The sequence below is a fragment of the Kitasatospora sp. McL0602 genome (assembly GCF_052076145.1).
Classification (GTDB): Bacteria; Actinomycetota; Actinomycetes; order Streptomycetales; family Streptomycetaceae; genus Kitasatospora.
Genome location: NZ_CP197246.1, coordinates 4,597,254 through 4,654,175, shown reverse-complemented (window position 1 = coordinate 4,654,175; position 56,922 = coordinate 4,597,254). Strand labels below are relative to the sequence as shown.

Below are 56,922 nucleotides of genomic sequence, written 5' to 3'. Positions count from 1 at the left end.
TCCCGGCCCGCTCGCCCTGGGAGTTCCAGATCGACACGGCGGTCGGCTACTACCTCCCCGACAGCGTCCACCTCAAGGACGTCACCATGACGGGCAGTTCGGCCGAGATCGGCCAGCTCCACCCGAAGCGCTGCACCAACGAGGCCGGGTGCGTCATCGACACCCCCCGGGTGTGGCTCGTCACCGCCGGCGCTCCGCAGGACATCCAGACCAACGTCGACCTGACCGCAGGCGAGAAGAAGGCTCTGCAGCAGTACAAGCAGGTCGGCCAGCACACCAGCGACAGGATGACCGTCACCCTGCTCGAACGGCGCTGACCGGCACCGACCAGCACTGACCACTGCTCACCGACCGGCACCGGGGGCCGGTGGCCGACGACTCGGCCACCGGCCTGATAATCCTCCTGAACCATCGGTACTGTGTCCGAGTCCCACCGGGGCGTCGCTCGCGGTACCCCGCGCGGGGGGCAGCCTCCGCCTCCGGATCTGAGAGTCATAGATGTCCTCCATAACGACGGCGTCGGTAGCGCCGGACGCCACCGGCCACGTGACGGCCCCCGCTCCGCAGACGCCACCCCCGGTCGTGAAGCGCCCGCGGCTCTACGTACTCGACGGCCTGCGGCTGCTCGCCGCCCTCGGCGTCGTCCTCTGGCACTGGGTCGGCGTCGAGCGCTTCCCCGACGTCTGGCACGGCCTGCCCAGCCAGCTGATGCCCTTCGTGCACAAGATCGGCGAGTACAGCTGGACCGGCGTCGAACTGTTCTTCCTGATCAGCGGCTTCGTCATCTGCATGTCCTGCTGGGACCGGAAGGTCAGCGACTTCCTGACCTCCCGGGTGGTGCGGCTCTTCCCCGCGTACTGGGTCTCCGTCCTGCTCACCACGGTCGTGCTGCTGATCGTCCCGACCATCTGGGGCGACAACCTCAACCGGCCGACCCCGAGCCGCATCCTCTCCAACCTGAGCATGGCCAACGCGCCGCTCGGCGTGGACAACATGGACCCGGTCTACTGGACGCTCTGGGCCGAGATGCGCTTCTACGTGCTCTTCGGCTGCCTGGTCGCGTTCGGTCTGACCTACCGCCGGGTGCTGGCCTTCTGCGGCATCTGGGCCTTCGCCACCCTGCTCGCCGGCCAGGCCAACTTCCCGCTGCTCAGCGCGATCGTGCAGCCGGTCTACGCCTGGTACTTCATCGGCGGCATCGTGATCTACCTGATGTACCGTTTCGGCCCGAACCTGTTGCTCTGGGGCCTGCTCGGCTTCTGCTGGCTGATCGCCCAGGACCAGATCCGCGGCGTCATCCCCGGCTACGGCTGGGGCGCCCACCAGACGCTCTCCTGGTCCGTCGTGGTCGCCTGCACCACGCTCTACTTCGGCCTGGTCACGGCTGCGGCACTCGGCGCCTTCAACTGGATCCGCTGGAAGTGGCTCACCGTCGCCGGCGCCCTGACCTACCCGCTCTACCTGCTGCACCAGCAGATCGGGTGGCAGCTCATCACCCGCGTCCGCCGCTACCTCGCGCCGTACCCGACGCTCCTGGTGGTGACCGCCACCATGCTGCTCGCCGCCTGGCTGGTGCACCGCCTCGTCGAGCGCCCGCTCGCGCCGCTGATGAAGCGGCACCTGGACAAGGCCTTCACCCAGGTCCGCGCCGCCGCCCAGGAGAAGACCCCCCGCCGCTAGGGGCGGAGCGCCGCTGACCGCCGTCAGCGCAGGTTGACGCCCCGTTTGCCCTCCCGGGGCGACGGCGGTGTGATGGCCGGGTGCCCACCGCGCTCGCCACCCGCCGCCCGTCGCCCCGGCCCTGCCGAGGTGCCCTCCCCCCGGCCGCGGCGGCAGTGCTCGGCTACGCCGCCACCCGCGCCGTCGGCGTCCTGCTCCTCGTCGCCTGGGGCGCCCACCGCGGCAGCTCCGGCCTCTACCGGCTGAGCACCCTGTGGGACGCGTACTGGTACCAGGACATCGCCGTCCACGGCTACGCCGGCTCGACTCCCGTACCGGGCCCGCACGGGCCGTACGAGGTGTACGCGTTCTTCCCGGTCTACCCACTGCTGATCAGGCTGACCGCCTGGCTGCTCCCGATCGGCGTCAACTACGCCGCGCTGCTCGTCGCCTGGGCCGCCTCACTCGCCGCAGCCTGGGGCATCTTCGCCCTCGCCGACCACCTCTACGGGCGGCGGGCCGGCATCCTCGCCGCCGTCCTCTGGGGCGTCGTCCCGTACGCCGTGGTGGAGAGCGCGGCCTACTCCGAGCTGGTCTTCACCGCCTTCGCCACCTGGGCCGTGCACGCCGCCGTCACCCGGCACTGGCTCCGCGCCGGCGCCCTCAGCCTGCTGGCCGGCCTGAGCCGCCCCACCGGCGTCGCCGTCGCCGCAGCCGTCGCGGGCGCCGCCCTCTGGGAGTTGCTGCGCCACCGCGCCGACTGGCGCGCGGCCGCCGGGGCCGCCCTCGCCCCGCTCGGCTTCCTCGGCTTCCTCGGCTGGGTCGGCCTCCAGAAAGGCCGCTGGGACGGCTACTTCCGGGTCCAGGACGCCTGGAAGACCACGTTCGACTACGGTCGCCAGACCTTCTACGCCCTGCGCGACCTGCTCACCCGCCCCGACAACGTCCTGCTCGCCGACGTCGTCGTCGCAGCCGTCCTGCTCGCCGCCGTCCTGCTGCTGGCCGTCTCCGTCACCCAGCGCCAGCCACCCGTCCTGCTGCTCTACAGCACCGCCATGCTGACGCTCGCCCTCGGCGACGCGGCCTACTTCGACTCCCGCGCCCGCTTCCTGCTCCCCGCCGTCGGCCTGCTGCTCCCGCTCGCCACCGGCCTGGCCCGCATCCGCAGCCGCACCACCCTGGCCCTGGTCCTGACCACGGCGGCGCTCTGCTCGGCCGCCTACGGCGGGTACGTCGTCTTCGTCTACCCGGACGCGCCGTGACCAGGCATGACCTATCCGGCGGCCCGGTGCCGTGCGGGAAGCGGAGCTTCGACGCCGGTCTTCCACAGCTCGGGCAGCACCCAGCTGCCCTGGTGAGCCCAGGTGCGCAGCTCGTACACCGCCTCGTGACCGTTGTCGTACACCGGCTTGACGAGCTCGTCGAGCAGCGGTGACTCGACGCCCGCGCGGCGCTCCAGCACCAGGTAGCGGACGTGGTGCTTGTCGCGGAGCTCGGCGAGGATCTCGGGAGTGGGCGAGTAGAACGCGGCGTCGTTGAGCTCCAGCAGCGGCTGATCCCAGAACGGACCGACGCCGTTGCCGCCGCCGGAGGCCATCTCGCGCGGCGCGAAGCCCCAGCCCTCGATCAGGACGGACCGCTCGGAGAACGCGCTCAGGGTGAATACCCGGCTGTCGTAGGACGTGCCGGGCAGGTAGTGCTCGTTGGTCGCGATGACGTCCGTCGGGGCGGAGTGGCTGCGGACCCAACGCGCCGCCTCCACCCGGGACTTCTGCAGCTCGGGCGCACCCCACACCGACGGCGACCACCCCGGGTCGAACATGTCCAGCATCAGCGTCGGCGCCCCGGCCGTCAGCGCGGCGGTGAGCAGCACGATGCCGCCACGACCGCGCAGCCCGGCCCAGGATCGGCCCAGGCCCCACCAGAGCAGCCCGCCCAGCGCGGCGATCAGCAGCAGTGCCGCTGCCGCCACCAGCATCGGGACCAGGCCCGCGTATGCGACCTTGGGCTTGTCCGGGTCGATGCCGAAGAGGCCGAGGGCGAAACGGCGCCAGCCGTCTGCGCCCGTCCGGATGCCATAGGTGAGCAGCCCGACGAAGACCGCGGTGGCGACGGCGAGCAGGGTCTTGCCCCGCCTGCTCAGGGCCGCCCGCTCGAAGGCCTCGCAGTATCCCCAGGCTGACAGCAGCGCGCCGAAGGCCAGCCCTGCGTGGGTGAAGTAGGAGGCGTTCCAGCCGTTCATGAGCAGGTAGGCGGTCGGCCCTGCGACAGCCCCGCCGAGCAGGATCCACTGCACGGGCTGGAGGTTGAGGCGGCTGCGCCAGAGCAGCGGCAGCGCGCCGACCACCCGCAGCTGGGTGCAGAGCAGGAAGGCCGCCCAGACCCCGGCGACGACGACCGCCTGTGAGGCGGAGGAGCGCGGGTGCGCCGGGTCGACGGCCCAGTTCCCCTCGATGTTCGAGAGCGGCAGGATCTCCAGGCCGTAGGTCATGAACCGGAAGATCACGGCGGTGGAGAAGACCTGGGCAGCGCCGAGGATCCCGCCGAGGCCGACGACGGCCCAGGGGATGCGCCGGGTGGTGACCAGCACGACGAATCCGGCGAGGGCGAGCCCCGCGAGTGTGACCGGCAGGGAGGTCGCCTTGGCCGCGCTGGAGGCCACGGCGAACAGCGCCACCAGGACGAAGAGCCCGGGGCCCCAGGCGGGCACGCTGTCGTCCTCCCGGCGGCGGACGAGACCTTCGCCGACGGCGGCGATCAGCGCGAACAGCAGCGGCCAGCTGTACGTCATCGAGACGCTGGCCCAGGACATCAGCGGCACCTGGGAGGAGCCGAACGGCGCGGTGTCGACCATCCGCACCACGTTGAACTCGCCGATCGCGAAGACCAGCAGCGCGGCGACCACGCCGACCCACGGGCGGCGGGCGAGCCGCCAGCCGACGACGGCCATGACGACCATCGCGAGCGCGCAGAGCGCCGGGATCATCAGCCGCATCTGCACGACCGGCAGGTCGATGTGCCCGACCATGCTGGTCATCGCCTCGTGGACGAAGGCGAACCAGTGGTAGTAGAGCGGCTCGCCCGCCGCCTGCGGGAGCGTCAGCGGGAAGGTGTGCTTGGCGTTGGCCGCCAGCGAGAGCTGGTAGGGCAGGTCCATGAACTGCGTCGAGCTCTCGCTCGTCGGCAGGATCGGGTTGCGCCGCAGGTACACGCCGTACAGGAAGACGGTGGTGACGGCGACCGTCCCGGCCACCGCCCAGGACCAGCCCAGCGAGGGGGTGGAGCGGTAGTCGCGGGGTCGCCAGTGCCTGCGCAGCCGGGGCACGGCGGCGAACGGGACGACGACGGCGAGCGGCCAGAGCGTGGCGGCCGACTGGATGCCGAGCGGCATCAGGACGGCCCAGGCGGCGAGTTCCAGCACCAGGCCGGTGACGGCGCCGAGCGCGAGGTCCTCGACCAGGGTGTGCGGGGTGCAGCGGAGCGAGCGGAACACCAGCGTGCCGGGGAGCAGGACGCCCCAGACCGCGTAGAAGCCGTACTTGGCGATGTCGAGCGGCGCGGTGTCGGTGGCCAGCAGCAACGCGACGGCGAGGAGCAGGGCCGTGGCCGCCGGGAGCCAGCGCACGACGGCGGGCGGGGCGGGCGCGGCCGAGGGTATGACGGGCGCGACGGTCGGCATGGTGCGGTCGGTGAGGCCCATCGGTCTGCTTCTTCTCCCACGAAAGTCGGCAAAGGCGGCAGGACCGTGAGACCCCACGCGACAGGGGTGCTCCGCCCCCAGGGGAGTCGACACCTACAAGCTCCCCGGCGCACCCGGCTCAGAACCCGGGCGCGCCGTCAGGCTATCAGGCACCCGGTTGACCCCCGGGCGGTGCGGCGTCAGACCAGGCGGCGGGCAGTGGCCCAGCGGGTCAGCTCGTGGCGGTTGCTGAGCTGGAGCTTGCGCAGGACGGCGGAGACGTGGCTCTCGACCGTCTTGACGGAGATGAAGAGCTGCTTGGCGATCTCCTTGTAGGCGTACCCACGGGCGATCAGGCGGAGCACCTCGCGCTCGCGCTGGGTGAGGCGGTCGAGGTCCTCGTCGACGGGCGGGGTGTCGGTGGCGGCGAAGGCGTCGAGGACGAAGCCGGCCAGGCGCGGGGAGAAGACGGCGTCGCCGTCGGAGATCCGGAAGATGGCGTTGACGAGGTCGGTGCCGGTGATGGTCTTGGTGACGTAGCCGCGCGCGCCGCCCCGGATCACCCCGATGACGTCCTCGGCGGCGTCGGAGACGGAGAGCGCGAGGAACCGCACGCCCGCCGGGTCGGACATCAGCGGGGCCGAGCGCCGCAGCACCTCGACGCCACCGCCGCCGGGCAGGTGGACGTCGAGCAGGACGACGTCGGGCCGGGTCTCGGCGACGACCTGGACGGCTGACTCGACGTCATCCGCCTCGCCCACCACGTCGATCCCGGTGATCTCGGTGCGCCCGATCTCGGCCCGGACTCCGGTGCGGAACATCCGGTGGTCGTCGACCAGGACGACCCGCGCCGTACGGTCCGGCCCGCTCTCGGCGGGTGCAGCAGGCTCAGTCATTCGCTCTCTCCATCTCCAGCTCGACCTCCGTGCCGCCGTCCGGCGCGGGCCGCACCCTCGCGGTGCCGCCGTTGCGCTTCATCCGGCCGATGATCGACTCCCGTACGCCCATCCGGTCCTCGGGCACGCTGTCCGGGTCGAAGCCGGGGCCGTGGTCGCGGACGAACACCGACACCGTCCGCCCCTCCACCTCTGCGTACACCTGGACCGGTCCTGGCCCACCGTACTTGGCCGCGTTGACCATTGCCTCCCTCGCGGCCTGCATCTGGGCCGAGATCCGGTCGTCCATCGGGCAGTCGCCGACGCAGACCAGCTCGACCGGCACCCCGTGCAGGTCCTCGACCTCGGCGACGACGGAGCGGATACGCTCGGCGAGGGTGTCCGGGGCGGCCTCGGCGGCGGCCTCGGGGCGGTAGAGCCAGAGGCGCAGTTCGCGCTCCTGGGCGCGGGCGAGGCGCAGCACCTCCTTGGCGTCGTCGGCGTTGCGCTGGATCAGCGTCAGGGTGTGCAGCACCGAGTCGTGGACGTGGGCGGCGATCTCGGCACGCTCCTGGGCGCGGATGCGGGCCGTCCGCTCGGCGCCGAGGTCCTGCCACATCCGCAGCGCGTACGGGCCGACGAGCACCAGCACGCCCGCGAGCACGGCGAGCGCGGCCTCGATCACCGAGGACCAGGTCGAGCCGGTGCCCTGGAGGACGAGGAAGCCGACGATGCCCGCGGCGACGAGCAGCACGCCCGCGCCGACCCTGGTGTACGCGGCGCGGCGCTTCGTCCCCTCCTCCAGGCCGAACCAGCGCTGCCAGCGCGAGTCGTCGGCCTGCCGCCAGACCAGTGCGACGCCGACGCCGACGGTGAGCAGCGGCCAGACGTACGGCTTGGCGGTCTGGATGTGCAGGGCGCTGAGCAGCGCCATGATGCCGACGACGAGGGCGAGCAGGGCCGCGATCTGGCCGAGCCCGGAGCCGCCGCCCTCCTTCACGACGGAGCCGCCGACGCCCTGCGGCGCGGCCGCACCCGGCGAGGTACCCGGCAGGGTGGCCGTCATGGTGGCCGGCTCGCCGTGGAAGGTCCGCTGGAGGAGTTCGCGGAGCCGGTCGAGCCCGCGCCGCTCCCCCTTGCGCAGCTGCCCGAACTCCGCGCCCCCGGTGTCGCCCCGGACGAACGTGCCGTTGACGTACCGCCACTGCTGCCCGCCGCCGAGGGCGGGCTCGCCGATGCCGATCGGCACCACGAACCAGAACGCGGCGTACAGCAGCCCGCCTATCCCCTGCGCGAAGAAGAGCAGGACGAAGGCGGCCCGCACCCAGGTCACGGGCAGCCCGAGGTGGACGGCCAGCCCGTGCGCGACGCCGCCCAGCATCCGCCCGTGCGGGCTGCGGTAGAGCCTGCGGTAGGGCGGGCGGCCCTGGTCGGCGGAGGCCGGTTCGGCCGACGGGCCGTCAGGTGCGGGGGTCATGGGGTCTGGTCCGGGTGCTGCCACGCCCCGATGGTCACACGTACGCGGGCCGCCGCGCATCAGGGTGCGCCCCCGAGCTGTGTCTCAGGGTCGGTTCAGGGTCCGTCCCGGGCCCCGGGAGCTTGGGCGGGGCCGGTCCCAAGCAGCAGGATGGGGGCATGACGGACGACCACTTCGCAGACGCCGACCCGGCCGGGCCCTCCGCCCCGGCGGGCCGCCCGCCCCTCACCCGCAGCGAGCAGCACCGGGTGGTGGCCGGGGTGTGCGGCGGTCTCGGGCGTCACCTGGACATCGACCCGGTGGTCTTCCGCGTCGTCACGGCCGTGCTCTGCCTCTCCGGCGGGCTCGGCCTCTTCCTGTACGGCCTGGGCTGGCTGATCGTGCCGCGCGAGCCGGCCGAGGGCCGGGCCGGGCGGACGGAGCTGCAGCGGGTGCTGACCGGGCGGGTGGACGGTCAGTCGATCGGTGCGGTGCTGCTGACGGTGATCGGCATGGGGGTGTTCTTCTCCTCGATGGACGACGGCGGGCAGATGTTCCCGCTGCTGCTGCTCGGCGGCCTGGTCTTCCTCGCCGTCCGGTACGACCCCGAGCGTCGCCGCCGGGTGCACGGCTTCCGGCGCCACCGGCCGGGCGGCCCGTACGACCGGCTGACGGAGGACGGCCAGGCCGGCCACGACTGGCCGGCCTGGAAGGAGCAGTTCGCCCGCGACATGAAGACCGAGTGGGAGGGCGCGATGACACACGTGCACGAGCACATGCGCCGCCACGGGACCGGCCCGGAGGCGGACCACCCGGCGGACCATCCGGCGGACACCCCGCCGGTCGGCGCGTCCGGCTACCTCTGGGATCCGCGCCACCCCGAGCGCAACCCGTACGCGGGCCCGACCCCGCCGCCGCCGGGCGCGGCCGCCCAGCCCTGGTGGCAGCGCACCGACCTGCCCGAGGGCGACCCGCTGCGCAAGCCCGGCCCGGCCGCCGCAGAGTCGGTGACGGAGTTCGCGCCGACGCCGGTCGCCCGGGTGCGGCGCCACCGCTCCTTCCTCGGGCCGCTGGGTCTGCTGCTGGCGGCGGGCGCGGGCACGCTGGCCTGGGCGGTGACCTCCCCGCTCGGCAGTGTGCGGATCAGCACGGTGCTGGCGGCGGCGCTGCTGGGGCTGGCGGTGCCGCTGCTGGTCGGCGCGAAGTTCGGCCGGGCGCGCGGGCTGACGGTGCCGGCGGTGGCGCTGACCCTGGCGCTGGCCGGGACGGCCGGGTCGGTCGTCTCGCACGCGACGATCAGCAGCGCGGTCGGTGACCGCTCCTGGGCACCGGCCTCGGTGAGCCAGTTGCAGAGCGAGTACAACCTCGGCGTGGGCGATCTCCGGCTCGACCTCAGCACGCTGGACCCGGCGGGGGCGACGCTGCCCACGACCGTCCGGCTGGGCATCGGCGACGCCCGGGTGACCCTCCCGGCGGATGTGGACGTCCACCTGACGGTGCACAACCCGATCGGCGACGTCCACGTGCCCCAGAACCAGTGGGCCTCCGGGGTGGACACCAACCGGGAGTACCAGCTGCACCCGGTGAACGGTCAGCAGTCCAAGGGCACGATCGACCTGACCGTGACCGTCGGCATCGGCAACGTACGGGTGGAGCAGGCGTCATGAGGAAGCACCGACTGGATCTCTTCTCGCTCGTTGCGGGCGTCCTGTTCACCGGGCTGGCGGTGCTCTTCCTGGTCGCCTCGCTCGACGACTTCACCGTCAACGGCCGGATCGTCGTCCCGGTGACCTTCATCGTCCTCGGGACGGCCGGCCTGGCGGGCGCGCTGCTCGCGATGGCCCGCCGGGGCCGTAGCGACTGAGCCCGGTCGGACGTCAGGCGAGCGGGCCGTCAGGCGAGCGGGCCGAGGTCCAGCCGGTCGCCGTCCTTGGTGACGGTGTACTTGGGCAGCGGCTTGGTCGCGGGGCCGTTGATCACGGCGCCGGTCGACGCGTCGAAGCGGGAGCCGTGGCAGGGGCAGTAGAGCTGGCCGCCCTTGGGGGCGTCGACGGCGCAGCCGGAGTGGGTGCAGACGGAGGAGAGGCCGCAGTACTGGCCGGCCTTGGGCTGCAGGATGTAGACGGTGTCACCGGAGGACGGGTCCTTGACCGGCGCGGAGCCGCCGACCGGCACGGCGGAGGCGGCGACGGAGACCTTCGTGCCACCGCTGCCGGTGGCCGGGGCGGGGGCGGCGGAGGGCGCGGTGGTGGCGGCGGGCTTCTTGGACCGCCCGAAGGTCGCCGTCAGCGAACCGGCCAGCAGCCCGGCGCCGCCGAGGGCGACGGCCGCGATGCCGCCGTCCATCACCGCCCGGCGCCGGATGCCGTGCTCGGTGACGCCCCGGGCGCGGTCGCGCCCGGCCCGGCGGGCGAGGTAGCCGTCGACCGAGAGGTACGGCGTCCCGGCCAGCACCAGCGGCGTCCAGGCCATCAGGTAGGCGAGGTCGTTGCCGAGGTAGTAGGGGCTGACGTTCCAGCTGATGGTCAGCCAGAGGCTGAGGTTGATCAGTGCGCCGCCGGTGGCGGCGATCCGGCCCCAGAGGCCGAAGAGCGTGCCGAGGCCGACGGCCAGCTCGCCGAAGGCGATGGTCAGGGCGAAGAGCGTCGGGTTGTCGAGGGCCGGGCCGAGGGCCCAGCCGATCGGGCTGTGCGGCTTGACGGCCTGGGTCTGGGAGTAGAAGGAGGCCGGGTCCGAGGCGCCGGCCAGGAAGTGCGCGTCGGAGAGCTTGTCGAAGGCGGCGTAGACGAACGTCAGCCCGAGGAAGAGCCGCAGCGGCAGCAGCGCGTACCGGGTGGCCGTCTCACGCAGTGCACCCAGGCCCGCTCGGGTCTGCTCCGGTTCCTCGTGCCCCGCCGTCATGCCGTCCCCTTTGCTCACGGCCCGTCATCCGCTGACAGGTCCGGTCCGATTCTGCCCGGTCCGCGGTGTAATCCGTGCTCACGGCCGCCGTGGCGACGACCGCGCCGCCGCCCCCAAGGAGTACGGGAGCGGCGGCGCGGTCGTTCAACGAGCGGTGGGGACTACTCCCACTCGATGGTGCCCGGCGGCTTGCTGGTGCAGTCGAGCACCACGCGGTTGACGTCGGGGACCTCGTTGGTGATGCGGGTGGAGATCTTGGCCAGCACCTCGTACGGCAGGCGCGACCAGTCGGCCGTCATGGCGTCCTCGGAGGAGACCGGGCGCAGCACGATCGGGTGGCCGTAGGTGCGGCCGTCGCCCTGGACGCCGACGCTGCGGACGTCGGCGAGCAGCACGACCGGGCACTGCCAGATCTCCCGGTCGAGGCCGGCCAGCGTCAGTTCCTCGCGGGCGATGGCGTCGGCCTCGCGGAGCAGGTCGAGCCGCTCCTTGGTGACCTCGCCGACGATCCGGATGCCCAGGCCGGGGCCGGGGAAGGGCTGCCGCTGGACGATCTCCTCCGGGAGCCCGAGCTCCTGGCCGACCATCCGGACCTCGTCCTTGAACAGCTTGCGCAGCGGCTCGACGAGCTCGAACTCGATGTCGTCGGGCAGGCCGCCGACGTTGTGGTGCGACTTGATGTTGGCGGTGCCGGTGCCGCCGCCGGACTCCACCACGTCCGGATACAGGGTGCCCTGCACCAGGAAGCCGACGGCCGGGCCCTCGTCCGCGATGATCTCGGCCTGGGCCTGCTCGAAGACGCGGATGAACTCGCGACCGATGATCTTGCGCTTCGTCTCGGGGTCGGAGACCCCGGCCAGCGCGGTCAGGAAGCGCTCCTCGGCGTCCACGACCTTGAGCTTGACGCCGGTCGCGGCGACGAAGTCCTTCTCGACCTGCTCGGTCTCGCCCTTGCGCATCAGACCGTGGTCGACGTAGACGCAGGTCAGCTGGTCGCCGATGGCCTTGGCCACCAGCGCCGCCGCGACGGCCGAGTCGACGCCGCCGGAGAGGCCACAGATGGCGCGCTTGTCGCCGACCTGCTCCTTGATCAGCGCGACCTGCTCGTCGACGACGTTGACGGTCGTCCAGGTCGGGGCGAGGCCGGCGCCGCGGTAGAGGAAGTGCTCCAGGATCTGCTGGCCGTGCGTGGAGTGCAGCACCTCGGGGTGGTACTGGACGCCGTAGAGCCTCGCCTCGTCGTTCTCGAACGCGGCGACGGGCACCACGTCGGTGGCGGCGGTGACGGTGAAGCCCTCCGGCGCGGCGGAGCAGGCGTCGCCGTGCGACATCCACACCGACTGCTCGGCGGGGGTGCCCTCGAAGAGGGTCGAGCCGTTCCTGCCGACGTGCAGCGCGGTGCGGCCGTACTCGCGGGCGCCGGAGTTGTCGACGGTACCGCCGAGGGTGATGGCCATCAGCTGGAAGCCGTAGCACATGCCGAAGACCGGCACACCGGCCTCGAAGATCGCGCGGTCCAGGCGCGGCGCGCCCTCCTCGTAGACCGAGGACGGACCACCGGAGAGGATGATCGCCTTCGGGTTCTTGGCGAGCATCTCGGCGACCGGCATGGAGCTCGGCACGATCTCGCTGTAGACCCGAGCCTCACGCACCCGGCGGGCGATGAGCTGGGCGTACTGGGCACCGAAGTCGACGACGAGGACGGTGTCGAGGGCGGAGTGGTCGGGGGTAGCAGAGGTCACGGACGGCCTTCCGGCAGCGATTCGGGAGGTGTCGCGCGCAGCGGGCCCTGGGGAGGCCGACGGCGGGTGACGGGTGGGGGTGTCAGCTCCGATTCTACCGGGCGACCTGACGAGCCCCGGTTCGCCCACTGGACACCGTGCGGCTTCACCCGCATGCTGCACGGCCGCACCCGTGACCGAGCCGCTCCGCCCGGCGTTGTTCCGGGCGGACCGTACGGACGCGTCGCACCTCCCAGGTGCGGGCCGTGGACGCACCGGCTCCGAAAACCACGCGTGGACATCTCGTCAGTCCACCGGCGCGCGTGGCGCTGCTGCCCCCGGCCCCGCCGGGTGCGGCCCGCCGTGGGACCGCGCGCGGGTGCATGCGGCCGGCAAGCAGGGGACAGCGGACCCGGCCGCGGCTGAAGCGAAGTGGAAGTGGAAGGTGTGGCCGCCGCCTGCCGGGGACGCCCGGCGATCGGCGGTCGCACCGACCATGCCCGCTCGCTACTACCCATGCCCGCCCACTACTACGGAGCGTAGTCGGTACGGCCGTGCCGGTGCGTCCACGAAGTGCGGCGGGTCATGGTACGGCAGTCCGGCCGACAGAAATTGGACTGTGCCGAACTGCGTCGAATCGGTTGCACAGCAAGGGTTCCGTCCATCACGATGCTGGTTGTAGGGGGTTGTTGGACCCTCGACCGAGACGCCCGAGCGAGCCGACGGTGACAACGGTTATCACCTCACGCTCCGTGAACGGCCGCCCGCGAACGCCGCGGCGCCCACCGGCCCACCCCCGCCGGTCCGGGTGCGCGGCCCCAGACCACTCCGACGAGACGGCGCTCATCCCCCGGCGCCGTCGCCCCAGCACCGGCGCAGCCCTGACGCCGCGTGCTGAGCGACAAAGGGCCCCGTTTCCCCCGGCGGGGCCCTTTGCCCTGCTTGAAACAGACAGACCTGTCTGTTAACTTCTTCTTCGACGGAGCCAGCAGAAGGCCGGCCGGGAGGGGAGAGCAGTGAGCACACCGAAGCGCCTCCCCGCCCGGGAGCGGATCCTCGACACCGCCTGCGAGCTGTTCTCCGCCCACGGCATCCGTGCGGTGGGCGTCGACCGGGTGATCGCCGAGTCCGGGGTCGCCAAGGCGACGCTGTACTCGCACTTCGCCTGCAAGGAGCGGCTGGTCGCGGAGTACCTGCTCCGCTCCGACCGGAACTGGCGCGGCAAGCTGCGCTCGGCCGCCCTGGCCGCCGGGCCGGACCCGCGCGACCAGCTGGTCGGCGCCTTCGACGCACTCACCGCCGCCTACGAGGAGCACGGCTTCCGAGGCTGCAGCTTCATCAACGCGGCCGCCGAGTGCGAGCCGGGCACCGAGCCGCAGGCGATCGCGGCCACCCACAAGGAGACCGTCCGCAGCTGGCTCCAGGGGCTGGCCACCGTGGCCGGCGCCGCCGACCCGGCGCTGCTCGCCCGCCAGCTCACGCTGCTGATCGACGGCGCACTCTCGGCCGACCACCTCGAACAGTCCGGGCAGGCCGCTGCTGCGGCCAGGAGTGCGGCCGCCGCGCTCGTCGAGCAGTCCTGTCCGTAGCACCGCAACCGCCTGACCTCCCGCCCGAATCCCCCGGCCCCGCAGGCCGGGGTTTCGCAGGCCCATTCCAGACAGACCTTTCTGTCTAGTCACTCTCAGGAGACCACCATGCGCACCCTCGTCCTGCTCGCCCACCCCTCCTACGCCGGCTCGCGCGGCAACCGCACCCTCACCGAGGCCGTCCGCGACCTGCCCGACGTCACCGTGCACGACCTCTACGCCACCTACCCCGACCAGCGCCTCGACGTCGGCCGCGAACAGCGCCTGGCCGAGGAGCACGATCGGATCGTGCTGCAGTTCCCGCTCTACTGGTTCTCCACCCCCGGCCTGCTCAAGCAGTGGCAGGACGAGGTGATCCTGCACGGCTGGGGCTACGGTCCGGGCGGCGAGGCGCTGCAGGGCAAGACCCTCCAGGTCGTCGTCACCACCGGCGGCGGCTCCGAGCACTACGGCCCCGAGGGCAAGAACCTGCGCACCGTCGGGGAGCTGCTGGTACCGCTCGCCACCATGGCCGCCTTCACGGGCATGGAGTACGCCGAACCGCTGGTCGTGCACGCCGTCGAGTTGAGCAGCGACGAGGACCTCGCGCTCGCCGCGAAGCAGTACCGCGAGCTGCTCGGCGCCCGCCGCGTCTGAATGTCATCTTCCGTTTCCAGTAAGCAAATTGACTTCAGGAAAGCCTTGTTAGCAACTCTGCCGCCTGGTTACGGTGGCGCCCATGGTCAACCCGCGCAAGGCACGGATCGTCCTGGCGATCCTCTCGCTGGCAGCCTTCATGGCCGGTCTCGATCTCTTCATCGTCAACGTCGCGTTCGCCGATATCGGCCGTGAGTTCGAGCAGTCGTCCCTGTCGGACCTTTCGTGGGTGCTCAACGCCTATGCGATCGTCTTCGCCGCCCTGCTCGTGCCCCTGGGGCGGCTGGCCGACCGTTTCGGCCGCAAGAACGGCTTCCTCTACGGCGTCGCCCTGTTCACGCTGGCCTCCGGGGCCTGCGCGGCGGCGGACACGCTCTGGCAGCTGGTGCTCTTCCGGGTGCTCCAGGCCGTCGGCGCGGCCGCGCTGACCCCGGCCAGCCTCGGGCTGCTGCTCTCGGTCTTCCCGCCCGAGAAGCGGGCGGGTGCCGTACGGATCTGGTCGGCGGCCGCCGCGCTGGCGGCCGCCGCCGGGCCGGTGTTCGGCGGGCTGCTGGTCAGCGCGTCCTGGCGCTGGGTCTTCCTGGTCAACCTCCCGATCGGCGTCCTCGCCCTGGTCGCGGCCTGGAAGCTGGTGCCGGACTCCCGCGACGAGGCGGTCACCAGGACACCCGACCTGGTCGGCGCCGGTCTGCTGACCGCCGCCATCGGCCTGCTGGCCCTCGGGCTGGTCAAGGTCAACGACTGGCCCGGCGGCCGCACCACGCTCGTCCTGGTGGGCGCTGCCCTCGGGGTGGTGGCGTTCTGGCTGCGCTCGCGCCGCCACGAGTCACCCGTGGTCGAACCCGCACTGCTGCGGCTGCGGGAGTTCAGCTGGGCCAACGTCGCGGTGCTGGCCTTCAGCGCCGGCTTCGCCGCGAACCTGCTCAGCGCCATCCTGTGGATGCAGAACGTCTGGCACTACTCCGCTCTGCGCACCGGCCTCGCGGTGGCCCCCGGCCCGCTGCTGGTGCCTGTCGCGGCGCTCCTGGCAGGCAGGTTCGCCCAGCGCGTGCCGGTCGGCCGGATCGCCGCAGTCGGCTGTCTGCTCTGCGGCGCCGGCGCCCTGGCGATGTCCCTGATGGTGGGCCAACAGCCGCACTATGCAGCCGAGTTGCTGCCGGGCTGGCTGGTCGGCGGCGTGGGCGTCGGGCTGGCCCTGCCGACCATCCTGTCCACCGCTGCCGCCGGGCTCCCGGAGCAGCGCTTCTCCACCGGCAGCGCGGTCGTCAACATGAGCCGTCAGATCGGCAGCGTGCTCGGCATCAGCCTGCTGGTCGCCGTCATGGGCACCCCCCGCACGTACGACGACGCGCACCACGCCTACCTCGACACCTGTATCGCCGTCGGCCTGTTCATGCTGCTGGGCGCCGCACCTGCGCTCGGCATGAGCCCCCGCCCGACGCCGCCCGCCCCCGGCGCGCCCGTCGCCGCCAGTGCCACGGGCCAGTCCGTCAAGTAACCGCTGCACAGCATTCTCTGACGCACCAGCACCGACGCACCGACAGCACAGCACCACGGCACCTCCATGCCTGGCGTACCGGTCGCCCCGCACGGCACCGACGAGCGGCCAGGCCGTCACGGGCGGTTCCCGCCTGCGGCAACACCCTTCACGTGGAGAGGACTCACCCATGAGCAACGTGCGCGTCGCCTTCGTCGACTGCCTGCCGGGAGCCACCCTGGCGGAGCAGATCTCGCTGGCCCGGTTCGGCGAGATCGCCGTCGACCGCGTCCAGCCCGGCGCCTTCGAGAAGTACCTGCACGAGCTGGCCCCCGACGCCGAGCTGGCCGTGGTCTTCGCGGGCCACCAGGGCAGCGGGCAGCCGGAGCTCGTCCGCAGCCTGCGCGCCGACAGCGCCCACGCCAAGACCCGCGCGTACGTCGTCGGCCCGAGCGCCGACGGGCCGGTGCCGTCCTGGGCGGAGGCCCTGGACGTCGAGGACCTCGTCGCGCCCGCCGCCTTCGACGGCTACGGCCTCACCGACCGGCTCGACATCGGTCTGCGCGCGTACCACTCGCTGGCCCAGGACCAGCTGTACACCGACTTCTACCTGGACATGACCTACAACAAGATCTTCGACTGGTTCGAGACCACCCGGTGGGACTGGAAGGAGATCGACTTCGAGAACCTCGACGCCGGTCTGCTCGCCGAGGACGAGATCGACTACCTCACCGAGGCCGCCATCATCGAGTTCGGCACCCTGCCGGGCGCGCACAACTTCCTCCGCGAGTGGGAGGGCGAGACCAGCTTCTCGTCCTGGGCGCTGATGTGGGGCGCCGAGGAGGCCCGGCACTCGCTCGTGCAGGCCCGCTACCTGGACCGGATCGGCGTCAAGATCCGCTCCAAGCACGCCCTCTACAAGCGCGAGCCGTACCCGATGGGCTCCACCCAGGCAGGCACGCTGATGATGAACATCATCTCCGAGGCCCGCGCCGCCGAGCTCTACCAGCGGCTCGCCGCCGACACCAAGGAGCCGGTGATCAAGCGGATCTGGAAGCTCCTCGGCCGCGACGAGTCCCGGCACGCCCGCGCGTTCTACGTGTTCAGCCAGGAGCTGTGCGACGGCCGCACCGAGAACCAGATCGAGGCCCTCAAGATGGCCTACGTCTGGCTCGCCGACCGCAGCGAGGGCCTCAAGCACCCGGCCGGGCACTTCTACCCGCACTCCACCTCCGCCAAGGGCATCCGGCGGATCGAGACCATCCAGGCCGGCGCCACCGACGCCGCCGACGCCAAGGTGCTGGCGATGGTCCGCCGGCTCGCCGAGGACGACTCGATCGAGAACTCCCGGGACATCAAGCGCAAGCTGCGCTCGCTCGTCTGACCACGCCCGCACCGACCAGGAGGAGGCGGGCCGTGCCCGAGTCCCTGACCGCCGAGACGGTCTCCAACTGCTTCGGCTGCGCACCGAAGAATCCGATCGGCCTGCGGCTGGAGATCGAGGCCCACGGCGACGGCTACCGCGCGGACGTCACCCTCGGGGCCGACTACGAGTCGTTCCCCGGCGTCGTGCACGGGGGCATCGTCGCCACCCTGCTGGACGAGCTGCTGGCCCAGGCGGTCTACCGCTCGGGCCGCACCTCGGCCTTCACGGCGGGCCTGCGCATCCGCTACGCCCAGCCGATGCGCACCGACACCGCGTACCGCGTCAGCGCGGAGACCACCACCCGGGCGGACGACTCGGTGCGCGCCACCGGCCGGATCGAACTCGCCGACGGCGGCGGCCTGGTGGCCGTCGCCGACGGCACCTTCTTCCTGCTCACCGACCAGGTGCTGGCCGCCTCGGCCGACCGGCTGCCGGACGGCCTGGCCGAGGCCCTGCGCAGCTCCAACCAACCGTAACCACTGGGGGAGAATCCATGGACACCAACCAGCAGATCACCGCGATCATCGCCGAGGAGCTCAAGGTCCCGGCCGAGGAGATCGGCGCCGACGACCACTTCCGTTCGCTGCCCGGCGTCGACTCGATGCGCGTGCTGCAGATCATCCTGAAGACGGAGAAGGCCTTCGACATCGAGATCGAGGCCGACGTGACCTTCCGCATCCAGACCGTCGGCGAGTTCCAGCAGCTCGTCGCGGAGCTCACCCTCGACCGCGAGGGCGCAGCCACCTCATGAGTCTGACCGACGCGCTGCGGTCCGTGGCCGACCGCGGGACCGGACGCGCTCTCCGCCTGTTCCGCGGCGGCAAGGAGACCGAGCGGGTCGGCTTCGACGAACTCCACGCGGACGCGGGCCGACTGGCCTGCGGGCTGCTGGAGCGCGGGGTCGGGCGGGGGGAGCGGGTGGGCATCGCCCTGCCGACCTCGCCCGACTTCGCCCGCGCCTTCTTCGGCGTGCTCGCGGCCGGCGCCGTCCCGGTGCCGGTGCCGCCGCCCGTGCGCTTCGCGCCGCTGGAGGTCTACGCGCAGCGGATCGGGCTGGCGATGCGGCAGTCCCGGGTCGAGCGGGTGCTCACCGACGGCGTGCTGGCCGGGCTGCTCGCCCCGCTGCTGCCGGAGACCGGCGGGCGGTTCACCGTGCTCGACACGGCCGCCTGCGCGGGCAGTTCGGCGGTCTGGACGGAGGTCGGCGACGACGAGCCGGCCCTCGTCCAGTACACCTCCGGCACCAGCTCGGCCCCCAAGGGCGTGATCCTCAGCCACGCCAACCTGCTCGCCAACATCGAGGCCATCACCAAGGGCCTCGGCGTCACCGAGCAGGACGTCAGCGGCAGTTGGCTCCCGCTCTTCCACGACATGGGCCTGATCGGGATGTTCCTGACGCCGGTGCTGAACAACGTCGAGACCTTCCTTCAGTCGCCCGAGGACTTCCTCCGCGACCCGGGCCGCTGGCTGCGGATCATCAGCGACCACGGCGTCACCATCAGCACCGCCCCCAACTCCGGCTACCTGCAAGCCCTCAACCGGACCGCCCACGAGCAGGTCGCCGCGTTCGACCTGTCCCGCTGGCGGCTCGCGCTCAACGGCGCCGAAGCCGTCGACACCGGCCTGCTGCGCCGCTTCTCGGCCCACTTCGCCCCGGCCGGGTTCCGCGCCGAGGCGTTCCTGCCGGTCTACGGCCTGGCCGAGGGCTCGCTCGCGGTGACCTTCCCGCCCGTCGGCCGGCCCGTCCGCACCCTCCGGGTGGAGCGCGAGCCGCTGGCCGAGGGCGTCGTCACGGTGAGCCCCGCCCCGGACGGCACCCGGGAGTTGGCCGCCCTCGGCACGCCCGTCACCGGCACCGAGCTGCGCCTGGTCACCGCCGACGGCGACCCGCTCGCCGCCGAGCCCGCCGTCGGCGGCATCCAGATCCGCGGCGAGTCGGTGACCCGGGGCTACGAGGACGGCTCCACCGCCGGGGCCGACGGCTGGGTCGACACCGGCGACCTCGGCTTCCGCCACGAGGGTGAACTCTTCGTCGTCGGGCGGACGAAGGAGATGGTCATCGTCTTCGGCCGGAACTACTACGCCGCCGACATCGAGGCCCTCGCCGCCGCCTGCCCCGGCGCCGAACCCGAGGGGGTGCTGGCTGCCGGAATACCCTTCGAGGACGGAGAAGGGTTGGTACTGTTCGTCGAGACCCGGGAGACCTCCCCCGACGCCCGCAACACCCTTGCCGCACAGGTCCGTTACGCCGTGTCGAGCACCCTCGGCGTCTCCCCCCGGGCCGTCCTGCTGACGCGCCGGGGCCGCCTGCCCCGGACGTCGAGCGGCAAGCTCCGGCGGCACGGGTACGAGGCCCTGTACGAGCAGTACGCAGCATCCTCCCAGCCGACCACGGAGTGAGCAGATGAGCGAAGAGCGCGTCCCCTCGACGGAGTTGACCGCCATCCAGCGGGAGGAGCTGCTGCGGCGCTCCTGGATGGCCACCGACGGCCTCTGGTTCTACCAGACCGCGATGGCCAAGGGCGTCGACGGGGCCAACGAGGCCAACATCCAGGTGGTCCGCGAGTTCGGCCGCCAGGAGATGGTCCGGCTGATGCGCTCGCTCGGCATCGAGAAGGTCGAGACCTTCGAGCAGTACCAGGAGCTCTACCACTCGGCCGTCGAGCTCTACCTCGGCTCGCTCTTCACCGCCGAGGACACTTTCGAGGGCACCACCCACACCATGGACGTCAGCGCCTGCTTCGCCCACAAGGGCGTCGAGCGCGCGGGCATCGCCAAGGAGTACCACTGCGGCCCCGGCGAGCGCCTCACCGGCTGGCTCCAGGCCATGGACCTCCCGGCAGCGCTCCAGCCCGGCGTCGGCCTCTGCCAGAAGGCCCAGAGCGGCTCCTGCAGCTACCTGCTCCAGATCGAGCTGCCGCCGCGCGCTGACGCGTAGTCCCCGGGGCGCGGGCAGAGCCCCGCGCCCCTGAAGGCCCGCTGCGTCAACTGCGCTTCGGCGGGACCTTCGGGACCGGCAGCAGGAGCTCCGCGAAAGCCCCTGCCGGGACGGCCGGGTGGGCCGGGGCGACGGCCGGGACGGGGCGGTAGGGCTCGTGCTGGGCCGGCCTCGGGTCGGCGCTGCCCTTGTTGGGCCACATCGACATCGCGCGTTCCGCCTGCGCGGTGATGGTCAGGGACGGGTTGACGCCGAGGTTGGCGGAGATGGTCGAGCCGTCCACCACGCTGATCCCGGGGTAGCCGTAGAGGCGCTGGTACGGGTCGACGACGCCGTTCTCGCGGCTGTCGGCGATCGGGCAGCCGCCGATGAAGTGCGCGGTCATCGGGATGTCGAAGATCTCCCCCACCGTGCTGCCGGGGAAGCCGTTGATCTCCGCCGCCAGCGCCCTCGCGCCCTCCTCCGCCGCCGGGATCCAGGTCGGGTTCGGTGCGCCGTGCCCCTGACTGGACGTCAGCTTGCCCTTCCCCGGGCCGGACTTCTTCAGCGAGACGGTGATCGAGTTGTCCAGCGACTGCATCACCAGCCCGATGATGGTCTTCTCCGACCACCGGTGCTGGTTCATCGACTGGGCGAAGATCACCGGGTGCCGCGCGGCGGTGACGGCGTACCGCAGCCAGCGCGGCCCCCGCCCGACGCCGGGCACCTGCTGCACGCTGAGCGCACCCATCGCGTTCGAGCCCTTGCCGTAACGGACCGGCTCGATGTGGGTGTTGGCGTCGGGGTGGATGGACGAGGTGATCGCCACCCCCTTGCTGAAGTCGACCCTCCCGCCGTACCGCCGGTCGGTGGTCGAAGCCCCCACCAGCGCCTCTGAGTTCGTCCGGGTCAGCTCGCCGAGCTTCGCCGAGACGGCGGGCAGCTGGCCGCCGTCCCGCATCCGGTGCAGCAGCGTCTGGGTGCCGTACGTCCCGGCCGCGACCACCACCCTGGCGGCGGTGATCGTCCGCGCGCCCGCCTTCGCCCGGTCCGTGGAGCGGGAGTTGGTGCGCCGCACGTCGACGGCGAAGCCGCCGCCCGCCGGGCGGATCCGCGCCACCGTGGTCATGGGGTGGATCTCGGCGCCGTTCTTCTCGGCGAGGAAGAGGTAGTTCTCGGTCAGCGTGTTCTTGGCGCCGTGCCGGCAGCCCGTCATGCACTCGCCGCACTCGGTGCAGGCCCGGCGGCTCGGGCCCTCGCCGCCGAAGTACGGGTCCGGCGCCTCGGTGCCGGGCGCGGCCTTCGCCGCGCCGTCCGCGTCGTTCCCGTCGCCGAAGAAGACGCCGACGGGGGCCAGGTGGAAGGTGTCCCCGACGCCCATCTTCTCGGCGGCCGCTTTGAGATGGACGTCGGAGGGCGTCATGGTCGGGTTGGTCCGCACCCCGAGCATCCGCTGCGCCTGGTCGTAGAACGGCGCCAACTCCGCTTCCCAGTCGGTGATGTGCTGCCACTGGCGGTCATCGAAGAACGCCTTCGGCGGCACGTACAGGGTGTTGGCGTAGTTCAGCGAGCCGCCGCCGACGCCGGCCCCGCCGAGCACCAGGACGTTGGCCAGCAGGTGGATGCGCTGGATGCCGTAGAGGCCGAGCGCGGGCGCCCAGAGGTAGTTGCCGACGTCCCAGGAGGTCTTCGGCAGCTCCTCCCGGGTGAACCGGCGGCCCGCCTCCAGGACGGCGACCTTGTACCCCTTCTCGGTCAGCCGCAGCGCCGAGACCGAACCGCCGAAGCCCGAGCCGACCACGACCACGTCGTAGTCGAAAACTTCCTCGCCTGCCATCTGCCGCTGCTCCTTCGAAGAACCGTACGGTGGGACCTACTTGAGCCCGAACGCCTTCATCGCCTTCAGCCCGGCCGTGAACAGCGCGGCGAACTTCTCGTCGGTCATCCCCATCGAGGGGCCGATCGGCAGCAGCTTCTGGGTCGCGACGGTCTGCGCCTCGGTGTAGCGGAGGATGCCCTCCGAGCCGTGCCGACGGCCGAGCCCGGAGTCGCCCATGCCGCCCATCGGCGAGGCGACCGAGCCGTAGGCCGCCGCGTACGCCTCGTTGACGTTGACGGTGCCCGTGCGCAGCTGCGCGGCGACGGCCCGGCCCCGGCGCAGGTCCTTCGTCCAGACGCTGGAGTTCAGGCCGTACGAGGTCGAGTTGGCGGCGGCGACGGCCTCCGCCTCGGTGTCGAAGCGGTAGATCGAGACGACCGGGCCGAAGGTCTCCTCGGCGCACACGGACATCTCGGGGGTGACGCCGTCCAGGATGGTCGGCTCGAAGAACAGCGGGCCGAGCTCGGGGCGGGCCTGGCCGCCGGCGAGCACGGTGGCACCGGCCTTGACGGCGTCCTCGACGTGCCGGGTGACGACCTCCAGCTGCCGGTCGGAGACCAGCGAGCCCATGTCGGCGCCGTAGGCGAGGCCGCCGCCGAGCCGCAGCGCGGCGGTGCGGGCGGCGAAGCGGGCGAGGAAGGCGTCGGCGACGGAGCGGTGCACGAAGAGCCGCTCGATCGAGATGCAGAGCTGCCCGGCGGAGGAGAAGCAGGCCCGGACGGCGCCTTCGGCGGCCTTGTCGAGGTCGGCGTCGGCGAGCACCAGCAGGGCGTTCTTGCCGCCGAGTTCGAGCGAGGCGCCGACCAGGCGGGCGGCGGCCTTCTGGGCCACCTCGCGGCCGGTGCGGGTGGAGCCGGTGAAGGAGACGTAGTCGGCCTGGTCGACGACCAGCGGGCCGACGACGGGGCCGTCGCCGATCACGATCTGCCAGAGGTCGGCGGGCAGGCCCGCCTCGATCAGCAGCTCGCGGGCCCACAGAGCGGTGAGCGCGGTCTGGGTGTCGGGCTTGTTGACGACGGCGTTCCCGGCGACGAAGGCGGGCAGGGCGTCGCCGACGGAGAGTTCGAGCGGGTAGTTCCACGGCGAGATCTGACCGATCACGCCCTTGGGGCGGCGGGCCTCGATCGCGTGGGTGAGGCCAGGCACGGCGCCGGAGCGGCGGCGGTCGCGCAGGTAGCCGGAGGCCTTGCGCCCGTAGTGCCGGGCGGCCATCGCGGAGGCGAGCACCTCCTCGAAGGCGTGCAGCCGGGCCTTGCCGGTCTCGGCCTGGATGAGGTCGAGCACCTCGTCCTGCCGCTTGAGCAGAAGGTCGTGGAAGCGGAGCAGCACGGCGCCCCGGCGGCGGACGGGCAGCGCGGCCCAGGTCTGCTGGGCGCGGCGGGCCCGCTCGTACGCGGCGGCGACGTCGGCGGGGCCGGACAGCGGCAGGGTGGCGAGCCGCTCACCGGTGAGCGGGGCGGTGGTGTGCACCTGCTCGGCGTCGGCACTCGCGGTGACGCCCTTGGCCAGCCGGGCGACGAGCGCCGCCGGTACGGCCGAGGCGACGGTACGGGCTGCGCCGGGGGCAGCCGGGTTGCGCGTGGTGGAGGTGCGGTCTGCCGTGGTGTCCGTCATGACGCGCAGCCTAGGCGCTCGGGGGCGACTTCGGTACCCGTCGGTAACAGGAAACAGTCTGTGCCAGATGCTTCCTTGATCAACCTAACGGGTCACGGTGAACTTGTTCAGCACCGTCGTGAAGAGCCGCTGCCCGTCCACCGAGTCCGCCTCCGGGCCGGACTGGTAGATCGTGTAGGACGTCCCGTCCTCGTCCCGGAACTCGGCCTCCCGGACGTGCCGGTGCGAGCCGTCCTTGGCGACGGTGTAGGTGAACTCCCAGAACGCGCCCTCCTGGCCGTTGATCCTCACCTCGGAGAGGTCGACCCGGTGGAAGTCCTTGATGTTCTTGCCCTTGCTGACGTCACCCTCCAGCTGCTCCAGGTGCTGGCTCGGCGCCAACGGCTGGCCGACGGCCACCGCGAACTGGAGGAAGTGAAGCTTGTTGTCCGGGGTGTAGAAGATCTGGTTCTTGTCCATCGACCGCACCCAGGTGCCGCCGGTGACGGGCAACGGGAAGCGGAAGCCCTCCTCGTCGGCCATCCACCGGTATCCGGCCGGCGCCGCGCCCGGCTCCGTCGCCCCCGGCGCCGGGCTGTCGGTGGCCGTCACGCCACCGCTGCCCTGGCCGGTGGTGTCCTTGTGGCGGGTGACCACGACGTACGCTCCCCCGGCGGCGACCACCAGCGCGAGCAGCCCCGCCAGCAGGCCGAGCCGCCGCTTCCGGCCGCCGCGCCGCACCACCGGCCCGGTCACCGAGTCCAGCGCGACGGGCGCTGCAGGCGCTGCGGGCACGCCCTGCACGGTCACCGGCTCCGGCTCGACGGGCGTCACCGGCTCGGCCCGGTCGACCACCGGCACCAGCTGGGTCGGGATCTTCGGCTCGGCCTTCGACAGCGCGGCCTTCGACGGCACGGCCGGCTCGACCGGCTCGACCGGCTCGACCTTCGGCAGCGGCTTGATGTCCATGGTGTGCCCGGCCGTCACCTCGGCGAGCATCCGCTGCGCCTCGTCGGCGCTCGGCCGCTCGGCCGGGTCCTTGGCCATCAGCGCGGCCAGCACCGGCCCGAGCGCCCCGGCCCGGCGCGGCTCCGGCAACGGGTCGGCGACGACGGCGGCGAGGGTGGTCAGCGGCGAGGTCCGGCGGAAGGGCGACTCGCCCTCGACGGCCGCGTACAGCGTCGCGCCGAGCCCCCAGAGGTCGGAGGCCGGGCCGGGGCGCTCGCCCTGGGCGCGCTCGGGCGCGAGGTAGTCGGGCGAGCCGATCAGGTCACCGGGGCGGGTCAGCTCGGTGGAGCCCTCGAAGGTCGCGATGCCGAAGTCGAGCAGCACCACCCGGCCGGTCTGGTGCTCCAGCAGGACGTTGGCGGGCTTGACGTCGCGGTGCAGCACGCCGAGCTGGTGGCCCCGGTGCAGGGCAGCCAGCACCTGCTGGCCGACCTCGGCGGCCTCCCGGGGCAGCAGGGTGCCGTCCTGGCTGATCACGTCGGCGAGCGAGCGGCCGTCGATCAGCTCCATGACGATCCACGGGCGGCCGTCCTGCTCCAGCACGTCGTGGATGGTGATCACGCCGGGGTGCTTGATCCGCGCGGCGGCGCGGGCCTCGCGCATCATCCGGGACTGCAGTATCTGCTGGTCCTCGTCGTCCAGGTGGCCGACCGTCAGCTCCTTGACCGCGACGTCGCGGTCGAGCATCTCGTCCCGGGCCCGCCAGACCGTGCCCATGCCGCCCCGGCCGAGCCGGTCGCCCAGGGCGTACCGCCCGGCGAGCCGCCGCCCCGCCTGTGCCGACTGCTCCTGCACGCCCATGGCGACCGTTCCCCCTCATCAGCCACCGTCACCCTGACGGAGGTTCCGGTGCACCCGCTGACTCACCGATCGGACTTCGTTCCACGCACAGATTAGGCGCCCCGGCGCGGTCCCGGAATCGCGCCCCGGGCTGGTGACCACCCTGTGACCTGCGGCTCACACCGCGTCAGCCGGCGAACGCCACCACGGCCGCCAGCGCGGCCACCAGCGCCAGCAGCACCCCGCCCACCAGCAGCGGCCCGAGCAGCGCCGGCGGCACCAGCGGGCGGGCCCCGGCATGCCGTCCGTGCGCCTGCACGGCGCCCCGCTGACGAGGCACCAGCGGGCCCTTCGGCCGCCGTACGGGCAGCGGCGGAGCGGTCGGCTCCGCCGGGTACGGCTCCGGCGCCGAGGCCAGCAGCGCCGTCAGCCAGTGCCCGGCCTGCGCCGCCGTGGGGCGGGCCGACCGGTCCGGGTCGAGCAGCCGCTCGACCAGCGGGAGCAGCGGTCCGCAGCCCGGCGACACCTCGAAGGCGCCGTCCCGGACCGCCGTGAGCAGGGCCGTCAGGTCGTGCTCGGGGTAGGGGGCGTGGCCGGTGAGCAGCCGGTGCAGCAGGACGCCGAGCGCCCAGCAGTCCGACTCGGGGCCCGCGTCCGGCGCCCAGCGCTCGGCACGGGCGCCCAGCAGCACCGCGCGCGCCTCGTAGACCCGCCGGGGCACGGGGCCGCCGAGCTCCTCGCAGAGGGCCTCCTCGGCGGCGCCGGGCAGCAGGCCGCCGAGCAGGGCCGCGCCGTCCTCGCAGACCAGCACGGCCGGGGCGGAGACGTTGCCGTGCACCACGCCGGACGCGTGCAGGGCGCGCAGGGCGCTCGCCAGGTCGGCCGCGATCTCGGCGGCCCGGTAGGGCGGCAGCGGGCCCTCGAGGGGGCTGCCGGGTGGGCGCTCCTCGGCCGTCCAGAGCAGCTCACCCTCGGCGAAGACCTCGCTGCCGTGCAGCAGCCGGGCGTGCCCGGGGGCGGCCTGCACCCGGGCGGCGACCCGCCGGGCGACGCGCTCGCCGTACTCCGGGTCCGGGTCCTCGTCCAGCTGACCGGGGGTCAGCAGCTCGGGCAGCTCCAGCGCGCGCAGGAGGACGGTCTCACCGGTGCGCAGGTCCAGTGCGGGCAGTGCCCCGCCCGCCGGTTCTGCCGTCACCCGGTACCGTCCGCCCACCACCTGCCCCGGGCTGGCCGCGTGCATGAGCCGTCCTTAGGAAAATATGCCGGAACCTTCCGTCACGTCAGAGTACGTCCCACCGGGCCCGAAAGGTTTCACGGTGCGGGCTGGAAGCTGTCGTAACTGTTCTTCCGGGCCTCGACGCTCTGCGGCAGGTTCCACTCGGAGTCGAGCATCGTCCAGTAGATCGTGTAGCCGTACTTGCCGGTGACGAAGCCCCGCTCGCTCGCGTGCATGGGCGAGCCGCTGTTACCGGTGAAGGTCCACTCCCAGTCGGCGGCGTTCGTCCACTGCCGGAACTTCAGCGCGGTCATCGCCACCCGGTGGTAGTTGGGGAAGCTGCTGCCCTGCTCGACGCTCTGCCACTCCTTCAGCGCGTCGGGCTTCGGGTCGTTCGTCCACGCCACCATCAGAGTGGTGCCGTTGCTGCCCCGGAAGGTGCGCGAGTCGCTACCGGCGGACGGCTGGCCGAACCCGTCCGGCACCGCGATCGAGAACCCGGAGTTGTCCTTGTAGAGGTGGTAGCCCGCCGGGACGGCCGGGGTGCCCGGCGTGGCGGGGGGCGAGCTCGGCGCCTGGCTGCTCGGCGGCGGCGAACTGACCGCGGTGCTCGCTGCGGTGCTCGGCGAGGTGCTGGGCGACGGGCTCGAACTCGGTGAGGCGGCCGGCGTCGACGGCTTGACCGGAGCGGGCGTCACGACGGCGCTGCTGTGCGCCGCGTCGGCGGAGTGCGAGCCGCCACCGGTGGTGTCGGCGGAGTTGCGCGCCCATATGACCATCAGGACTATCGCCAGCAGCACGCCCAGCGCCATGGCGGCGAGCACCACCGGCCGCCGGTGCGGCGGCAGCGGTGCCGCCGCCGGAGCGGCCACCGCAGCGGGCGGCACAGGCGGCACCGGCCCGGCTGCGGACGCGGGCGCAGGCGCGGGCGTCGGCATCGCGACCGGCCCGGGCCGGCCGCCCGGCTCCCCACCCGGACGGTGCCCAGCAGCCCGCCGACCCCACGGTCGGCAGCGGGCGCCTTCTCGACCGACGGCTTCGCCACCGGCTTCTCGACCGGCTTCTCGACCGGCTTCTCGACCACCGCCGGCTTGTCGGCCGGCTTCGCGACCGCGGGCGGAGGGGTGACCTGGGTGGTCGACTCGGCCCGCGAGGTCTCGTCCGCGACGATCCGGCGGAGCATCGAACGGGTGGTGGAGGCGTCCAGCCGTCGTACCGGGTCCTTCTCCAGCAGCCCTTCGATCACCGGCCCGAGCGGGCCCGCGTTCTCGGGCGTGGCGAGGTCCTCGGTCATCACGGCGGTGAGCGTGGCCAGCGCCGAGCCCCGGTCGTACGGGGGCCGCCCCTCGACCATCGAGTAGAGCGTCCCGCCGAGGGACCACATGTCGGCCGGCGGGCCGGGCTTCTGACCCCGGGCCCGCTCGGGCGAGATGTACGAGGGCGCGCCGACCAGCATCCCGGTGGAGGTGACGGAGGTGTCGCCCTCCACGCTCGCGATGCCGAAGTCGGTGAGCACCACCCGGCCGTCGTCGCCGATCAGCACGTTCGATGGCTTCACGTCCCGGTGCAGGATGCCGTGGCTGTGCGCGGCGCTCAGCACGCCGAGCACCTCGAGGGCGATCTCGGCCGCGCGGCCGGGCTTGAGCGGCCCGTCCTCCTTGATCACCTCGGCCAGCGAGCGGGACTCGACCAGCTCCATGACGATCCACGGCCGGTCGTCCTCCTCGACGACGTCGAAGACGGTCACGGCGGCGGTGTGCCGGATGCGGGCGGTCGCCTTGGCCTCGCGCAGGGTGCGGACGATCAGCCGGTGCTTCTCGTCCTCGTCCACCCCGCCGTGCATCCGGAGCTCCTTGACCGCGACGATCCGGCCGAGCACCTCGTCCTCGGCCCGCCACACGGTGCCCATACCGCCCCGGCCCAGCACTTCGTCCAGCCGGTAACGACCGGCCAGAAGGCGGCCGGTCGAACCCTGCGCCTGGGTCATAGGTGCGCTCCCCCAAGTTGTTGCTGGCCCGCGTGCTGCCGGAGATCGAGGTGACGGCGCGTCGGGCTGGGGCCATGGAGGGGCCGCACGGCCACGCCGGCGGCGGGCTCCGAACGCCAAGCCTCCATCATCCCCTGTCGGGTGGCCTCAGGACCACCCGCCCCGGTGTTAGGGCTGTCCGCAGCCCCGGAACGTCGAAACCCCCGCCGTGGGCGGGGGTTTCGACGTCTACGAACGGCCCGTCAGCGGTTGACGGTGACCTCGACCCGCTGGAACTCCTTGAGCTCCGAGTACCCGGTGGTCGCCATCGCCCGGCGCAGCGCGCCGAACAGGTTCATGGTGCCGTCCGGGGTGTGCGACGGGCCGGTGAGGATCTCGGCGGTGCTGCCGACCGTGCCGAGGTCGACGCGCTTGCCGCGCGGCAGCTCCTCGTGCACGGCCTCCATGCCCCAGTGGAAGCCCTTGCCGGGCGCGTCGGTGGCACGGGCCAGCGCGGCACCGATCATCACGGCGTCCGCGCCGCAGGCGACGGCCTTGGCGATGTCGCCGCTGTAGCCCACGCCGCCGTCGGCGATGACGTGCACGTACCGGCCGCCCGACTCGTCCATGTAGTCACGGCGCGCGGCCGCGACGTCCGCGACGGCGGTCGCCATCGGGACCTGGATGCCCAGCACGCCCCGCGTGGTGTGCGCGGCGCCGCCGCCGAAGCCGACCAGCACACCGGCCGCGCCGGTCCGCATCAGGTGCAGCGCGGCGGTGTAGGTGGCACAGCCGCCGACGATCACCGGCACGTCCAGCTCGTAGATGAACTGCTTCAGGTTGAGCGGCTCGGCCGCACCCGACACGTGCTCGGCGGAGACCGTGGTGCCGCGGATGACGAAGACGTCGACGCCCGCGTCCACGACGGCCTTGGAGAACTCGGCGGTGCGCTGCGGCGAGAGCGCGGCGGCGGTGACGACGCCCGAGTCCCGGACCTCCTTGATCCGCTGCTTGATCAGGTCCGCCTGGATCGGCGCGGAGTAGATCTCCTGGAGGCGGCGGGTCGCGGCGGCCTCGTCCGTGATCGTGGCGATCTCGTCGAGCAGCGGCTGCGGGTCCTCGTAGCGGGTCCACAGGCCCTCCAGGTTCAGCACCCCCAGCCCGCCCAGCTCGCCGATGGCGATGGCCTGCGCGGGCGAGACCACGCTGTCCATCGGCGCTGCCAGGAACGGCAGCTCGAAGCGGTAGGCGTCGATCTGCCAGGCGATCGAGACCTCCTTCGGGTCGCGCGTACGGCGGCTGGGGACGACGGCGATGTCGTCGAAGGCGTACGCCCGTCGGCCGCGCTTACCTCGCCCGATCTCGATCTCAGTCACTGCGAGCCCTTCTGCTGCGTCCTGCAAGTACCGCCCCAGTATCCCGTACCGACGCGGGCGGCCGCCCCAGGGGCGCGCGAAAGGGCCCCGCCGCACCTCTCGGCGCGGCGGGGCCCCTACGGCAGGAGCGGTCAGCGGGTCGTGTAGTTCGGCGCCTCGACCGTCATCTGGATGTCGTGCGGGTGGCTCTCCTTGAGCCCGGCGGAGGTGATCCGGACGAACCGGCCCTTGCTCTCCATCTCGGCGATGGTCGCCGCGCCGACGTAGCCCATGGTCTGCCGCAGGCCGCCGACCAGCTGGTGCAGCACGGCCGAGAGCGGCCCCCGGTACGGCACCTGGCCCTCGATGCCCTCGGGCACGAGCTTGTCGTCGGAGGCGACCTCGGCCTGGAAGTAACGGTCCTTCGAGTACGAGCGCCCCTGGCCGCGCGACTGCATGGCACCCAGCGAGCCCATGCCGCGGTAGGACTTGAACTGCTTGCCGTTGATGAACATCAGCTCGCCGGGCGACTCCTCGCAGCCGGCCAGCAGCGAGCCCAGCATCACGGTGTCGGCACCGGCGGCGAGCGCCTTGCCGATGTCGCCGGAGTACTGGAGGCCGCCGTCACCGATCACCGGCACGCCGGCCGCCTGGCAGGCCACGGCCGCCTCGTAGATCGCGGTGACCTGCGGGACGCCGATGCCGGCGACGACGCGGGTGGTGCAGATCGAGCCGGGACCGACGCCGACCTTGACGCCGTCCACGCCCGCGTCGATCAGCGCCTGGGCGCCGTCCCGGGTGGCGACGTTGCCGCCGACGACGTCGACGTTCACGGCGGCGCGGATCTTGGAGATCCAGGCCAGCGCGTTGCTGCTGTGGCCGTGCGAGGTGTCCACGACCAGGAAGTCGACGCCTGCGGCGACCAGCGCCTGGGCGCGGTCGAAGGCCTCGGCGGAGGCGCCGACGGCGGCGCCGACCAGCAGGCGGCCCTCGGCGTCCTTGGCGGCGTTCGGGTACTTCTCGGCCTTGACGAAGTCCTTGACGGTGATCAGGCCCTTGATCCGGCCCTCGTCGTCGACCAGCGGCAGCTTCTCGATCTTGTGGCGGCGCAGCAGCCCGATCGCGTCCTCGCCGGAGATGCCGACCTTGCCCGTGATCAGCGGCATCGGCGTCATGATCTCGCGCACCTTGCGGCTGCGGTCGGACTCGAAGGCCATGTCGCGGTTGGTGACGATGCCGAGCAGCCGGCCGTTCTCGTCCGCGATCGGCACGCCGCTGATCCGGAACTTCGCGCAGAGCGCGTCCGCGTCGCCGAGGGTGGTCTCCGGGCCGACGGTGATCGGGTCGGTGACCATGCCGGACTCGGAGCGCTTCACCAGGTCGACCTGGTTGACCTGGTCCTCGATCGAGAGGTTGCGGTGCAGCACGCCGACGCCGCCCTGACGGGCCATCGCGATCGCCATCCGCGACTCGGTGACCTTGTCCATCGCCGCGGAGAGCAGCGGGATGTTCACCCGGACGTTGCGGGAGACCCGCGAGGAGGTGTCGACCTGGTTCGGCAGCACCTCGGAGGCCCCGGGCAGCAGCAGGACGTCGTCGTACGTCAGCCCGAGCATCGCGAACTTCTCGGGTACGCCTGCGGCGTTGTAAGACATTTGTGGGGACCTTCCGTGGCGTGGCCGAATCGATTGATCGCGCCCCGCTGAGGGTTTGGGGCGCGTTTGGTCGCTCAGATGGGGCGTACGGAGGGCCGTGGTGACAGCCGCCGTCGCACCCGCGCGCACCGGCACAGGCTCAGGCTGCCAAGACACCCGGGGTTACTGGAGGAACCTCCAAAGGAACCCCGCTCACACCCGCGAAATTTTGGCGACCTGCCCAGGCGCCGATACCCCATGGTACTGGCACTGGAATGTCAGCTCGCGCCCCCTTGACAACGCCACGATCAAGGAAGCTCTTCCACGCCCTGCGACGAGCTCCTAGGACGGGGAGCTGCTAGGAGGACTCCTCCGCCAGCGCCCGCAGCCTGCTGAGCGCCCGGTGCTGGGCGACCCGGACTGCGCCGGGCGACATGCCGAGCACCTCGCCGGTCTCCTCGGCGGAGAGCCCGGCCGCCACCCGCAGCAGCACCAGCTCGCGCTGGCGGGCCGGGAGGTTGGAGAGCAGCTCCTTCGCCCAGGCCGCGTCGCTGCTGAGCAGCGCGCGCTCCTCCGGGCCGAGCGCCTCGTCGGGCAGCTCGGGCAGGTCGTCGGGCGGGATCACGGTCGAGCCGGGCCCGCGCATCGCGGCCCGCTGCAGGTCGGCGATCTTGTGCGCGGCGATCCCGTACACGAAGGCCTCGAACGGCCGCCCCTCGTCCCGGTAGCGCGGCAGGGCGCAGAGCACGGCGACGCAGACCTCCTGCGCGACGTCGTCCACGTGGTGCCGGGCGTTCCCCGGCAGCCGGACGAGCCGGCCCCGGCAGTAGCGCAGCGCCAGGGGGTGGACGTGTGCGAGCAGCGCGTCGATCGCCGGGCCCTCGCCGCGGACGGCGGCCGCGACCAGCTCGCCCAGCACCGGCGAACCGCCGCCGCCGAGCACCGCCCGGCGGCCCTCGGCCTCGTTGGCGTCAGGGTACGACGACTCCACCGGGCCGTTCGGAGCGGCCGTGTCGCTCGGTGCCTCGTCGTCGCGCATCGGTCCATGGTGCCTGGTCGAAGCGGAAAACACGGCACCGCGTCCGGAGTTGTGCATCGGAACGTTATGACCAGTCACCGCGCGCACCGTGCCGCCTCCCGCCCCACTGCTCTCCGAGCCATCTGCGGTCACGCTCGTCTCCGCAGTACCTGTCCGCTGGTCCCCGAGGTGCTCCACTACTCCATGGTGCAGCCTCGGGACCGTAACGTCATACGTCTGAGCGATACGTCCGAGCGAGCGAGGCGGCCGGGCGGCCGCCTCTCACGGGCGACGGGGCCTCAGCGGACCAGGCCCCAGCGGAAGCCCAGGGCCACCGCGTGTGCACGGTCCGACGCGCCGAGCTTCTTGAAGAGCCGGCGCGCGTGGGTCTTGACCGTGTCCTCCGACAGGAAGAGCTCGCGGCCGATCTCCGCGTTGCTCCGCCCGTGGCTCATGCCCTCCAGCACCTGGATCTCACGCGCCGTCAGTGTCGGCGCGGCGCCCATGTCGGGGCTCCGGAGCCGACGCGGCGCGAGCCGCCAGGTCGGGTCGGCGAGGGCCTGGGTGACCGTCGCCCGCAGCTCGGCGCGCGAGGCGTCCTTGTGCAGGTAGCCGCGGGCACCGGCGGCGACGGCGAGCGCCACGCCGTCCAGGTCCTCGGCGACGGTGAGCATGATGATGCGCGCGCCCGGGTCGGCCGAGAGCAGCCGCCGGACGGTCTCCACCCCACCGAGGCCGGGCATCCGGACATCCATCAGGACGAGATCGGAGCGGTCGGCCACCCAACGGCGGAGGACCTCCTCACCGTTCGTCGCCGTGGTCACCCGGTCGACCCCGGGCACTGTCGCCACCGCGCGGCGAAGCGCCTCCCGGGCGAGGGGGGAATCGTCGCAGACGAGTACGGATGTCATGCCCGTCCTCCGCAGCTGATCCGCGTCACGTTGAGCCTCCTGGCTGGTACGAAATCTCTCCGACACGGCCTGTCGGTGACGGGTTTCGTTCGGATCGCCGGTCTCCCCGCGATCGTTCCCGACGCCCAGCGCCCGCTAACCGCCTCCGCACATCCAACGACCGTCACTCGAATGAGTTACGGCTTTCAGGGCCATCTCCACCACTGTACGTGGCCGACCCGTTACCGATCAGCCGCATCGCGGGGCATGTGCCGCACTTTTGTGCTGATCACGCGCGGCCCGCGCACCACGAGCGCACCGGCCGGTGCCCTCGCGCCCCCGGCGCCGCTCGGTCGCCACTCGGTTGCCGCACAGGTACCTCCAAACGTCCTGCCCCATTTGTCCAGTTTTATAGCTTCTGTACGGTCATTGACTGTTGTGTAACTCTGTGGGTGACTTGTCCCAGTGGTTGCCGTAAGTCATATTTCCAGGTGTTCACACCGACCCGATGGAGCCTCGCCGCATCCCCGGCGGCGTGCCGCCGTCGAGTCCCTGAAGGGAATGAGCCATGGCAGATTTCTCCCGCCTCCCCGGCCCCAACGCAGACCTCTGGGACTGGCAGCTCTCCGCCGCCTGCCGCGGCGTGGACAGTTCGCTCTTCTTCCACCCGGAGGGTGAACGCGGAGCGGCGCGCAGCTCGCGCGAGGCAAGTGCCAAGGAGGTCTGCATGCGGTGCCCGGTCCGCACCGAGTGCGCGGCGCACGCACTGGCGGTCCGCGAACCGTACGGCGTCTGGGGCGGCCTGACGGAGGACGAGCGCGAGGAGCTGATGGGGCGTTCGCGCAACCGGCTGGCCGAGGTACCGCTGACGATGCCGAGCACCATCCGCCACTGAAGAAACGTTCCTGCCAGCCCTCGTTCCGGCAGCCCTGAGGGGCCGCTGTGTCAGCGGGAGGCGGCGACGCCGGTGAGCTGATCGAGCATCAGTGCGACGGCGGGGACCTCGGCGAGGTCGGGGAGCGTGAGGGCGACGACCTCGCGCACCGCCGGGCCGCCGGAGGCGCCGTGCACGGGGACGGCGGCCACGCCGGAGCTGCGGACCGCGTCCAGCGCCAGGCCCGGCAGGACGGCCACGCCGAGACCCGCCGCGACCAGGCCGACCACGGCCGGGTAGTCGTCGGTGGCGAAGTCGATCCGGGGTTCGAAGCCCGCCGCCGAGCAGAGTTCGACCAGATGGCCCCGGCACTGCGGACACCCGGCGATCCACTGCTCCCCGGCCAGCTCGGTCAGCTGCACCGGCTCCGCCGCGCCGCGCCCCGCCAGCGGGTGCGCCTGCGGCAGCAGACCGACCAGCGGATCGTCGAGCAGCGGCCGCACCACCAGGTCGGACCAGTCGTACGCGGCCTGGGCGGCCGCCGCCTCCAGCGTGGCCTCGGCCCGGATCTCGCGGGGGGAGGCGTGCGGGGCGGAGCGGGTCAGGCCCCCCTGGGAGTCGGGGTAGCGGAAGGCGATGGCGATCTCGCACTCGCCCCCGCGCAGCATCGCCAGCGACTCCGGCGGCTCCGCCTCGACCAGCGAGACGCGCACGCCCGGGTGGGCGCCGCGCAGCCGGGCGACGGAGGGCGGCACCAGGGTCGAGCTAGCGGTGGGGAACGACACCAGCCGCACCCGCCCGGCCCGCAGCCCGGCGATCGCCGCGACCTCCTCCTCGGCGGCGGAGAGCCCCGCCAGGATGCCGGTCGTGTGCTTGAGCAGGACCTTGCCGGCCTCGCTGAGCTGCATGCCCCGGCCCGCGCGCACCACCAGCGGGGTGTCGACGGACTTCTCCAGCGCCTTCATCTGCTGGCTCACGGCGGGCTGCGTGCAACCCAGCTCCCGAGCGGCGGCCGAGAACGAACCGGTACGGGCGACAGCGCGCAGAACACGCAGGTGGCGGGCCTCGATCATGCCTCAGTTATAAGCCAGACTTTGGTCTGCGCAAAGCTCTCTCCACAAACGCTGTGGGCCGGGAACGCCGGAGGCCCGGCCCGCACCTCCGAGAAGGATGCGGGCCGGGCCTCCGGACGACGGGTCAGTGCGAGTGACCGTGGCCGCCGTGCGAGTGACCGGCGGAGGCCTCCTCGTCGGCCGGCTTCTCCACCACGAGGGTCTCGGTGGTGAGCAGCAGGGAGGCGATGGAGGCGGCGTTCTCCAGAGCGGAGCGGGTGACCTTGACCGGGTCGATGACGCCGGCCTTCAGCAGGTCGCCGTACTCACCGGTGGCCGCGTTGAAGCCGTGACCGGCCTCCAGCTCGGCGACCTTGTGGGTGATGACGTAGCCCTCGAGGCCCGCGTTCTGGGCGATCCAGCGCAGCGGCTCGGCGAGCGCCTTGCGGACGACGGCGACACCGGTCGCCTCGTCGCCGGTCAGGCCCAGACCGCCGTCGAGCACCTTCTGCGCGTGCACGAGAGAGGCGCCACCACCGGCGACGATGCCCTCCTCGACCGCCGCGCGGGTCGCCGAGATGGCGTCCTCCAGACGGTGCTTGCGCTCCTTGAGCTCCACCTCGGTGGCGGCGCCGACCTTGATGACGCAGACGCCGCCGGCGAGCTTCGCCAGGCGCTCCTGCAGCTTCTCGCGGTCCCAGTCCGAGTCGGTGTTGGCGATCTCGGCCTTGATCTGGGCGACGCGGCCGGCCACGGCCTCGTGGTCGCCCGCACCGTCGACGACGGTGGTCTCGTCCTTGGTGATGGTCACGCGGCGGGCGGTGCCCAGCACGTCCAGACCGGCCTGGTCGAGCTTGAGGCCGACCTCCTCGGAGATGACGGTGGCACCGGTCAGGGTGGCCAGGTCACCGAGGATCGCCTTGCGGCGGTCGCCGAAGCCGGGGGCCTTGACGGCGACGGCGTTGAAGGTGCCACGGATCTTGTTGACCACGAGGGTGGAGAGCGCCTCGCCGTCCACGTCCTCGGCGATGATCAGCAGCGGCTTGGAGGTACCGCCCTGGAGGACCTTCTCCAGCAGCGGCAGCAGCTCCTGGATGGAGGAGATCTTGCCCTGGTTGATCAGGATGTACGGGTCCTCGAGGACCGCTTCCTGACGCTCGGCGTCGGTGACGAAGTACGGCGAGAGGTAGCCCTTGTCGAACTGCATGCCCTCGGTGAAGTCCAGCTCCACGCCGAAGGTGTTCGACTCCTCGACGGTGATGACACCGTCCTTGCCGACCTTGTCGATCGCCTCGGCGATGAGCTCGCCGACCTGCGGGTCCTGCGCGGAGAGGGACGCGACAGCGGCGACGTCGTCCTTGCCCTCGATCTCGCGGGCGATGGAGAGCAGGTGCGCGGAGACGGCGGCGACGGCCTTGTCGATGCCCTTCTTCAGGGCGGCCGGGCCGGCACCGGCGGCGACGTTGCGCAGACCCTCGTTGACCAGGGCCTGGGCCAGCACGGTGGCGGTGGTGGTGCCGTCACCCGCGACGTCGTTCGTCTTGGTGGCGACCTCCTTGACGAGCTGCGCGCCGAGGTTCTCGTACGGGTCGTCGAGCTCGATCTCACGCGCGATGGTGACACCGTCGTTGGTGATGGTCGGCGCGCCGAACTTCTTGTCGATGACGACGTTGCGGCCCTTGGGGCCGATCGTCACCTTGACGGTGTCGGCCAGCTTGTTGACACCGCGCTCCAGCGAGCGGCGGGCGTCCTCGTCGAACTGCAGGATCTTCGGCATGTCTTGGCTTCCTTAGGGGTCTGAGCGTGAGCCAACAACCACGCCCCGGGCCCCTGTCAGTTTCGACATGGAGAACCGGGGCGGGCTGGTACGTCTGTGAAGCTCTGCGAACGCTTACTTCTGGACGATGGCCAGAACGTCGCGGGCGGAGAGAACGAGGTACTCCTCGCCGTTGTACTTCACCTCGGTGCCGCCGTACTTGGAGTACAGGACGACGTCGCCGACGGTGACGTCGAGCGGAAGACGCTGGCCGTCCTCGAAGCGACCCGGGCCGACGGCCAGGACGACGCCCTCTTGGGGCTTCTCCTTGGCGGTGTCCGGGATAACCAGGCCGGAGGCCGTGGTGGTCTCGGCTTCGAGCGGCTGGACCACAATGCGGTCCTCGAGCGGCTTGATGGCAACCTTGCTGCTGACGGTCACGTCCGAGCTCCCCTTCGGAGATTACGGGGTTGTTCTTCAGGTAGTGGGCGATGTCTGCGTGCCTGCCGTCGCGGGGGTCAGGCACGCTCTACCGCGTTAGCACTCACCCGGTGGGGAGTGCCAGAAACGACCATAGGCCGCAGTTAGCACTCAGTCAACCAGAGTGCCAACGACGCGCCTGCGAATCGGCCGGGCGCGGGCGGGGACAATGGCCGGGTGGAGATCGAATCGTTCCGTGCCCTGCTGACCGACGAGGGCCAGGCCCTGCTCACCGAGCTGCATGACTTCGCGCCCGGCCAGGAGCTGGCGCTGGCCACCCGGCTGCGCCGGGACCACCCGGCCGAGCTGGTCTCCGCCGCGCTGGCCCAGGCCCGGCTGCGGCAGCGGGCGGCGGCGAAGTTCGGGGCGGACGCGGAGCGGATGTACTTCACCCCGAACGGGGTCGAGCAGGCGACCCGCCGCTCCGTGGCCGAGTGGCGGGCGGCCCGGTTCGCCGGGCTGGGCGTGCGGCGGCTGGCCGACCTCTGCTGCGGCATCGGCGGGGACGCGATCGCGCTGGCCCGCGCCGGGGTCTCGGTGCTCGCCGTCGACCGTGACCCGCTGACCTGCGAGGTGGCCGTCGCCAACGCGGCCGCGCTGGGGCTCGCCGAGCTGGTCGAGGTCCGCTGCGCGGACGTCGCCGAGATCGACGTGACGGGCTTCGACGCGGTCTTCACCGACCCGGCCCGCCGCACCACCAAGGGCAGGGTCTTCGACCCCGAGGCGTACTCCCCGCCGCTCTCCTGGGCCGTCGAGGCGGCCCGCCGCACGCCGTACGGCGCGCTCAAGGTCGCCCCCGGCATCCCGCACGGGCTCGTCCCGGCCGGCGCCGAGGCCGAGTGGGTCTCCGACCACGGCGAGGTCAAGGAGGCCGGGATCTGGTTCGGCACCGACTCCCCCGGCGCCTACCGGGCCACCCTGCTGCCGGGCCCGCACACCCTCGTCGGGGGCGCCCTCCCGGACCCGCCCGCCGGGCCCGTCAAGCGCTACCTGTACGAGCCGGACGGCGCGGCGATCCGGGCCCGGCTGCTGCCCGAGATCGCCGCCGCCACCGGCGGCACGCTGATCGACCCGATGATCGCCTACCTGACCTCCGACCGGCTGGTGCCGACCCCCTTCGCGCACGCCTACGAGCTCACCGACGTGCTCCCGTACAACGTCAAGAAGCTCAAGGCGCTGCTGCGGGAGCGCGCCGTCGGCACCGTCGTCATCAAGAAGCGCGGCATCGGCGTCACCCCGGAGGACCTCCGCCGCCAGCTCAAGCCCGCCGGCCCGAACACCGTGACGGTGATCCTCAGCCGCCTCGGCAACGGGCACCTGATGATGCTCGGGCAGCCGGTCTAGCCGACCGGTGGCTGGATGTAGTCCTCCAGGCGGGCGACGGCGAAGCCCTGCTCCTCGATCCGGCTGAGCAGCTCGCCGAACATCGCCGTCATGGTCTCGCCCTTGAGCTCCGACGGGCCGCGGAAGTGCGCCAGGATGATGTCCCCGGGCTTCAGCTTCTTGTCGGCGGCCTGGTACTGCATGTCGTGGATCTGCATCGACTCGCGCCAGAGCACGACCGCCCGGGGCCCGCACTCCTGCACGGCGGTGTTCAGCGACGGGGTGTTGGCACCGTCGCCGAACGGCGGGCGGAAGAGCAGCGGGGGCGTGCCGTACTGCTGGGTGAGCGCCGTCTGGTCGTCGCAGACCTCGGACTTCTGCTTCGCCGCCGAGATCTTGCTCATCTGCGGGTGGTCGACGGTGTGGTTCTGGATGTGGTTGCCGAGGGCCTGGAGCGGCTTGAAGTAGCCGTAGTTCCCCTTGACGATGTCCCGCGTCAGGAACATCGAGATCGGCACCTTCAGGTCGGTCAGCATCTCGACGAACTTCGGGTCCTTCTCGGCCCCGTCGTCGATCGTCACGAAGACGACCTTGTCCTTCGTCGGCACGTCGCTGAAGACCGGCACGGTGCCCGTCTTCGTCAGCTTGACCGGCTTGTCGGCGGGCGCCGCCGGGGCCTGCGGCAGCGGCTTGAGCCCCCACTTCGCCCAGGCGGCGGCCGAGACACCGCCACCCGCCGGGGCACCGGCCGAGCCGGACGGCGCGGTGGACGGCGCTGCGGACGCCGGAGAAGCGGCGTCGGCAGCGGTGGACGGCGTCGCGGCACCGGCCGCCTTGGCGGCCGCGGGGGTACTGGGCCCGCACCCCGTCACGGCGGTCACCGCGGCGAGCAGGGCCAGCGCCCCGGCGGCGTACGTCATCGTCCTGCTCTTCACGGTTCTCCCAGCGTCCGTCCAGCCAACTCTCGGGAAGAGACGCTACCGGGTGGGCATCCGGTTCACTCGACGTGCTCGCTGGTGAACGCCCAGCGGTGCACCGGCCGGGCGAGCAGCCCCGCCGGCGGGTCCGGGACGGGCACCGGCGGGCCCGACCACCAGGTGATCAGCAGCACCCGGTCGCCGGGCGCCGTGAGCAGCTCGGTGCGCAGCAGCCCGCCCGAGCCGCGTACGGCGGGCAGGGCCTCGGCGGTGGCCCAGGCTTGCAGGTCGGCGCCCCGGCCGTCGACGGCGCGTGCCTCCCACATCGCGGCGGTGGTCACCCGAGGGCCTGGTGCGCGGCGGCGTGGAAGTCAGTGTGGGGTACGGACACCTCGGTGACGGGCAGCGAGGAGTCGGCGGACAGGTCGAGCGAGGACGGCGTGCGGTTGCGCCAGACCATCTCGGAGCCGAGCGCGGCGACCATCGCGCCGTTGTCGGTGCACAGGCCCGGCCGGGGCACCCGCAGCACGATGCCGGCCTTGTCGCAGCGCTGCTGGGCCATCTCGCGCAGCCGCGAGTTGGCGGCGACGCCGCCGCCGATCATCAGATGGTCGACGCCGTTGTCCTTGCAGGCCCGGACGGCCTTGCGGGTCAGCACGTCGGTGACGGCCTCCTGGAAGGACGCGGCGACGTCGGCGATCGGCACCTCCTCGCCCGCGCGGCGCTTGGCCTCGACCCAGCGGGCGACGGCCGTCTTCAGGCCGGAGAAGGAGAAGTCGTACGCCGGGTCCTTGGCGCTGCTCAGGCCGCGGGGGAAGGCGATCGCCTTCGGGTCGCCCTCGCGCGCCCTGCGGTCGACCACCGGGCCGCCGGGGAAGCCGAGGCCGAGCACCCGGGCGACCTTGTCGAATGCCTCGCCCGCCGCGTCGTCGATGGTCGCGCCGAGCGGGCGGACGTCGGTGGTGATGTCGGAGCTGAGCAGCAGCGAGGAGTGCCCGCCGGAGACCAGCAGCGCCATCGTCGGCTCGGGCAGCCGCCCGTGCTCCAGCTGGTCGACGCAGATGTGCGAGGCGAGGTGGTTGACGCCGTAGAGCGGCTTGTCGAGCGCCCAGGCGTACGCCTTCGCCGCGCTGACGCCGACCAGCAGGGCACCGGCGAGGCCGGGCCCGGCGGTGACGGCGATGCCGTCCAGGTCGCTCGCCTTGACCCCGGCGGTGTCCAGCGCGCGCTGGATGGTCGGGATCATCTCCTCCAGGTGCGCCCGGCTGGCGATCTCGGGCACGACGCCGCCGTACCGGGCGTGGTCGTTGACGCTGGAGGCGACCGCGTCGGCGAGCAGGGTGGTGCCTCGGACGATGCCGACGCCGGTCTCGTCGCAGGAGGTCTCGATGCCGAGGACGAGCGGTTCGTCAGCCATTCTGGGGGTCCTTCAGATCGTGTGCAGGGTGTTCGAGGCGCATGACGAGCGCGTCCACGTCGGCGGGCTGGTAGTAGCCGGGCCGGATGCCGATGGTCTCGAAGCCGAAGCGCTCGTAGAGGTGCTGGGCGCGCGGGTTGTCGGCCCGGACCTCCAGCAGCAGTTCCTCGCAGCCGCGCCGGGCCGCCTCGGTGATCAGGTCGGTGAGCAGCGCGGCGCCGAGGCCCGCGCCCTGGAAGTCCCGGTCGACGGCGATGGTCTGCACGTCGCCCTCGACGCCGATGGCCATCAGCCCGGCGTAGCCGACGATCGCGCCGTCCGGCGCGGCGGCGACGGTGTAGTGCCGGGTGCCGCCCGGGTGGGTCTCGGCCAGCTCGGACCAGTACATGCCGTGGGACCAGGCGTCCTCGGGGAAGAGCCGCAGCTCCAACTCCATCACCGGGTCGATGTCCCACCAGCGCATCGGGCGCAGCGTCACCGCAGTCACGCGGGCAGCACCGCCTTGTAGCCCGCGGGGACCTGCGCATCGGGCCGGCGCAGGTAGAGCGGCAGGTTCGGCAGCAGCTCGCGCCCGGCGGCCAGCTCGGCGGCGGCGAAGGCCGCCAGCGCCCCGGCCGAGACGTGCTCGGGGCCCTGCGCGCCGGGGAAGCTGTCGGGGTAGAGCAGCGCACCGGCGCCGACGGCCTGCGGCTCGGGCGTCAGCTCGGCGGGGCGGTCCACCTCGGGCCCGGTGACGCGGCGGCCGTCGGCGTCGTACGAGGCCCAGTAGACCTCCTTGCGCCGGGCGTCGGTCGCGACCGTGAACGGGCCGGTGAGCCCCTGGGCGCGGGCCTGGTGAGCAATGGCGTCGAGCGTGCAGACGCCGTACACGGGCAGGCCGAGGGCGTGGCCGAGCGCGGCGGCGGTGACCAGGCCGACGCGCAGCCCGGTGTACGGGCCGGGCCCGACGCCGACGGCGATGCCGGTCAGCTCCCGCTTGTCGACACCCGCCGTCCGGAGCACGTGGTCGACGGTGGGGAGCAGCAGCTCCCCGTGCCGTCTGGCATCCACCTCGTAGGACTCGGCCAGGACGGCCGAACCGTCGTGGACGGCGGCGGTGACGGCAGGGGTTGCGGTGTCGAACGCGAGCAGCAGCACGGGTCCAGATTAGAGGGTCGGGGGGATCGGCATTTCGTACTGCCCCGGAACACACGTACGGAGCGGTCCGTCGGCGGGTGGCAGACCTGGCACGATGGGCGGGAAGCAACGCCGACGGTGGGAGCGCACGTGGTGAGGACGCGTCCTGGAGTGGTGGTCAGCTGCCTGACCGCCGGAGCGCTGGCGGTGGTGGCCCTGCTGGCCGTCCAGGCCAACGGCGCCGCGACCGAGGCGGTCGCCGCCAAGCCCTCGGCGAGCCCGTCCGCCTCCCCGTCGCCGAGCCCCGACCCGACCCAGGCGCTCGCCGCACTGCCCGCGAGCTCCGGCAGCGGCCGCCGGGTCGTCTACTCCACCGGCACCCACCAGGTCTGGCTGGTCGACCCGAAGAAGACCCCGCCGGTCCAGGCCACCTTCCGCGTCACCCCGGGCACGGTCGAGCCGCTGCCCGGCAGCTACGCGGTCTACAGCCGCACGGCGGCGGGCAGCGGCACCGACGACCGCCCGATCGAGCACGTCGTCCGCTTCCTCCAGCAGAACGGCACCGTCTTCGGCTTCAGCGCCCTCGTCGACCCGGCAGCGAGCCCGACAGCCACACCCTCCCCGGACGCCTCCCCCAAGAAGACCGGCGGCATCCGCAGCGCCCGCCCGGACGGCCAGCTGCTCTGGGACTTCGCCCCGAACGGCACCCGCGTAACCGTCATCCCTTAGCCGCGCACGAGCCCAGGGGCGCGAGGCCCTGCTCAATCAACTGCGTGCGCGAGGCGGTAGGTGCGGGCCCGTATCTCCCGTTTTCGCGCACGCAGTTGATGCGCAGGGCCCCGCGCCCCTGGGGGGCGGAGTTGAGACAGCTACGGCCGCCGCACAGGCGGCCAGGACGTCACGGACGGGGGTGGTGCTCTGCATCACGCCTCCTAGTTAGGCATACCTAACCTTCGGGCCCATCCCATCACGCGGGGCCGCCGCCCGCAATACCCTCCTCAGGCGTCACCCAATACGGTGAGATCCACGCCGTCCCAGCGGGTGCCGAGGCCGGAGAGCGTCACCCCGCGCGGGTCCGAGTCGTCCTCGGCCGTGCCGCCGATGGCACGCTCGATCCGGATCTCCAGGCGGTCGTCGCTCAGCTGCTCGACCTTGCCCTCACCCCACTCGACGACGACCACCGACTCCGGCAGCGAGACGTCGAGGTCGAGGTCCTCCATCTCGTCCAGCCCGCCGCCCAGGCGGTAGGCGTCCACGTGCACCAGCGCCGGGCCGCCGCTCAGCGAGGGGTGCACCCGGGCGATCACGAAAGTCGGCGAGGTCACCGCGCCGCGCACGTCGAGCCCGACGCCCAGGCCCCGGGTGAGGGTGGTCTTGCCCGCGCCGAGCTCGCCGGAGAGCAGCACCAGGTCGCCCGGCCGCAGCAGGGCGGCGAGCTCCCGGCCGAGCCGGTTCATCCGCTCCGGCGTGTCGACGGTGACGGTGGTCTGGGAACCCATCGGGGCGTCCTTCCTCGGATCTGTCATTCCTCGTGCGCTTCCTCGCCCGGTGCCGCCGTGGCCGTGCCCGCCGCCAGCGCCGCGACGCCCGGCGGCAGCTCCGCCGCACCTGCGTACGCCGCCGCCCGCAGCAGCAGCCCCGCCAGCCGCTGGTCGACCAGCTCGGGGCGCTCCAGCATCACCAGGTGGCCCGCGTCCGGTACGAGGCACAGCTCGGCGCCGGGCAGCGCCCGCGCGATCGCCTCGCTGTGTTCAGGCGGGGTGAGCAGGTCCTTCGTGCCGGCCAGCACGAGCACCGGCAGGCCGGTCATCGCCGCGAGGGCGGCGGTCTTGTCGTGGGCGCCGAAGGCCGGGTAGAACTCGGCGACCACGTCGATCGGGTTGGCGTCCAGCAGCTGTTCGGCGAAGCGCGCGACGGCCGGGTCTATGTCCTTCGAGCCGAACGAGAACCGGCGGTAGAAGATGCTCGTGACCTCCGAGCCGATCCGCTTGCCCGCCTCCACCAGCTCGACCTGACGGCCCAGCAGCCGCACCACCCCCGGGGCCAACCGCTTCAGCAGCTTCGCGGTACCGGCGGGCAGGCCGAGCGTGACGGAGTTCCAGTCGCTCGCCAGGGTGCCGACCAGCGCGACCCCGGCGACCCGCTCCCGGAACAGCTCCGGGTGCTGGTCGGCCAGCGCCATCACCGTCATGCCGCCCATCGAGTGGCCGACCAGCACGATCGGGCCCTCCGGTGCGACGGCGTCGATCACGGCCTTGAGGTCGCCGCCCAGCTGGTCGATGCTCGCGGGCTCACCGGCCAGGTACGAGCGGGAGCGCTCGGAGCGGCCGTGGCTGCGCTGGTCCCAAAAGACCAGCCGCATGCCCTCGCGGAACGCGGCCCGCTGGAAGTGCCAGCTGTCCTGACTCAGGCAGTAGCCGTGGCAGAACACCACCGTCAGCGGCGCGGCCACCGGCCCGTCGGGGCTCCCGAAACCCCGGCGGCTGCCCGCCCGCACCAGCGCCCCGGAGCCCGCCAGCAGGCCCGGCAGCCCGGCCCGGTCCACCGGCGGGTCGGTACGACGCCGGGTGAACCAGCCCCGCCGGGTCGGCATCCCGGCCGGCGGCTCCTCCACCGGCCCCGGCCAGCCCGTCCCGTCCAGTTCGACCGCCAGCCCGGTGCCGTCCGGCGCGGCCACGGTGCGCGGACGGCCGCGCAGCGACCCGTACGAGGCGGCCGCGCCCACCTCCTCGGCCGCCCGGCGGCGCATCGCCCGGCCGACCGTCAGCCGCTCCACCGCGACGCCCGCCGCAGCACCGGCAGCCACCACACCGACCGAGATGCCGATCAGCCCGGCCCGGCTCACGCCCGCCGAGGCCGTCCCCGCAGCCCGCGCGACGGCGGCCACCGGGCCGCCCCCGGCCGACGACTCGCTCATGGCCTGCGCTCGCTGCCGCCCGCGTCCCCGCTGTCGAGGCCGCCCACGTACCGGCGGGGCACCCGGGCCCCGATCCGGGTCACGATCTCGTAGCTGAGGGTGCCGCAGGCCAGCCCCCAGTCCTCCGCCGTCGGCTCGCCGTGTTCGCCGTTGCCGAAGAGCAGCACCTGCTCGCCGACCTCGGGCGTGTCGCCACCGAGGTCCACCACGAACTGGTCCATCGCCACCCGCCCGGCCACCGTCCGCCACTTGCCCGCGATCTGCACCGGGCCGGTGCCGCTGGCGTGCCGCGGGATGCCGTCGGCGTACCCGACCGGCACCAGGCCGAGCGTGGTCTCCCCCGGCGTCGTGTAGTGGTGCCCGTAACTGACGCCGTGGCCGCCCGGCACCCGCTTCACCAGCGCCAGCCGCGCCGTCAGCGCCATCACCGGCCGCAGCCCGAAGTCCGCCGGGGCCCCTACCTCCGGCACCGGCGACAGCCCGTACATCGCCAGGCCGGTCCGGACCATGTCGTAGTGCGACTGCGGCAGCGTCAGCGTCGCCGGGGAGTTCGCCAGGTGCCGCACCTCGGGGCGGACCCCGGCGCCCTCGGCGTACGCCAGCGCGGCGGCGAAGCCGTCCAGCTGCGCCTGGATCGACGGGTGGCCCGGCTCGTCGGCGGCGGCGAAGTGCGACCAGAGGCCGACGACGGTGATCAGCCCCTCGGACTGCGCCCGCAGCGCGGCGGCCACCAGCTCCGGCCAGTCGTGCGGCTGGCAGCCGTTCCGCCCCAGCCCGGTGTCGGCCTTCAGATGCGCCCGCCCCGGCACGCCCGTCTCCCGGACGGCCGCCAGCAGTTCCTCCAGCGCCCACAGCCCGCTCACCGAGATGTCGACCTGCGCCCGCAGCGCGGCGGCCCACGGCCCGCCCGGCGTCCACAGCCAGCACAGCACCCGGGCCTGCTCCGGCCCGATGCCCGCCGCCCGCAGCGCGAGCGCCTCCTCCGGCGTGGCCGTCCCCAGCCACCGCACCCCGGCGGCCACCGCCTCCCGGGCACACCGGACCGCACCGTGGCCGTAGGCGTCCGCCTTGACCACAGCCATCAGCTCGGAGCCGCCGGTACGCGCCCGCAGCGCCGCGAGGTTCTCCCGCAGGGCGCCCAGATCGATGGTCGCCTCCGCACGGACCCCGCCGGTGAGGAGGGCCGTCCCGGTCGTGTTCGCAGTTGTCATCGCGCACCAGTCTCCCAGATCCCCGACCAGCCCCGAGCAGGGGCGAGCAACTGTGACCGCCTACAGAAACCACAGCAGGGGCGCGAGGAACTGCGCGATCAACCGTGCACCACCCGTCACTCCCGTCTCGCGCAGTTCCCCGCGCCCCTGTTGGGCTGGCCAGATGTGTGAAGTTCGCCAAGAACCCCGCGCCAAGCCCCCGACAGGGCCGAAGCCACGTCCAGCGAGGTCACCGGCACCCCCACGGCCGCCGCCGCCCGCCCGGCGAGCCCGTGCAGGTACGCCGCCACCGAGGCGGCGTCCAGCGGGGCGAGCCCGGCAGCCAGCAGCGAACCCGCAAGCCCGGCCAGGACGTCGCCGCTGCCCGCCGTCGCCAGCCAGGGCGTACCGGTCGGGTTGACCCGGGCCCGGCCGTCGGGGGTGGCGACCACCGTCGTGGAGCCCTTGAGCAGCACCGTCGCGCCGTACGCCACCGCGAGCCGCCGCGCCGTGGCCAGCCGCGCGGCGGCCAGCGCCGACGCCGTCGGGGGCACGCCGCCGAGGACCCCGGCCAGCAGCCGGGCGGCCTCCCCGGTGTGCGGGGTGAGCAGCAGCGGTGCGTCCCGCACGCCGGGCCCGCACCGGGCCAGCTCGGTCAGCCCGTCCGCGTCGACCAGCGCCGGCACGCCCGAGTCCAGCACCTCCCCGAGCGCCTCGCCGGCCCCGGCGCCGGAGCCCGGCCCGACCACCCAGGCCTGCACCCGCCCGGCGGTGGCAGGCCCGCCGCCGGTGACCAGCACCTCCGGGTGCCGCCGCACCACTTCGTCCGCCGCCGCCCCGACGTACCTGACCGCCCCGGCACCGCCCCGCAGCGCCCCGGCGACCGCCAGCAGTGCCGCCCCGGGGTACTGCGCCGACCCGGCGGCCACGCCGACGACGCCGCGCCGGTACTTGTCGCTCTCGGCGCCGGGCGCAGGCAGCAGCGCGGCCACGTCCGCGTGCTGCAGCACCTCGACGGGCGCGGGCCCGAGCCGCAGCCCGAGGTCGACGAGGTGCAGCACCCCGGCGTACTCCGCCCCGGGGTCGACGAACAGACCCGGCTTGTACGCGCCGAAGCAGACCGTCACGTCGGCCCGCAGCGCGACGCCCGGCACCTCGCCGGTGTCCGCGTCGACCCCGCTCGGCAGGTCCACCGCGACGACCGTGCCCCGCCGCTCCATCGCCGCGTACGGCCGCGCCTCGGGCCGCAGGCCGCCCCGGCCTCCGATCCCGACGATCCCGTCCAGCACCAGGTCGGCCCGCGCGAACTCCCCCTGATCGTCCGTCACCCGCCCGCCGGCCCGCCGCAGCTCGGCCAGCCCACCGGCGTGCTCCCGCCCGGGGGCGAGCAGCAGCGCCCGTACGGAGGCCCCGCGCCGCGCCAGCCTGGCCCCCGCGTACAGGGCGTCGCCGCCGTTGTCACCACTGCCCGCGAGCACCAGCACCCGGCTGCCGTAGACCTTCGGCAGCAGCTTGGCGCAGACGGCGGCGAGCCCGGCGGCAGCCCGCTGCATCAGCGCCCCCTCGGGCAGCCGCGCCATCAACTCGGCCTCGGCGGCCCGGACCTGCTCGACCGTGTAAGCGTGGCGCACTACGCCCTCCCTGGGCTCGATCGGGCTCGGATCAGCCTTCGGCGATCACCACAGCCGACGCTACGCCCGCGTCGTGGCTGAGCGACACGTGCCACGACCGGACACCCAGCTCGGCGGCCCGCGCGGCGACCGTCCCGCTCACCTTCAGCACCGGCTGCCCCGACGCCTCCGTGCACACCTCGGCATCCGTCCACCGCAACCCGGGGGGCGCCCCGAGCGCCTTCGCCAGGGCCTCCTTCGCCGCGAACCGCGCCGCCAGCGAGGCGATCCCCCGCCGCTGCCCGGACGGCAGCAGCAGCTCCCCCTCCACGAACAGCCGCTCGGCCATCCCCGGCGTACGCTCCAACGCCGCCCCGAACCGCTCGATCTCCGCGACGTCGATCCCGACCCCGATGATCACTGTGCCCTCCAACCGTCGCCCCGGACCTTACGGCACACTTTCGGGTGAGAACCGCTTCGAGCCCCGTCCGGTCACGGTCCGTGCCCCTAGCCTTTCGCGTGGCACAGACCGAGCAGGAGGGAGAAGGGCCATGGTCGCCATGCCAGCCGTCGAGCACCCCCTGAACACTGAGGACGACATCCTCAGGACGTTTCTGGAGCTGAAAACCCCGCTGGGCTTCAAGGCGGAACTCATCGAAGGGGAGATCGTCGTGACCCCACCGCCGGACGGCGACCACGAGGATGCGATCGCACGGTTCGCCCGCGCTGTCGCGCGTGAGGCCGCCGAGGAGTTGTACGTGAGCGGCGGAAAGGGGTTGATCACTCCAGGCGGCAGGTTCATCCCCGACGCCGCAGTTGCGCCGGTCGGCCACTTCAGCGCGCAGGACGCGTGGGCGGACCCGGCCGGAGTCGCATTGGTCCTGGAAGTGACGTCGACGAACCCCGGCAGGGACCGCGAGCAGAAGCGCCGAGGCTACGCCGCCGCCACCATCCCCCTCTACCTGCTGGTCGACCGCAGCGAGGCCAAGGTCACCCTCTACTCCGACCCCGAGAACGGCGGCTACTCGACCCACACCCAGGTGCCGTTCGGCAAGCCGCTCGACCTGCCTGCGCCGTTCTCCTTCACCCTCGACTTCACCCTCGACACCGGCCCCCTGCGCTGATGCGACAGGGGGCCGGGCGGCAGGGCGGTCGTACTACTCGACGGTGACCGACTTGGCCAGGTTGCGGGGCTGGTCGACCTCGTGGCCCTTGGCGGTGGCCAGCTCGCAGGCGAAGACCTGGAGCGGGACGGTGGAGACCAGGGGCTGGAGCAGGGTCGGGGTGGCGGGGATGCGGATCAGGTGGTCGGCGTACGGGACGACGGCCTCGTCGCCCTCCTCGGCGATCACGATCGTGCGGGCGCCACGGGCCCGGATCTCCTGGATGTTGGAGACGATCTTGTCGTGCAGGATCGAGCGGCCCTTGGGGGACGGCACGACCACGACGACCGGCAGGCCCTCCTCGATCAGGGCGATCGGGCCGTGCTTGAGCTCGCCGGCCGCGAAGCCCTCGGCGTGCATGTACGCCAGCTCCTTGAGCTTGAGCGCACCCTCCAGCGCGACGGGGAAGCCCACGTGGCGGCCGAGGAAGAGCACCGACTTGGCGTCGGCCAGCGAGCGCGCCAGCTCCCGCACCGGCTCCATCGTCTCCAGCACCTCCTCGATGAGCTTCGGCGCGTCGCCGAGCTCACGGATGATGGTGAAGATCTCGTCGCCCCACTTGGTGCCGCGGACCTGGCCCAGGTAGAGCGCGACGAGGTAGCAGGCGACCAGCTGGGTCAGGAACGCCTTGGTCGACGCGACGGCGACCTCGGGCCCGGCGTGGGTGTAGAGCACCGCGTCGGACTCGCGCGGGATGGTCGAGCCGTTGGTGTTGCAGATCGCCAGCACCTTGGCACCCTGCTCGCGGGCGTGCCGCAGCGCCATCAGGGTGTCCATCGTCTCGCCGGACTGCGAGATGGCGATGACCAGCGTCCGGCCGTCGAGGATCGGGTCGCGGTAGCGGAACTCCGAGGCGACCTCGACCTCGCAGGGGATGCGGGTCCAGTGCTCGATCGCGTACTTGGCGATCATGCCCGCGTGGAAAGCGGTGCCGCACGCGATGATGACGACCTTGTCGACCTCGCGCAGCGCGGAGTCGGAGATCCGCAGCTCGTCCAGGGTCAGGCGCCCGTCGGTGCCGATCCGGCCGAGCAGGGTGTCGGCGACGGCCTTCGGCTGCTCGGCGATCTCCTTGAGCATGAAGTAGTCGTAGCCGCCCTTCTCGGCGGCCGAGGCGTCCCAGTCGACGTGGTACTCGCGCACCTCGGCGGGGGTGCCGTCGAAGTTGGTGACGGTCACACCCTCGCGGCGCAGCTCGACGACCTGGTCCTGACCCAGCTCGACGGCCTCGCGGGTGTACGCGATGAAGGCGGCGACGTCCGAGGCGAGGAAGTTCTCGCCCTCGCCGCGCCCGACCACCAGCGGCGAGTTGCGGCGTGCACCGACGACCACGTCCGGGGCGTCCGCGTGCACGGCGACGAGCGTGAAGGCGCCGTCCAGCTGCCGGCAGACCGCCCGCATCGCCTCGGCGAGGTCACCCTCGTACGCCTCGCCCAGCAGGTGGGCGACGACCTCGGTGTCGGTCTCCGACCGGAGGGTGTGGCCGCGCTCGGCGATCTCCGCGCGGAGCTGCGCGAAGTTCTCGATGATGCCGTTGTGCACGACGGCCACGCGGCGGGTGTCGTCCAGGTGGGGGTGGGCGTTGGCGTCCGTCGGGCCGCCGTGGGTGGCCCAGCGGGTGTGGCCGATGCCGGTGGTGCCGCCGGGGAGAGGGGTCTCGGCGAGCGACTTCCGGAGGTTGGCGAGCTTGCCCGCCTTCTTGTCGGTGGCGAGGCTCCACTGCCCGTCGGCGCCTCGCGTCTGCACCGCGACACCGGCCGAGTCATAGCCCCGGTACTCCAGTCGCGACAGACCTGCGATCACTACATCAAGGGCTGAGGATGAGCCCACATATCCTACGATTCCGCACATGCGAGCAGCATATGCGGGGTAGGACTTCACCCTCACCACGCCGGTGGCAACGCCTAGTGACCGATACCACAGCGCCTACCACAGCGGGGACGGCCCACAATGGACCACGTGCTGACCGAACTCTGTACGCGGGGCGTCCAGTCGCCCACCCCCTCCCCGTACGTGGATCTGAGCCGCGCCGAGTGGAGTGCTCTGCGCGAGCGCACCCCGCTGCCGCTCTCCGCCGCCGAGGTCGAGAAGCTACGAGGTCTGGGCACCGCGCTCGACCTGGACGAGGTGCGGGACGTCTACCTGCCGCTCTCCCGGCTGCTCAACCTCTACATCCACGCCACCCATGAGCTGCGCGGCGCCGTCGGCACCTTCCTGGACACCCAGGACACCGAGCAGACCCGCACCCCGTTCGTGATCGGCGTCGCCGGGTCCGTCGCGGTCGGCAAGTCCACCACCGCCCGCCTGCTCCAGGCCCTGCTGGCGCGCTGGCCCGAGCACCCCCGGGTCGAGCTGGTCACCACCGACGGCTTCCTGCTCCCCAACGCCGAGCTGCGCCGCCGGGGCCTGATGGCCCGCAAGGGCTTCCCCGAGTCGTACGACCGCCGGGCGCTGCTGCGCTTCGTCGCGGACGTGAAGGCGGGCAAGGACCGGGTCTCGGCGCCGGTCTACTCGCACCTGGTGTACGACATCGTGCAGGACGAGCGGCTCGTCGTGGAGCGTCCCGACATCCTGATCGTCGAGGGGCTGAACGTGCTGCAGCCCGCCCTGCCGGGCACCGACGGCCGCACCCGCCTGGCGGTGGCCGACTTCTTCGACTTCTCGATCTACGTCGACGCCCGCACCGACGACATCGAGCGCTGGTACCTGGAGCGCTTCCGCAAGCTGCGCGACACCGCGTTCCTCGACCCGAGCTCGTACTTCCGCCGCTTCACCGAAGTCCCGGAGGAGGAGGCGCTGGAGTACGGCCGGCAGGTCTGGCGCACCATCAACAAGCCCAACCTGCTGGAGAACGTGCTCCCCAACCGGGGCCGCGCCAACCTGATCCTCCAGAAGGGCGCCGACCACAAGGTCCGGCGAGCACTGCTCCGCAAGCTCTAGTTGCACGACCAGGGGCGCGGGGCGCAGCCGGAAGGCTGTGCCCCGCGCCCCTGGTCAGGTCAGCCCAGGTACGTCCGGACCGCTTCCGCGAGCCGCTCGGCGACGGCCTTCGCCTGGACCTGGTCCGCGGCCTCGACCATCACGCGGACCAGCGGCTCGGTGCCGGACGGCCGCAGCAGGACGCGCCCGGTGGAGCCCAGCTCCTCCTCGGCCTCCTTGACGGCCGCCGCGAGCTCGGCGCAGGTCGTGACCCGGGACCTGTCGACGCCCTTGACGTTGATCAGCAGCTGCGGCAGCCGCGTCATCACGGCGGCGAGGTCGGACAGCGGCTGCTTGGTGGCGGCCAGCCGGGCGCCGAGCATCAGGCCGGTCAGGGTGCCGTCGCCGGTGGTCGCGTGGTCGAGCAGGATGACGTGGCCGGACTGCTCGCCGCCGAGGGCGAAGCCGTGCTGCTTCATCTCCTCCAGCACGTAGCGGTCGCCGACGGCGGTCTGGACGAGCTCGATGCCCTCGCGCTCCATCGCCAGCTTGAAGCCGAGGTTGGACATCACGGTCGCGACGGCGGTGCCGCGACGCAGGGTGCCGGCCTCCTTCATCGCGACGGCGAGGATCGCGAGGATCTGGTCGCCGTCGACCTCCTCGCCGTCGGCGTCGGCGGCCAGGCAGCGGTCGGCGTCGCCGTCGAGGGCGATGCCGAGGTCGGCCCGGTGCTCCTTCATCGCGGCCTGGAGCTTGTCCAGGTGGGTGGAGCCGACGCCCTCGTTGATGTTGAGGCCGGTGGGCTCGGCGCCCAGGGTAAAGACGACCTCGGCACCGGCGCGGGCGAAGGCCTCGGGGGCGACACGGGCGGCGGCGCCGTGCGCGCCGTCGATGACGACCTTCACGCCGTCGAGGCGGTTCGGGAGCACGGCGACGAGGTGGGCGACGTACTTGTCGAAGCCCTCGGTGTACTGGCGGACGCGGCCGACGGCGGCGCCGGTCGGGCGCTTCCAGTTCTCGTCCCCGACGCCGTAGCGGGCGTAGTGGGCCTCGATGGCGTCCTCGATGGTGTCGTCCAGCTTGTGGCCGCCACGGGCGAGGAACTTGATGCCGTTGTCGGGCATCGCGTTGTGGCTGGCGGAGAGCATCACGCCGAAGTCGGCGCCGAGCGCGCCGGTGAGATACGCCACAGCGGGGGTCGGCAGCACGCCGACCCGCAGCACGTCGACGCCGGCGCTGGCCAGGCCGGCGATCACGGCGGCCTCCAGGAACTCTCCGGAGGCGCGCGGGTCACGGCCGACCACCGCGACCGGGCGGTGCCCGTCGAAAGCACCGGCATCGCCGAGCACATGCGCTGCGGCCACCGAGAGGCCCAGCGCCAGTTCGGCGGTCAGGCCCTCGTTGGCCACACCGCGCACACCGTCCGTACCGAAGAGTCGTCCCACTGTCTGGCCTTCCGTGTCCTGCTGCCCACTACCCGGATCATCGCTCCCCCCGCCCTTCTCGAAAAGGAGGGAAGCACAACGCCCCGGAGCACACGAGGTGCTCCGGGGCGTACACCTGCACCCAAGGGTGCGGGCCATCCGCAGATGGCACGCCCCCCGGCGGAGGTGGTTAGCGCTTGCTGTACTGCGGGGCCTTGCGGGCCTTCTTGAGACCGGCCTTCTTGCGCTCGACGGCACGCGCGTCACGCATGAGGAAGCCGGCCTTCTTGAGCGCGGCGCGGTTGTTGTCCACGTCCGCCTCGTTCAGCGCACGGGCGACGCCGAGGCGCAGCGCGTAGGCCTGACCGGAGACGCCGCCACCCGAGATGCGGGCGACAACGTCGTAACGGCCGTCGAGCTCGAGGAGCTTGAAGGGCTCGTTCACGGTCTGCTGGTGCACCTTGTTGGGGAAGTAGTTCTCCAGGGTGCGACCGTTGATCTTCCACTTGCCGGTGCCCGGGACGATCCGCACGCGGGCGATCGCCTCCTTGCGACGGCCGAGGCCGGCGCCGGGGATGGCCTCGCCGAAGCGGCCGGCGAGCGACTCGGAGGTGTAGGTCTCCTCCGAGGTGAACTCCTCGACGGAGCCGTCGAAGTCGTCCTCGACCTCGATCTCGAGGGTGGTCTCAATGGCAGTCTCGGCCACGGTGTTCCTCAGCTTCTCAGTGATGGGGGGGCTTGTGGCCGGAATTACTGCGCAACCTGGGTGATCTCGAACGGCACCGGCTGCTGAGCAGCGTGCGGGTGCACGTCGCCCGAGTAGACCTTCAGCTTCGAGAGCATCTGGCGGCCCAGGGAGTTCTTGGGGACCATGCCCTTGATGGCCTTCTCGACGGCCTTCTCCGGGTTCTCGTCCATCAGCTTGTCGTAGCGGACCGAGCGGAGACCGCCCGGGAAGCCGCTGTGGCGGTAGGCCAGCTTCTGGCTCTTCTTGTTCCCGGACAGGTGCACCTTGTCGGCGTTGATGATGATGACGAAGTCACCCATGTCCATGTGCGGCGCGTAGATCGCCTTGTGCTTGCCCCGGAGGAGGTTCGCGGCCTGGGAGGCCAGGCGGCCGAGCACGACGTCTTGCGCGTCGATGACGTACCACTGGCGGGTGACGTCGCCGGGCTTGGGGCTGTACGTACGCACGGTCGTAGCCTTCGCTTTTCAGTGAGTGAGTCCTGACAGGAGCACCTGGACAAGAGATCAGCCTGGTCCCGCTTGGACGCAATTCAAGAGGGAGCCGCTGGTCATCGGCCTGGTGTCTCCGGCGTACCGACCTCTCACGTGAGATGGAGCGAGCCAATACGCACAACAAGCGCCCAGCCTACCGGCCGAGCCGGTGAGGGTCAAAAACGGTCAGCGACACGCCGTCGATCCGGTCACCGATCACGCACGACCCGGGCCTCGTCCCAGACCGGTTCGGGTGCTTCGTAGACCCGGCCGTCGGAGCCGAACACCACGAAACGGTCGAAGGTCTTGGCGAACCAGCGGTCGTGCGTGACGCACAGCACCGTGCCGTCGAAAGCCTCCAGGCCCTCCTGGAGCGCCTCGGCGCTCTCCAGGTCGAGGTTGTCGGTCGGCTCGTCCAGCAGCAGGGCGGTGACGCCGTCCAGCTCCAGCTTGAGGATCATCAGGCGGGCCTGCTGACCGCCGGAGAGCGACTCGAACTTCTGCTCCTCCTGGCGGTCCAGCTCGTACCGGCGCAGGGCGCCCATCGCCGCGCTGCGGCTGAGCGCGTGCTCCTCCTCGACGATCGAGCGGACGGTGCGGCCGAAGAGTTCGGGGTGCGCGTGGGTCTGGCGGAAGTGGCCGGCCACCACGCGGGCGCCGAGCTTCCAGCTGCCGGTGTGGGCGACGGTGGGGTCGCCCGCGAGCAGCCGCAGGAAGTGCGACTTGCCGGAGCCGTTGGAGCCGAGCACGCCGACCCGCTCGCCGTAGAAGACCTCCAGGTCGAAGGGCTTCATCAGGCCGGAGAGCTCCAGCTTCTCCAGGGTGACCGCCCGGACGCCGGTGCGGCCGCCCTTGAGGCGCATGGTGATGGACTGCTCGCGCGGGGGCTCCTCCGGGCGGCCGGCGTCCTCGAACTTCTTGAGGCGGGTCTGCGCGGCGGCGTAGCGGGTGGCCAGCGCGTGGCTGACGGAGGCCGCCTGGCGGAGCGTGACGACCAGCTTCTTGAGCTTGGCGTGCTCCTCGTCCCAGCGGCGGCCGAGCTCCTCGAAGCGGGCGAAGCGCTCCTTGCGGGCCTCGTGGAAGGACTCGAAGCCGCCGCCGTGCACCCAGACGCTGCTGCCGCCGCCCCCGAAGCCCGACTCGACGCTGATGATCTTGTCGGCGGCGCGGGAGAGCAGCTCGCGGTCGTGCGAGATGAAGAGCACGGTCTTCGGGGTGGCCTTGATGGCCTCCTCCAGCCAGCGCTTGCCCGGGACGTCCAGGTAGTTGTCCGGCTCGTCGAGCAGCAGCACCTCGTCGGGGCCGCGCAGCAGCGACTCCAGCACGAGCCGCTTCTGCTCGCCGCCGGAGAGGGTGTTCAGGCCGCGGAACTGGGCCCGGTCGAAGGGCATCCCGAGGGCGGCGGTGGTGCAGACGTCCCAGGTGGTCTCGTACTCGTAGCCGCCGACGTCGGCCCAGTCGGAGAGCGCCTGGGCGTAGCCCATCTGCGACTTCTCGTCGTCCTGGGCCATCATCGCCAGCTCGGCGGCGTCGACGGCTCTGGCCGCGACGGCGATCCTGGCCGGGGCGACGGAGACCAGCAGGTCGCGGACGGAGGCGTCGGCGGGCAGTGCGCCCGGCGTCTCGCGCTGGTCCTCGCGGCCGGTGGTGCCGACGAACTGGCGCATCACGCCGAGCCCGCCGCTGACGGTGACGGTGCCGCCGTGCGGCTGGGTGTCGCCCGCGATCATGCGGAGCAGGGTGGTCTTGCCGGCGCCGTTGGCGCCGACCAGTGCGACGGCGGAGCCCTCGCCGACCCGGAAGGACGCGTCGTCGAAAAGCACCCGCCCATCCGGCAGGTAGTACTCAAGGTGCGAAATTTCGACGTGTCC

Annotated in this window: 51 protein-coding genes and 1 pseudogene (2 of these 52 running past the window's edge); 18 read left to right on the top strand and 34 right to left on the bottom strand. The window is 72.4% G+C overall.

The window, feature by feature from the left end:
- The 3 genes from ACR68M_RS21395 to ACR68M_RS21385 form a co-directional block, all read left to right on the top strand.
- Positions 1-317 carry the end of a glycosyltransferase family 39 protein gene (locus tag ACR68M_RS21395; protein ID WP_441245711.1) on the top strand. It extends 1,198 nt beyond the left edge of the window, so only the last 317 of its 1,515 coding nucleotides appear in the window; the start codon falls outside the window, past its left edge; it ends in the stop codon at positions 315-317.
- Positions 318-498: 181 nt separating this feature from the next.
- Positions 499-1,680, top strand: coding sequence for an acyltransferase family protein (locus tag ACR68M_RS21390; protein WP_441245710.1), 1,182 nt, complete (start codon positions 499-501; stop codon positions 1,678-1,680).
- An 80-nt stretch (positions 1,681-1,760) separates the two neighbouring features.
- Positions 1,761-2,921 (top strand): glycosyltransferase family 39 protein, encoded by a 1,161-nt coding sequence (locus ACR68M_RS21385; RefSeq protein ID WP_441245709.1) that lies wholly within the window; start codon positions 1,761-1,763, stop codon positions 2,919-2,921.
- An 11-nt stretch (positions 2,922-2,932) separates the two neighbouring features.
- Here ACR68M_RS21385 and ACR68M_RS21380 read toward each other — a convergent pair whose 3' ends face one another.
- From ACR68M_RS21380 to ACR68M_RS21370, 3 genes are all read right to left on the bottom strand, one after another.
- Entirely contained in the window at positions 2,933-5,359 is a 2,427-nt protein-coding gene (locus ACR68M_RS21380; protein WP_441245708.1) for a hypothetical protein, read from the bottom strand.
- Between the two features lie 179 nt (positions 5,360-5,538).
- Positions 5,539-6,234: a LuxR C-terminal-related transcriptional regulator gene (locus tag ACR68M_RS21375; RefSeq protein ID WP_441245707.1), complete on the bottom strand. Its 696-nt coding sequence runs from the start codon at positions 6,232-6,234 to the stop codon at positions 5,539-5,541.
- The gene (locus ACR68M_RS21370; RefSeq protein ID WP_441245706.1) at positions 6,227-7,690 is read right to left on the bottom strand and encodes a PspC domain-containing protein; all 1,464 of its coding nucleotides are present in this window, start codon (positions 7,688-7,690) and stop codon (positions 6,227-6,229) included. The genes ACR68M_RS21375 and ACR68M_RS21370 overlap by 8 nt, the downstream gene beginning before the upstream one ends.
- A gap of 158 nt (positions 7,691-7,848) precedes the next feature.
- On the opposite strand from ACR68M_RS21370, the gene ACR68M_RS21365 reads away from it, so the two are divergent.
- Positions 7,849-9,336 (top strand): PspC domain-containing protein, encoded by a 1,488-nt coding sequence (locus ACR68M_RS21365; protein WP_441245705.1) that lies wholly within the window; start codon positions 7,849-7,851, stop codon positions 9,334-9,336.
- On the top strand, positions 9,333-9,533 hold the full coding sequence (locus tag ACR68M_RS21360; RefSeq protein WP_441245704.1) for a hypothetical protein: 201 nt from the start codon (positions 9,333-9,335) through the stop codon (positions 9,531-9,533). Before ACR68M_RS21365 ends, ACR68M_RS21360 begins: the two co-directional genes overlap by 4 nt.
- A 29-nt stretch (positions 9,534-9,562) precedes the next feature.
- Here ACR68M_RS21360 and ACR68M_RS21355 read toward each other — a convergent pair whose 3' ends face one another.
- From ACR68M_RS21355 to guaA, 3 genes and pseudogenes are all read right to left on the bottom strand, one after another.
- Positions 9,563-10,015 (bottom strand): ubiquinol-cytochrome c reductase iron-sulfur subunit, encoded by a 453-nt coding sequence (locus ACR68M_RS21355; protein WP_441251671.1) that lies wholly within the window; start codon positions 10,013-10,015, stop codon positions 9,563-9,565.
- A gap of 42 nt (positions 10,016-10,057) precedes the next feature.
- Positions 10,058-10,570, bottom strand: a pseudogene (locus ACR68M_RS21350) (DoxX family membrane protein); the annotation flags it as partial.
- Positions 10,571-10,731: 161 nt separating this feature from the next.
- Complete coding sequence (gene guaA, locus ACR68M_RS21345) at positions 10,732-12,312, bottom strand: glutamine-hydrolyzing GMP synthase (protein ID WP_441245703.1); 1,581 nt, start codon at positions 12,310-12,312, stop codon at positions 10,732-10,734.
- A 995-nt stretch (positions 12,313-13,307) separates the two neighbouring features.
- On the opposite strand from guaA, the gene ACR68M_RS21340 reads away from it, so the two are divergent.
- The 8 genes from ACR68M_RS21340 to ACR68M_RS21305 all read left to right on the top strand — a co-directional run bounded on the left by ACR68M_RS21340 (position 13,308) and on the right by ACR68M_RS21305 (position 20,357).
- Complete coding sequence (locus ACR68M_RS21340; RefSeq protein ID WP_441245702.1) at positions 13,308-13,880, top strand: TetR/AcrR family transcriptional regulator; 573 nt, start codon at positions 13,308-13,310, stop codon at positions 13,878-13,880.
- 108 nt (positions 13,881-13,988) lie between these two features.
- Positions 13,989-14,516, top strand: coding sequence for an NAD(P)H-dependent oxidoreductase (locus ACR68M_RS21335; RefSeq protein ID WP_441245701.1), 528 nt, complete (start codon positions 13,989-13,991; stop codon positions 14,514-14,516).
- Between the two features lie 82 nt (positions 14,517-14,598).
- Entirely contained in the window at positions 14,599-16,014 is a 1,416-nt protein-coding gene (locus ACR68M_RS21330) for an MFS transporter (RefSeq protein ID WP_441245700.1), read from the top strand.
- A gap of 169 nt (positions 16,015-16,183) precedes the next feature.
- Entirely contained in the window at positions 16,184-17,377 is a 1,194-nt protein-coding gene (locus ACR68M_RS21325; protein ID WP_441245699.1) for a ferritin-like domain-containing protein, read from the top strand.
- 32 nt (positions 17,378-17,409) lie between these two features.
- Positions 17,410-17,895 (top strand): PaaI family thioesterase, encoded by a 486-nt coding sequence (locus tag ACR68M_RS21320; protein WP_441245698.1) that lies wholly within the window; start codon positions 17,410-17,412, stop codon positions 17,893-17,895.
- 17 nt (positions 17,896-17,912) lie between these two features.
- Entirely contained in the window at positions 17,913-18,170 is a 258-nt protein-coding gene (locus ACR68M_RS21315) for an acyl carrier protein (RefSeq protein WP_441245697.1), read from the top strand.
- Complete coding sequence (locus ACR68M_RS21310) at positions 18,167-19,819, top strand: AMP-binding protein (protein ID WP_441245696.1); 1,653 nt, start codon at positions 18,167-18,169, stop codon at positions 19,817-19,819. Before ACR68M_RS21315 ends, ACR68M_RS21310 begins: the two co-directional genes overlap by 4 nt.
- Before the next feature lie 4 nt (positions 19,820-19,823).
- Entirely contained in the window at positions 19,824-20,357 is a 534-nt protein-coding gene (locus tag ACR68M_RS21305; RefSeq protein ID WP_441245695.1) for a DUF6125 family protein, read from the top strand.
- Positions 20,358-20,403: 46 nt separating this feature from the next.
- On the opposite strand, the gene ACR68M_RS21300 is transcribed toward ACR68M_RS21305, so the two are convergent.
- From ACR68M_RS21300 to ACR68M_RS21255, 10 genes are all read right to left on the bottom strand, one after another.
- Positions 20,404-22,173: a GMC family oxidoreductase N-terminal domain-containing protein gene (locus tag ACR68M_RS21300; protein ID WP_441245694.1), complete on the bottom strand. Its 1,770-nt coding sequence runs from the start codon at positions 22,171-22,173 to the stop codon at positions 20,404-20,406.
- A gap of 36 nt (positions 22,174-22,209) precedes the next feature.
- A complete protein-coding gene (locus tag ACR68M_RS21295) occupies positions 22,210-23,829 on the bottom strand; it encodes a succinic semialdehyde dehydrogenase (protein ID WP_441245693.1) in 1,620 nt (539 codons plus the stop codon).
- An 84-nt stretch (positions 23,830-23,913) separates the two neighbouring features.
- Complete coding sequence (locus ACR68M_RS21290; protein WP_441245692.1) at positions 23,914-25,617, bottom strand: protein kinase domain-containing protein; 1,704 nt, start codon at positions 25,615-25,617, stop codon at positions 23,914-23,916.
- Positions 25,618-25,783: 166 nt separating this feature from the next.
- Complete coding sequence (locus ACR68M_RS21285) at positions 25,784-26,836, bottom strand: protein kinase (RefSeq protein WP_441245691.1); 1,053 nt, start codon at positions 26,834-26,836, stop codon at positions 25,784-25,786.
- A gap of 71 nt (positions 26,837-26,907) precedes the next feature.
- The gene (locus tag ACR68M_RS21280) at positions 26,908-27,639 is read right to left on the bottom strand and encodes a hypothetical protein (RefSeq protein ID WP_441245690.1); all 732 of its coding nucleotides are present in this window, start codon (positions 27,637-27,639) and stop codon (positions 26,908-26,910) included.
- The gene (locus tag ACR68M_RS21275; protein ID WP_441245689.1) at positions 27,597-28,799 is read right to left on the bottom strand and encodes a protein kinase domain-containing protein; all 1,203 of its coding nucleotides are present in this window, start codon (positions 28,797-28,799) and stop codon (positions 27,597-27,599) included. Before ACR68M_RS21275 ends, ACR68M_RS21280 begins: the two co-directional genes overlap by 43 nt.
- A 242-nt stretch (positions 28,800-29,041) precedes the next feature.
- The gene (locus tag ACR68M_RS21270; RefSeq protein WP_441245688.1) at positions 29,042-30,154 is read right to left on the bottom strand and encodes a GuaB3 family IMP dehydrogenase-related protein; all 1,113 of its coding nucleotides are present in this window, start codon (positions 30,152-30,154) and stop codon (positions 29,042-29,044) included.
- A gap of 131 nt (positions 30,155-30,285) precedes the next feature.
- Positions 30,286-31,788, bottom strand: coding sequence for an IMP dehydrogenase (gene guaB / locus ACR68M_RS21265; protein WP_441245687.1), 1,503 nt, complete (start codon positions 31,786-31,788; stop codon positions 30,286-30,288).
- Between the two features lie 337 nt (positions 31,789-32,125).
- Entirely contained in the window at positions 32,126-32,806 is a 681-nt protein-coding gene (gene shbA / locus ACR68M_RS21260; protein WP_441245686.1) for an RNA polymerase sigma factor ShbA, read from the bottom strand.
- 278 nt (positions 32,807-33,084) lie between these two features.
- Positions 33,085-33,696 carry a response regulator transcription factor gene (locus tag ACR68M_RS21255; protein WP_014136228.1) on the bottom strand — a complete coding sequence of 204 codons (612 nt, stop codon included), beginning with the start codon at positions 33,694-33,696 and terminating at the stop codon, positions 33,085-33,087.
- 547 nt (positions 33,697-34,243) lie between these two features.
- Here ACR68M_RS21255 and ACR68M_RS21250 point away from each other — a divergent pair.
- Positions 34,244-34,570, top strand: a complete 327-nt coding sequence (locus ACR68M_RS21250) for a WhiB family transcriptional regulator (RefSeq protein ID WP_441245685.1) — start codon at positions 34,244-34,246, stop codon at positions 34,568-34,570.
- 50 nt (positions 34,571-34,620) lie between these two features.
- Here ACR68M_RS21250 and ACR68M_RS21245 read toward each other — a convergent pair whose 3' ends face one another.
- The 3 genes from ACR68M_RS21245 to groES form a co-directional block, all read right to left on the bottom strand.
- On the bottom strand, positions 34,621-35,622 hold the full coding sequence (locus tag ACR68M_RS21245) for a LysR family transcriptional regulator (RefSeq protein WP_441245684.1): 1,002 nt from the start codon (positions 35,620-35,622) through the stop codon (positions 34,621-34,623).
- A 124-nt stretch (positions 35,623-35,746) separates the two neighbouring features.
- A complete protein-coding gene (gene groL, locus ACR68M_RS21240; protein ID WP_441245683.1) occupies positions 35,747-37,378 on the bottom strand; it encodes a chaperonin GroEL in 1,632 nt (543 codons plus the stop codon).
- Positions 37,379-37,492: 114 nt separating this feature from the next.
- Positions 37,493-37,798, bottom strand: coding sequence for a co-chaperone GroES (groES, locus tag ACR68M_RS21235; protein ID WP_441245682.1), 306 nt, complete (start codon positions 37,796-37,798; stop codon positions 37,493-37,495).
- Between the two features lie 216 nt (positions 37,799-38,014).
- Between groES and ACR68M_RS21230 the strand changes: the two genes are divergently transcribed.
- The gene (locus ACR68M_RS21230) at positions 38,015-39,181 is read left to right on the top strand and encodes a class I SAM-dependent methyltransferase (RefSeq protein ID WP_441245681.1); all 1,167 of its coding nucleotides are present in this window, start codon (positions 38,015-38,017) and stop codon (positions 39,179-39,181) included.
- Here the strand turns inward: ACR68M_RS21230 and ACR68M_RS21225 are convergent.
- The 5 genes from ACR68M_RS21225 to tsaB form a co-directional block, all read right to left on the bottom strand.
- Positions 39,178-40,080 carry a polysaccharide deacetylase family protein gene (locus tag ACR68M_RS21225; RefSeq protein WP_441245680.1) on the bottom strand — a complete coding sequence of 301 codons (903 nt, stop codon included), beginning with the start codon at positions 40,078-40,080 and terminating at the stop codon, positions 39,178-39,180. The genes ACR68M_RS21230 and ACR68M_RS21225 overlap by 4 nt on opposite strands.
- Before the next feature lie 77 nt (positions 40,081-40,157).
- Positions 40,158-40,418 carry a hypothetical protein gene (locus ACR68M_RS21220; protein ID WP_441245679.1) on the bottom strand — a complete coding sequence of 87 codons (261 nt, stop codon included), beginning with the start codon at positions 40,416-40,418 and terminating at the stop codon, positions 40,158-40,160.
- The gene (gene tsaD, locus ACR68M_RS21215) at positions 40,415-41,494 is read right to left on the bottom strand and encodes a tRNA (adenosine(37)-N6)-threonylcarbamoyltransferase complex transferase subunit TsaD (RefSeq protein ID WP_441245678.1); all 1,080 of its coding nucleotides are present in this window, start codon (positions 41,492-41,494) and stop codon (positions 40,415-40,417) included. Before tsaD ends, ACR68M_RS21220 begins: the two co-directional genes overlap by 4 nt.
- Positions 41,487-41,957, bottom strand: coding sequence for a ribosomal protein S18-alanine N-acetyltransferase (gene rimI / locus ACR68M_RS21210; RefSeq protein WP_441251670.1), 471 nt, complete (start codon positions 41,955-41,957; stop codon positions 41,487-41,489). Before rimI ends, tsaD begins: the two co-directional genes overlap by 8 nt.
- Before the next feature lie 20 nt (positions 41,958-41,977).
- The gene (tsaB, locus tag ACR68M_RS21205) at positions 41,978-42,631 is read right to left on the bottom strand and encodes a tRNA (adenosine(37)-N6)-threonylcarbamoyltransferase complex dimerization subunit type 1 TsaB (protein WP_441245677.1); all 654 of its coding nucleotides are present in this window, start codon (positions 42,629-42,631) and stop codon (positions 41,978-41,980) included.
- Between the two features lie 132 nt (positions 42,632-42,763).
- On the opposite strand from tsaB, the gene ACR68M_RS21200 reads away from it, so the two are divergent.
- The gene (locus ACR68M_RS21200; RefSeq protein WP_441245676.1) at positions 42,764-43,339 is read left to right on the top strand and encodes a hypothetical protein; all 576 of its coding nucleotides are present in this window, start codon (positions 42,764-42,766) and stop codon (positions 43,337-43,339) included.
- 269 nt (positions 43,340-43,608) lie between these two features.
- Here the strand turns inward: ACR68M_RS21200 and tsaE are convergent, their stop codons facing one another.
- From tsaE to ACR68M_RS21175, 5 genes are all read right to left on the bottom strand, one after another.
- Positions 43,609-44,109 carry a tRNA (adenosine(37)-N6)-threonylcarbamoyltransferase complex ATPase subunit type 1 TsaE gene (tsaE, locus tag ACR68M_RS21195; protein WP_441245675.1) on the bottom strand — a complete coding sequence of 167 codons (501 nt, stop codon included), beginning with the start codon at positions 44,107-44,109 and terminating at the stop codon, positions 43,609-43,611.
- Between the two features lie 23 nt (positions 44,110-44,132).
- A complete protein-coding gene (locus ACR68M_RS21190) occupies positions 44,133-45,527 on the bottom strand; it encodes an alpha/beta fold hydrolase (protein WP_441245674.1) in 1,395 nt (464 codons plus the stop codon).
- Positions 45,524-46,738, bottom strand: a complete 1,215-nt coding sequence (gene alr, locus ACR68M_RS21185; protein WP_441245673.1) for an alanine racemase — start codon at positions 46,736-46,738, stop codon at positions 45,524-45,526. The genes ACR68M_RS21190 and alr overlap by 4 nt, the downstream gene beginning before the upstream one ends.
- A 116-nt stretch (positions 46,739-46,854) precedes the next feature.
- Positions 46,855-48,348, bottom strand: a complete 1,494-nt coding sequence (locus ACR68M_RS21180) for an NAD(P)H-hydrate dehydratase (RefSeq protein ID WP_441245672.1) — start codon at positions 48,346-48,348, stop codon at positions 46,855-46,857.
- 31 nt (positions 48,349-48,379) lie between these two features.
- Complete coding sequence (locus ACR68M_RS21175; RefSeq protein WP_441245671.1) at positions 48,380-48,748, bottom strand: holo-ACP synthase; 369 nt, start codon at positions 48,746-48,748, stop codon at positions 48,380-48,382.
- Positions 48,749-48,887: 139 nt separating this feature from the next.
- Here ACR68M_RS21175 and ACR68M_RS21170 point away from each other — a divergent pair, with 139 nt between their 5' ends.
- Positions 48,888-49,451, top strand: coding sequence for a Uma2 family endonuclease (locus ACR68M_RS21170; protein WP_441251669.1), 564 nt, complete (start codon positions 48,888-48,890; stop codon positions 49,449-49,451).
- 33 nt (positions 49,452-49,484) lie between these two features.
- Here the strand turns inward: ACR68M_RS21170 and glmS are convergent, their stop codons facing one another.
- On the bottom strand, positions 49,485-51,341 hold the full coding sequence (gene glmS / locus ACR68M_RS21165; RefSeq protein WP_441245670.1) for a glutamine--fructose-6-phosphate transaminase (isomerizing): 1,857 nt from the start codon (positions 51,339-51,341) through the stop codon (positions 49,485-49,487).
- Between the two features lie 99 nt (positions 51,342-51,440).
- Here glmS and coaA point away from each other — a divergent pair, with 99 nt between their 5' ends.
- Complete coding sequence (gene coaA, locus ACR68M_RS21160) at positions 51,441-52,430, top strand: type I pantothenate kinase (RefSeq protein WP_441245669.1); 990 nt, start codon at positions 51,441-51,443, stop codon at positions 52,428-52,430.
- A 59-nt stretch (positions 52,431-52,489) separates the two neighbouring features.
- On the opposite strand, the gene glmM is transcribed toward coaA, so the two are convergent.
- The 4 genes from glmM to ACR68M_RS21140 all read right to left on the bottom strand — a co-directional run.
- The gene (gene glmM / locus ACR68M_RS21155; RefSeq protein WP_441245668.1) at positions 52,490-53,854 is read right to left on the bottom strand and encodes a phosphoglucosamine mutase; all 1,365 of its coding nucleotides are present in this window, start codon (positions 53,852-53,854) and stop codon (positions 52,490-52,492) included.
- A 169-nt stretch (positions 53,855-54,023) separates the two neighbouring features.
- Entirely contained in the window at positions 54,024-54,539 is a 516-nt protein-coding gene (gene rpsI / locus ACR68M_RS21150) for a 30S ribosomal protein S9 (protein WP_441245667.1), read from the bottom strand.
- A gap of 44 nt (positions 54,540-54,583) precedes the next feature.
- Positions 54,584-55,027 (bottom strand): 50S ribosomal protein L13, encoded by a 444-nt coding sequence (gene rplM / locus ACR68M_RS21145; protein WP_441245666.1) that lies wholly within the window; start codon positions 55,025-55,027, stop codon positions 54,584-54,586.
- A gap of 233 nt (positions 55,028-55,260) precedes the next feature.
- Positions 55,261-56,922, bottom strand: partial view of an ABC-F family ATP-binding cassette domain-containing protein gene (locus ACR68M_RS21140; protein ID WP_441245665.1) — the 3' portion only. 3 nt of this gene lie beyond the right edge of the window; the window shows 1,662 of its 1,665 coding nt (coding positions 4-1,665); its start codon lies off the right edge, out of view; its stop codon occupies positions 55,261-55,263.

Bases quoted from the DNA above. Each gene is read 5' to 3' on its own strand.
- ACR68M_RS21390 (WP_441245710.1), top strand. From the start codon at position 499: ATGTCCTCCATAACGACGGCGTCGGTAGCGCCGGACGCCACCGGCCAC.
- ACR68M_RS21380 (WP_441245708.1), bottom strand. From the start codon at position 5,359: ATGGGCCTCACCGACCGCACCATGCCGACCGTCGCGCCCGTCATACCC.
- ACR68M_RS21375 (WP_441245707.1), bottom strand. From the start codon at position 6,234: ATGACTGAGCCTGCTGCACCCGCCGAGAGCGGGCCGGACCGTACGGCG.
- ACR68M_RS21370 (WP_441245706.1), bottom strand. From the start codon at position 7,690: ATGACCCCCGCACCTGACGGCCCGTCGGCCGAACCGGCCTCCGCCGAC.
- ACR68M_RS21365 (WP_441245705.1), top strand. From the start codon at position 7,849: ATGACGGACGACCACTTCGCAGACGCCGACCCGGCCGGGCCCTCCGCC.
- ACR68M_RS21360 (WP_441245704.1), top strand. From the start codon at position 9,333: ATGAGGAAGCACCGACTGGATCTCTTCTCGCTCGTTGCGGGCGTCCTG.
- ACR68M_RS21355 (WP_441251671.1), bottom strand. From the start codon at position 10,015: ATGGACGGCGGCATCGCGGCCGTCGCCCTCGGCGGCGCCGGGCTGCTG.
- ACR68M_RS21335 (WP_441245701.1), top strand. From the start codon at position 13,989: ATGCGCACCCTCGTCCTGCTCGCCCACCCCTCCTACGCCGGCTCGCGC.
- ACR68M_RS21330 (WP_441245700.1), top strand. From the start codon at position 14,599: ATGGTCAACCCGCGCAAGGCACGGATCGTCCTGGCGATCCTCTCGCTG.
- ACR68M_RS21325 (WP_441245699.1), top strand. From the start codon at position 16,184: ATGAGCAACGTGCGCGTCGCCTTCGTCGACTGCCTGCCGGGAGCCACC.
- ACR68M_RS21315 (WP_441245697.1), top strand. From the start codon at position 17,913: ATGGACACCAACCAGCAGATCACCGCGATCATCGCCGAGGAGCTCAAG.
- ACR68M_RS21310 (WP_441245696.1), top strand. From the start codon at position 18,167: ATGAGTCTGACCGACGCGCTGCGGTCCGTGGCCGACCGCGGGACCGGA.
- ACR68M_RS21305 (WP_441245695.1), top strand. From the start codon at position 19,824: ATGAGCGAAGAGCGCGTCCCCTCGACGGAGTTGACCGCCATCCAGCGG.
- ACR68M_RS21300 (WP_441245694.1), bottom strand. From the start codon at position 22,173: ATGGCAGGCGAGGAAGTTTTCGACTACGACGTGGTCGTGGTCGGCTCG.
- ACR68M_RS21295 (WP_441245693.1), bottom strand. From the start codon at position 23,829: ATGACGGACACCACGGCAGACCGCACCTCCACCACGCGCAACCCGGCT.
- ACR68M_RS21290 (WP_441245692.1), bottom strand. From the start codon at position 25,617: ATGGGCGTGCAGGAGCAGTCGGCACAGGCGGGGCGGCGGCTCGCCGGG.
- ACR68M_RS21285 (WP_441245691.1), bottom strand. From the start codon at position 26,836: ATGCACGCGGCCAGCCCGGGGCAGGTGGTGGGCGGACGGTACCGGGTG.
- ACR68M_RS21275 (WP_441245689.1), bottom strand. From the start codon at position 28,799: ATGACCCAGGCGCAGGGTTCGACCGGCCGCCTTCTGGCCGGTCGTTAC.
- guaB (WP_441245687.1), bottom strand. From the start codon at position 31,788: ATGTCTTACAACGCCGCAGGCGTACCCGAGAAGTTCGCGATGCTCGGG.
- shbA (WP_441245686.1), bottom strand. From the start codon at position 32,806: ATGCGCGACGACGAGGCACCGAGCGACACGGCCGCTCCGAACGGCCCG.
- ACR68M_RS21255 (WP_014136228.1), bottom strand. From the start codon at position 33,696: ATGACATCCGTACTCGTCTGCGACGATTCCCCCCTCGCCCGGGAGGCG.
- ACR68M_RS21250 (WP_441245685.1), top strand. From the start codon at position 34,244: ATGGCAGATTTCTCCCGCCTCCCCGGCCCCAACGCAGACCTCTGGGAC.
- ACR68M_RS21245 (WP_441245684.1), bottom strand. From the start codon at position 35,622: ATGATCGAGGCCCGCCACCTGCGTGTTCTGCGCGCTGTCGCCCGTACC.
- groL (WP_441245683.1), bottom strand. From the start codon at position 37,378: ATGCCGAAGATCCTGCAGTTCGACGAGGACGCCCGCCGCTCGCTGGAG.
- ACR68M_RS21225 (WP_441245680.1), bottom strand. From the start codon at position 40,080: ATGACGTACGCCGCCGGGGCGCTGGCCCTGCTCGCCGCGGTGACCGCC.
- tsaD (WP_441245678.1), bottom strand. From the start codon at position 41,494: ATGGCTGACGAACCGCTCGTCCTCGGCATCGAGACCTCCTGCGACGAG.
- rimI (WP_441251670.1), bottom strand. From the start codon at position 41,957: ATGCGCTGGTGGGACATCGACCCGGTGATGGAGTTGGAGCTGCGGCTC.
- tsaE (WP_441245675.1), bottom strand. From the start codon at position 44,109: ATGGGTTCCCAGACCACCGTCACCGTCGACACGCCGGAGCGGATGAAC.
- ACR68M_RS21190 (WP_441245674.1), bottom strand. From the start codon at position 45,527: ATGAGCGAGTCGTCGGCCGGGGGCGGCCCGGTGGCCGCCGTCGCGCGG.
- alr (WP_441245673.1), bottom strand. From the start codon at position 46,738: ATGACAACTGCGAACACGACCGGGACGGCCCTCCTCACCGGCGGGGTC.
- ACR68M_RS21170 (WP_441251669.1), top strand. From the start codon at position 48,888: ATGCCAGCCGTCGAGCACCCCCTGAACACTGAGGACGACATCCTCAGG.
- glmS (WP_441245670.1), bottom strand. From the start codon at position 51,341: ATGTGCGGAATCGTAGGATATGTGGGCTCATCCTCAGCCCTTGATGTA.
- coaA (WP_441245669.1), top strand. From the start codon at position 51,441: ATGGACCACGTGCTGACCGAACTCTGTACGCGGGGCGTCCAGTCGCCC.